A 54,094-nucleotide genomic window follows, 5' to 3' on the forward strand; every position below is an offset into this window, starting at 1 on the left:
AGGGATCCGAAGCTTCATCACCGGCACTCCCCCGGTGCTGGCCATGCAGCCGCTCAAGGACATGGTTGAGCTGATTGCCTCAGTGGGTATGGATGCCGTGCGGGAGAAGTCCATCAAGCTCACGGAGTACGCAGCTGCCTTGGCTGAGGACATGTTGGTTCCCCTTGGCGTCGAGATTGTCAGTCCGCGCAACACCGCAGAGCGTGGCTCGCACATCACAGTGGACCATCCCTTGTTCGCCGAGGTGACCCAGACTCTTTGGGAACGGGGTGTCATTCCCGATTTCCGTCCGCCGCACGGACTGCGGATCGGCCTCTCGCCGCTCAGCACCAGCTACGCGGAGGTCGAGCTGGGAGTGACCGCCATCCGGGACGCCCTCGCCGAACTCCTGTGAGTGCTGTCCTTGACGACATGGACTCCCGGCCCGGGAGTACCACGTCGTTGCTACGCACGGTCATCGGCTTGTACCTGCGCGATGCCGGCGGATGGATGTCCACCAGGCACATCATCGCCCTCATGGAGGCCCTTGGGGTGACCGCGGCTGTCTCCCGGACGGCCTTGTCGCGGTTGAAGAAGAAGGAAATCGTCCGTCCGCAGCTGCGTCACGATGTTCCCGGCTTCGCCGTCACCGAGGGCGCCGCAGCGATGCTTGCCCGCGGCGACCGGCGGATATTCAACCCGCGCCTTATGTCCTCCGTGGACCGCTGGTGCCTCGTTTCGTTTTCCATTCCGGAAACGGAGCGGGAAAAACGGCACCAATTGCGGCGGCGATTGCACTGGATTGGCTGCGGCACGGTGGCAGCAGGGCTGTGGATCTGCCCGGATTCGCTTCGCGAGGAAGTGGAGGAGATCCTGGAGGACCTGGAGCTGCGCGGCATGGCCACGGTGTTCGTCACGGACACTCCCTCGGTCGGTGGCAGCCTCCGCGATGCCGCGTCCGCATGGTGGGACCTTGAGGCAGTGGCAGAACTGCATCGCGACTTCATCCGGCACAATGGTTCCGCGGCCGACGACGGCGACCCGCGCTCCGCGTCCGACGACGGCAGCCCGCCTTCGGCCGGGACCTTCGCCCGTTATGTCCGATGCATCGACCGCTGGCGGATCATTCCGTATCTGGATCCGGGGCTGCCGGCGGAGTTCCTTCCCGAGGATTGGCCCGGCATGGCGGGAATCGCCTTGTTCGAGCGCATGGCGGCCGCGGCAAGGCCCAGCGCGGAATTCGTGCGGGCGACGTTGGAATCGTAGGAGCGCAGAACACGTGATCACTCCAGGCACCAGGAGTAGTCTGGAACCATGAACTTCCCCGATGGTGGATGGTTCGCGAGGTTGCCATGACCCGCGTCTGGTTGCGTTGGTTGCCGGCCGCGCTGGTTCCGGTAGCCCTTGCTGCGGCAGCCCTGGCTGGTTCCTACCAGGCAGGAGCTGCGACGAGCCTGCCGCATAAGACGGCCGAGGAAGTCATCGCGATGATCGGCCGCGCCGACGTCCACGCTTTGTCCGGGACCCTTCAACAAAGTTCCGAACTGGGACTCCCCCAGCTCCCCTCTGTTGGACCAACTGCAACCCAGGGTCCCGCGTCAGTCATCGAGCTTTTGAGCGGTTCACACACGACCCGGGTCTACATGAACGGCCCCGCCCAAGCCAGGTTCCAAGTGATGGACATGCTCGCCGAGCGGGACCTCGTCCGCAATGGCAACGATCTCTGGCTCTACAACTCGGCCGACAACAGTGCGGCGCACATGACGATGCCCGCTGAGCCAGCCCGCGCACCGGCCCCGCGCGCGACACCGACTCCAGGAGTAATCACGCCTGACGTCGTCGCGCAACACTTCCTCGCAGCCGTCGGGCCCACCACGGACGTAACGGTGGGCGACGGAACCACGGTGGCCGGCCGCACGGCCTACCAATTGGTGATCAAACCGCGCAGTACCGGCACGCTCGTCGATTCGGTGACAATCGCCGTTGACTCCGCCTCTGGCCTGCCGCTCGGCGTCGATGTGCGGGCGCGCGGGCAGGCCGCAGCGGCCTTTTCGCTCGCATTCACGGACCTGAGCTTGACGACGCCCGACGCCGCGTTGTTCAGTTTCACTCCGCCCCGCGGTGCCGCCGTGGAAGAAAAGGCAACTCCGCAGCTGCGTGCCCTACCCGGTAAGACCGGCCAGGGACCGCAAGCCAAGGCAACAGCCAGCCGGCCAACGATCACAGGCAGCGGCTGGGACGCAGTGATCAGCCTGTCCACGGGCACGGTGCCCACAGATGTCCGCTCGGCTCCGTTGTTGGCCCAACTCACGCAGCCGGTCCCGGGTGGCCGCGCGCTGACAACCAGCCTGGTAACTGTTTTGATGCTCGACGACGGCCGCGTCTTCGCGGGAATGGTGCCACTTGAGCGGTTGCAGGCCGCAGCCGCCGCCCAATGACGGAGGCATCCCCGCCGGCTGAACTGGCGATAGAGACGCAAGGCCTCAGCAAGCGCTTCGGCCACCGGGCCGCCGTCGACGGCATCGACCTGGCAGTTCCCCGCGGTTCAGTCTTTGGCTTCCTCGGTCCAAATGGCTCCGGCAAGACCACTACTATCCGGTTACTGCTCGGCTTGGCGGCCGCCACGCACGGCCACATCCGGGTTCTTGGCGGCGAAATGCCGCGCCAACTGGCAACAGTCCTGCCCAATGTGGGCTCACTCGTGGAAGGCCCCGCCTTCTACCCTTTCCTGTCCGGGGCAGCGAACCTTCGGCGATTGGACAGCGCCGATCTTCATGCCTCCCCGCGAACCCGGGCCGCACGCGTGGATGAAGCACTCGAGAGGGTGGGGTTGTCCCATGCCGCAGGCAAAAAGGTCCGCGCCTATTCCCTCGGGATGAAGCAGCGGCTGGGCATTGCGCATGCCCTGCTGCGGCCGAGGGAACTGCTTGTCCTGGACGAACCCACCAACGGCCTGGACCCGCAAGGTACCCGGGAGGTGCGCAGCCTGGTCCGCTCACTGTCGGCCGGGGGCACCACCGTGTTCGTTTCCAGCCATCTCCTCGCGGAAGTGGAGCAGATGTGCACCCACGTGGGCGTCATGAGCGTGGGGAAGCTCGTGGCGCAAGGAACCCTGCACGAACTGCGCGCCGCGGGAAAAGCCACGATCCGTCTCCACACGCCCGATATTGAGGCCGCGGTCCGCGTCCTCTCCAGGCTGGGCTTGCAGTCGGAACTGTCTGCTCCGCCGCCCGGCTCGTACGGTCCGGATGGCCAGAGCCTCGTCAGTACCGGTCCGCCGGGGCACGAGGTGGCTCCCGAGACGATTGTGGCGGCCCTGGTATCGGATGGCGTCCGGGTCCGGGGCTTTGGCGTGGAGGACGCAAGCCTGGAGGAGCGCTTCGTCTCCCTCACCGGAGAGGGGTTCGACATTGCCGGCTGAACGCGGAACCGAAGCCATGGATGCCGCGCCCGGCCCGCCCGGCGTCTCACCGGCAAGCGCCCTGCCATCAAGCTCGTGGTCACTCATGGCTTCGGAGCTCTCTGTGCTGTTCCGGCGGCTGCGGACGTGGGCCATGCTGCTGGCGCTCGCAGCGATTCCAATCCTTATTGCCGCGGCGGTCAAGCTGAGCTCGCATCCCGTGGCCCCGGGGCGGGGTCCGCCTTTCCTGGACCGGATCACCCAAAACGGGCTTTTCGTCGGCGTCACGGCCATGGTCGTCTCCGTGCCCTTGTTCCTTCCCCTCACGGTCGGGGTGGTGGCGGGGGACACGATTGCCGGCGAAGCGAACCTGGGCACGCTCAGGTACTTGCTCGTCGCCCCGGCGGGACGCGTCCGCCTCTTGTTGATCAAATACGCGGCCGCCGCGGCGTTCTGCCTGGCAGCGACCCTTACGGTGGCCGCCGCCGGCGCGCTGGCCGGCGTCGCACTCTTCCCCGTGGGCCCGGTGATCCTGCTGTCCGGCGACACTATCGGCGTCGGCGAATCCGCGGTGCGTTCCCTGCTGATTGCCGCGTACATCGCTGTGTCGCTTTTGGGGCTGTCCGCTATCGGGCTGGCAATTTCCACCTTTACGGACGTCCCTGTCGGCGCCATGGCTGCAACCATCGTGTTGTCCGTCGTGTCGCAAGTGGCCGACAACCTACCGCAACTTGAGTGGCTGCACCCCTGGCTGTTCAGCCATTACTGGTTAGGCTTCGCCGATCTCTTGCGCCAACCCATCTCCTGGACGAGCTTCAGCGACAATGCCCTGCTGCAGGCGGGCTATATCGTGGCCGCCGGCGCGTTGGCTTATGGCAAGTTCACCAGCAAGGATGTCCTGTCCTGAAGTACGGCCGGCCCGTAAGCTCGTGGCATGGCAAGATTCTTCGATGTTCACCCGCAGGACCCCCAACCACGCGCAATTGCCCAGGTGGTGAATATCCTCCAGTCCGGCGGGCTGATCGCCTACCCCACCGATTCCTGCTACGCACTCGGCGCGCAAATCGGCAACAGGGAAGCCCTGGATCGGATCCGCTCGATCCGCCAGCTCGACGGCAAACACCATTTCACCTTGGTCTGCAAGGACTTCGCGCAACTCGGGCAGTTCGTCATGATCGACAACGATGTGTTCCGAAGCATCAAGGCCGTCACGCCGGGAAGCTACACGTTCATCTTGCCCGCCACGAAGGAAGTGCCGCGCCGGCTCCTGCACCCCAAGAAAAAGACGGTAGGCGTACGGATTCCGGACCATACTTTTGTCCAGGCCCTGCTGGCCGAACTGGGCGAACCGCTCCTTTCCAGCACTTTGCTGCTCCCCGACGAGGAGGAGCCCTTGACCCAAGGCTGGGAAATCAAGGAACGCTTGGACAACCTGGTGGAAGCCGTCATCGAATCGGGGGACACCGGCGCAGAGCCTACTACCGTGGTGGACTTCTCAAGCGGCACGGCCGAAGTTGTCAGGCGCGGCACCGGCGATCCCTCCCGATTCGAGTAAGAATGTCAGCCACCGAATCCCGTGTCACGATCGACGTCGACGGTACATCCGTCTCCGGTATCTACGCCCGCCCGGACAAACCGCTCGCGACCCTCGTTCTCGCCCACGGAGCCGGGGCAGGCATGGAGCATCCGTTCCTGGGCGGCCTCGCGCACGCGCTGAACGACGACGGCGTCGCGACCCTGCGCTTCAACTTCCCCTACCGGGAAGCCGGCAAGAGGTTCCCCGATCGGCCGCCTGCGGCGATCGCGGCATGGAAGGCCGTCATGGAGGTAGCGGCGTCCCGCTCAGAGGGCGAACCGCTGTGGGCAGCCGGCAAGTCCTTCGGCGGCCGCATGGCGTCGATGGCAGTCGCCGAAGGCATGCCCGCGGCGGGGCTCGTCTACCTCGGCTACCCGCTGCACCCGCCGGGAAAACCGGAGAAGCTCCGCGATGAACACCTCTACGGGCTCACGCTGCCGATGCTCTTCCTGCAGGGCACCCGCGATACTTTCGCGACGCCCGAACTCCTCGAAAACGTGGCGGCCCGGATCGGACCCACCGCCACCATCGAGTGGTGGGACGGCGGCGACCACTCCTTTGAACGCGTGGGAGTCAAGAAGAATGCAGCGGACACCGGAGCGTCGCTGGCGGCCCCGGTATCAGCATTCCTTCGCAAGAACGGCTGAGTCTTAAGCTTTCGCCGCGGCGACGGTTATGCCGGGCGGCAGCGGCTCGTGCCGCAAGTACTCCCGGCGGAATCGGCCACTGCCCGCGGTCAGCCCCCGCAGCACGATCGCGTACCGCAGCAACTCCTGTTCCGGAACTTCTGCGCTGATCTCAGTACTTTCTCCGCCCACGGATGTCGTCCCGGTGACGCGCCCGCGGCGGGAGGACAGATCGCTCATGACCGCACCCACGTGATCATCGGCCACAAGTACCGTCACGGCCGAAATCGGTTCGAGGAGTTGAATGCTGCTCGCCGCGGCGGCCTCCCGCAAGGCCAACGCGCCAGCCGCTTGGAAGGCCGCGTCCGATGAGTCGACGCTGTGCGTCTTGCCGCCTACCAGGGTCACTTTGATGTCGACCACCGGGAAGCCTGCCCGCACCCCCTTGTTCATCTGGGCCCGCACGCCCTTCTCGACCGAAACAACGTACGTCCCGGGGATGACCCCACCAACAATCCTGTCGACGAATTCGAAGCCCGCCCCGCGTTCAAGGGGTTCCACTTCGATATCGCAAATCGCGTACTGTCCGTGGCCACCGGATTGCTTGACGTAGCGCCCGTGGCCGGCGGCCTGCGCGGCGAAAGTCTCCCGGAGCGGCGTGATGACGTCCACCGTCTGAAGCTTGACCCCCTGCTCCCGCAAGCGGTCGAGAACTGCTTCCGAGTGGGCCTCGCCCATGCACCACAAGACGAGCTGATGCGTCTCGGAGTTGCGCTCCACCCGAAGGGTCGGATCTCCTGCCGCGACCTTGGCCAGGCTTTTGGCCAGCGCATCCTCATCGCCGTGGGAGGCCGCTTCGATCGCCACCGGCATCAGCGGCTCGGGCATGTCCCAGGTTTCCACGAGCAATGGTGCCTCGCGGGCGGAAACCGTGTCTCCCGTCTCGGCGCTCGCCACCTTCGCCAGCGCGCAAATGTCCCCGGCCACGGCGAACTGTACCGGCCGAAGGCTGGATCCCAACGGGGAGTAAAGATGCGTGATCCGCTCGTCGCTGTCGTGGTCGGGGTGGCCCCGTTCGGCCAGGCCGTGCCCGCCCACGTGCACGGCTGAGTCCTCGCGAAGCGTCCCCGAAAAGAGCCGGACAAGGCACACCCGTCCCAGGAACGGGTCAACGGTGGTCCGCACCACTTCGCCCAGGAGCGGACCATCCGGATCGCATGTCAGGGGGGCGACAGGTGTCCCGCCCAAGTCAGTTACCGTCGGCAGGCTTCGCTCAGTCGGAGACGGAAACGCCCGGGTCAGCACTTCCAGCAATTCGGCCGTACCGACTCCGGTCACGGAGGAGGCTGCCAGCACCGGAAAGAACGTCCCCCGGACGATCGCGGTCTCCAAGTCTTCCACGAGGGTATCGATGGGGACCTCTTCGCCTTCGAGGTACCGGTCCATCAAGGTCTCATCCTCGCTCTCGGAAATGATGCCCTCGATGAGCTCCCCACGGACACCGTCCGCGCCGGCCAGTTCCTCCGCAGTCGCGGGACGTACCGCAGGTCTTGGCTCACCGGGGGTGTACTCCGACACCGAGCCCGAAAGGAGCCCGAGAAGTCCTGAGACGGCGTCACCGTTGCGGACCGGCAAGTGAAGGGGGAGGACGGAATCTCCGAAGGCGGCCCGGCATTCGGCCAGGACAGCATCGTAGTTCGCCCGTGGGTGGTCAAGCCTGCTGATCACCACGGCCCTGGGCATGCCAACGCGCTCGCATTCACCCCAGAGGGCGGTGGTTCCGACGTCGACGCCGTCAACGGCCGACACCACGAACAACGCCGCATCCGCAGCCCGCAGCCCCGCCCGCAGCTCTCCCATGAAATCGGCGTAGCCCGGAGTGTCGAGAAGGTTCACTTTGACGTCGTCGAATACCAGGGGCGCCGCCGACAGTCCAATGGATCGCTGCTGGTGGATGGCCGTCGCTTCGGAGTCACTCACGGTGGTGCCATCGACGATCGAACCCATGCGGGATACGACGCCGGCAGCGTAGAGGACTGATTCGAGCAGCATCGTCTTTCCCGCGCCTGAGCGGCCAATCAAGACGACGTTGCGGATATTTTCGGGCCGATCTGCCGGCACCGAGGAAGGGTCCGCGCGCCGAAGATCGGGGTTGGTCCGGTTCGACCCCTTCGTCGCACTGCCTGAGCCTTTCACCGACATGAGCACCTCCTGGAGTAGAAGCCGAATCCCCGCGTCCCTTTGCTAACCGATTCCACACCCTGGACCGGCGCACTGCAAGAGCAATCCAAGCAGTCCGTGCCGAAACCGCAGGCTTAGGAGACCATGCCCCACACCAGGCGAACGGAAAGGGCCGCGCTTGCCGCAATAACAACGGCGAAAGCCACAAGCCACAGCAAGGACGGGACTCCGGTGGCACGGGCCAGGATGTAGGCATCCGATGACGCGAGCCGATCCCGACGGCGGGTGTGGACCGAAGCCACCTTGAACCAATCCCGCACGGCGCCCACCTCGAGGGCTATGCCAAGTCCCAGCACCACATGGCTGACCGTCGGGGCAGTGGCGAACATGACAAGTAGCTGGGCGATCGCCGCGCTAAGGAGCGCCACGAAGATTCCGGTGAAGTTCCGCAGAAAGATCAATGCGAGCAGTAACACCAACGCGCCGATGGACATGGCCGCTCCCGACCGTCCTGCCGACACGGACCAGATGAGCGCCACGCCTACCACCGCGGGGCTCGGATATCCCCAGAAACCGGACCAGGCTGCGCCGAACTTGCCGCGCCCACTGCTCAGGAGCTGTCCCGAGTGGTCCAGCCCGATCCGGAGCCCGTGGACAACCCGCCCCGTCATGAGGGCGGCGAACGCATGGCCCAGTTCATGCACGAACGTCACATAGAGGCCAAACCAGCGCCATGTGGCCCGCGGGATACTCAGTACGACGGCCGCAGCGAGGATACCCAGGACAACGGGGGTCGCAAGGTTCGGGACCTCGGCCGTGGTGAATCCCCGCAGCACGGCTTGCCACCAGTCGTTGGCCAGGTCAGCGGGACGCAATTCCATGTTCATCACCGTGGCATCCTAAAGAAAAAGCCTGTGAATGCCTTCCAGGCCGCTTCAGCGCAGTCACATCTTCCGCTTGGTCTTGGCCGTCGCGAGCGCTGTCCACGGGTCTTCGGGCCAGGGATGCTTCGGATAGCGGCCCCGCATTTCTGCACGGACCTGGGCATAGGGGCCCGACCAAAAGGAAGCCAGGTCATCTGTCACGGCCAGCGGTCGCCTGGCCGGAGAAAGAAGGTGGAACAGCACCGGCACCCGTCCGCCTACCAAACGGGGCGTCTCAGCCCAGCCGAAGCACTCCTGCAACTTCACGGCCACTACCGGCCGCCCGCCGTCGTCCTCCGCGTCCGGATAGTCGATTCGCACCCGCGAACCGCTCGGCACCTCAAGCCATTCCGGCACCAGCTCATCGAGACGGGCCGCCTCCGGCCACGGCAAAAGCCGCCGCAACGGTTCGGCCAGGTTGATCCCGCTCGTGGCAGCGCCTCCGGCGAGCGCTTCGAGCTCCGGCACCAGCCACTTGTCTAGCCGGGCCAGCAACGCCGGCTCGGAAACGTCCGGCCATGGATCGCCCAGTTCCCTGTGCATCAAAGCCAGCCGCCGGCGCAACGCATCCGCACCCGTCGACCATCCGATGGTCCGCAAGCCCTCTTTCGCCAAGGCGCGGGCTACGGCAACGCGCCCATCGTCGATGGAAGGCCGCACGGGCGTCGACGAAAGCACGATCGCACCCAGTCGCCGTACCTGCCTGGCGGTGACGCGGCCCTGCTTGAATTCGGCTTCTACTGTGTCGCTCAGGAGATGGCTGGCGGCAGATTCCGCCGAATCCGCTGCCAAGGGCGCAGCGGAGCGGATGACGGCGCCGGTCCCTGCCGCATCCCGGCCCTCCGCGCGGGACACTTCGGCCACGGCGAGCCATTCGTGGCCGGCGAGTGGACTCCCTCCCGGCAGCCCGGCCCGTGTCCCTGACGTCAGCAGGTAGCGTTCGGGGCCGGTGCCTGGCACGCGGCGCGCCACACGGTCCGGGAATGCGAGCGCGACGACGAATCCCAAGGCTTCGGCGGGGCTCGCCGGTGAAGACAGGCTCGGCGGTGCGGTCATGGAAGACCCGATGCCGGAGCTCTCCTGGCGTGCGATCGCCTCCATGCGGCGGACGTCCTCCGCCCAACGCCGGGCCGCGGGATCCTTGCCTGTCCGGAGTGTGGCCAGGAGGCGCGTCACGTCAGCTCCGGGAGCCCGTTGATCCCCTGCCACGAGGGCGACCGCCTCGGCAGCCGTGTGGTGCCCGACTGCGGCGGCACCATCCAGCAGTGCGCGGGCCAGGCGTGGATCGGCAGGGATCCTGGCCAGGGTCTTTCCCACGTCCGTGGCAAGTCCGTCCGGGTAAATCGCACCAAGTTCCCGCAGAACCTCAATGGCATCGGCCATCGCGCCTTGGGGCGGAGCGTCCGGAAGTGCCAGCCCCCGGCCACCCGGTGATCCCCAGCAGGCCAGAATGAGCGCGGCGCCCGTCAGGTCCGCGGCCGAAATTTCCGGTGTGGGGTGGGCGGGTGCGGAACCGTACGCTTTTTGCTCGTAGCAGCGGACCACCCGTCCGGGCCCTTGGCGTGCCGCGCGTCCCGCGCGCTGTTCGGCGGAGGCCCGGGAGCAGGAGACAGTGACCAGGCCGGACATCCCACGGTTGGCGTCACGACGCAGCTCACGGGACAGCCCCGAGTCAATGACCAGCCGGACTCCCGGAACCGTCAGGGAGGACTCGGCCAGGGCAGTCGAGACGACAATCCGGGGAGTTCCGCCCGGTTCGCGGCCGGAGACCGCCCGGTCTTGTTCCTTCGGACTTGCCTGTCCGTGGAGCTCCAATACCTCCGCGTCCGGTACCCTCGCAGCTGATATCCCCGCAGTCATGCGGGCGCGCAGTCGGGATGCGACGTAGGAGACCTCCCAGGCACCCGGGACAAACACCAGGGCGTCGATGTCCGGATCAGCTGCGAGCATGTCCGTGTACGACGCCGCGGCCGTGTCCGCAACATGGTCCAGGAAGGCGCGGGTTACGCCGCGTCCGTCCAACCGTGGACTTGCCGCGGGCGCCCACTCGACCTTCAGGGGATGCAGCGCGGACGGACAGTCGACGACGGGTGCCGGCCCACCGCCATCGTGCATTCCGTTTGCGTCGTCCCCGACGCCGGCACGCCCAATCAGCGCGGCAAACCGTGGCGCGTCCAGGGTTGCCGACATCGCGACGAGGGTGAGGTCGTCCCGCAGCTCACGGACCTCGATGAGCATTCCGAGCAACAGGTCCGTCTCCAGGCCGCGTTCGTGGACCTCGTCCAAGATCACAGCGCTGGCGGTCTCAAGCCCCGGATCCGCGAGCAGGCGGCGCAGGAGGATTCCCGGAGTCACGAACTCAATGACGGTCCCCGGACCCGCCTGGCTTTCTCCGCGGACCGTGTACCCGACGCGATCGCCGAGCCGGCTACCGTCGAGGGCAGCGAGGCGCCGTGCGGCTGAGCGCGCGGCGACCCGTCGTGGTTGGGTCACCACAACCCGGGCGCGTTCGTTCCCTTTGACGGCGCCAGCCGCGATGTTGGCGAGCGTCATATTGGCAAGCAAGGGCGGCACGAGCGTCGTCTTGCCGGTCCCCGGGGGCGCTTGCACGACGGCGGCTCCTGCCGTCCCTCCCGCACCGAGGGCTTTGGCGAGTTCCCCCAGCGATTCTCCGAAGACCAGTCCCGCGCCGATCGTTTCCAGGTCGAAAGGGCGGTACGCGAGCGCGGCGTTCGGGGGGACGAGTGGGGATTTCACTCCTCCATTGTGCATATATGCGGAACCGGGCCTGAAAGGTGGACGGCTTGCCGAATCGGGAGGACGATTAAAAGGCAGTTGCTAGAAGGAGGTCTGTGATGTGCTACGGGTACAACAAGGATTTCCGGCGGGACACCAGGAAAGATGCCTCACAGGAACCCGAGGAACGCCCTGAGCCCAAGGTGGACGCGAAGGACTTCATGTTCTGGACCTTCCCACGCCGCCACCGTGAGTTCACGAACGATCCGGAGCCGGTTATCGACCGGACCCGCGAAAGGGTCTAACCCACGAAATTGAAAGGAATGTCCCGGAGGGGGCGTTCCTTTCATTCGTCCGGACCACGTCAGTTCCCTTGGATCATGGCCGCGCCAATTCGACCCGGAGGATGGCCCCATAGGGCCTACAACTCCGCGAATCCAAGGTATTTACTGGAGATACAACGTACGCGGGTTCGCCTGCCTCGCTGCGGAAATTGGGCTCCCTTTTCCCTCCATTGCCACCGAAGGATCTCCGCCATGAACGCATCAGCACTAAGAAACGAAGCCGGTGTGCGGCCATGACAGCGGACGCCATCACCTGGCTGATTGTCTTCATCGTCCTGCTGGTCATCTGGTTTGCGATGGCCGTCCACATTGTCACGCAGTATGAGCGCGGTGTCCTGTTGAGGCTGGGGAGGGTCCAGGGCCTCCGGACCCCGGGGCTTGTGATCATCATCCCGTTCGTCGACCGGCTGAGGAAGGTCTCCTTGCGGATCGTCACCATGCCCATCCAGTCCCAGGGCATCATCACCCGGGACAACGTCAGCCTGGACATTTCCGCCGTCGCCTATTTCCGGGTGGTGGACGCCATCAAGTCCGTTCTTGCCATCGAAAACGTCTACGCCGCGATTGACCAGATCGCGCAAACCACGCTGCGCAAGGTGGTTGGCCAGCACTCGCTCGACGAGACGCTCGCAGAAACGGATGTCATCAATGCCAACATCCGTCAGATCCTGGATGGACTGACTTTGGAATGGGGCGTCGAAGTGACCCTCGTGGAACTCAAGGACATCCAACTGCCGGACAGCATGAAGCGCGCCATGGCCCGCCAAGCCGAGGCCGAGCGTGAGAAGCGCGCCAAGATCATCGCCGCCGAAGGCGAGTCCCTTGCCGCCGCAGCACTGGGCATGGCCTCTGACACCATGATGGCCCACCCTTTGGCCCTGCAGTTGCGCAACCTGCAGTCCATGGTGGAGATCGGCGTGGACAAGAACACCACCGTCGTCTTCCCGGCGCCCTTGATGAGCACCATCGGCGAGCTCGGAGCATTCCTTGCCCGCGAAGCCGCCGCGGCCAAAGCCGCGCAACCACCGAGGACCATGACGGGACGAACTATGGCGGCCGGGTGAAACTGAACGGCCCCTACGCTCGAGGCAGGGAAGCACCGGCCCACCTGGTTTTCCAGTGTGGGCCGGTGCCGGCAGCTTGGGTTACGGGGGCCGGGTGACGGCGTCCTCTGGCTTAGGCAGTGACGCCTACAGAGGTTCCTTCAGCTGCGAACAGGGCTTCCGCTACGTCTTCCCTGAGGTGGTAGTCCCTGGCTTCGACCGGATACAGGGAACCACTGACCACGTAGTAACCGCGGCCTTCGCCCGGCCCGCCAGCCGCGGCATCTATGGCGGCGATCATCCCTGGCTCCAAGGGCTTTTCCTTGCCTGCCTCGCGCAATCGAGCGAGGTCTTCGGCCTCAAGGCGACTGATCAAACCCGGAATATCGCACATCTAGAAACACCGTCCTGTTCGGTCCATGGGAAAGGTTGCGCCGCAGCCCCAGCCGTTGGTGCATGCCAAGAACAGTAAGCCCGGGCATGGCTCGTGGCAAGGGTCCAACGAGGACGGGTCCACTGAATGGACTCCGCTTGCTGGCGCCTCCGGTTTCATGCTGCGTTCTTGGTTCTGTTGCCTACTGTTCAGTAACGGTCGGCAACATCGAGGGAGTGACTTCACCATGTAAAGCCCATTCGGGCGACAATGTTTCCTTCTCCTCTACCCGGCGCGGCTTCCTGGCCGCCGCACTGACTGGCGCGGCTTTGACCCTGGCGCCGGTTTCGTTCGCGGCGGCCGCTACCGGAACCAGCAAGACCAAGACGATCACCGGCCATCTGGATCCGGGAGCAGCGGACTTCGTCTATGTGCCGATCGAGGTCCCGGCTGGCGTCAACAAAATCAGCGTTTCGTACACCTACAGCAAGCCCCAGGTGGCCTCCGGACTTCTCGGGAACGCCTGCGACATCGGAATCTTCGATGAAAAGGGCACCGACCTCGCCGGCAAGGGTTTCCGCGGCTGGTCCGGCGGTTTCCGCACCGAATTCAGCATCAGCGCCGGCGACACGACGCCGGGCTACCTGCCGGGGCCCGTTGGAAAGGGCACGTGGAACGTCGTTCTTGGCCCGTATCAGGTGGCCGAGCAGGGCCTTGACTACACGGTGAACGTCACGCTTGAGTATGGACCCGACGGCACCCCTTTCAAGCCCCAGTACCCGCCACAGCAGATCGCTGGCCGCGGCGCAGCCTGGTACCGCGGCGATGCGCACCTGCACACCGTCTACTCGGACGGGAAGCGCACCCCCGAGGAGGTCGCAGCTGGCGCCCGCGCCGCGCGTCTCGACTTCATGATCTCCACGGACCACAACACGCCGGCATCGCACGGCGTCTGGGGACCGCTCGCCGGCAACGATCTCCTCATCCTCATGGGCGAGGAAGTCACCACGCGAAACGGTCACTACCTCGCGCTCGGCCTGGAGCCGGGCGAATGGATCGACTGGCGCTACCGGGCCCGCGACAAGGGATTCGAGAAAGAAGCCCAGCGGATCCGCGCCTCCGGCGGAATCGTTGTGCCGGCACACCCCTATTGCCCCTACGTCGCCTGCCGCTGGAAGTTCGGCTATGACGACGCCGATGCGGTTGAGGTATGGACAGGCCCGTGGACCATCGACGACGAGTCCTCCGTCAACACTTGGGACTCGATGCTCGCCCACTCCGTGCGCACGGGTGGCCGGTGGCTCCCGGCGATGGGCAACAGCGACGCCCACAGCGTCCCGCAGGTCATCGGGCTCCCCCACAACGTGGTCAACGCCGCGGCGTTGTCCCGCGATGCCCTGCTGGACGGCATCCGCAACGGACGCAACTGGATCGCCGAATCCGCTGACGTCTCGGTGGACTTCCAGGTCACGTCCGGCGGCAAGAGCGCGACCGTGGGCGAGCGGCTCAACGTCGCGGCAGATGCCCCCGTCACGGTGACGGCGAAAATCGCCGGCGTGCCGAACGGCGTCGTGCGCTTCATCACGGATGAAGGTCAGACCCAGCAGATCACGCTTCCCGCGTCGGGCCAAGGAACGAGCACATGGGTTACAACTCCGCAGCTCGCGGCGTACGTGCGCGTGGAGGTCCGGCATCCGAAGATCGACGGAACGTCAGGCAGCGGCACGGAGATGGGAACGGTCATCCCGCTCGGCCCCATGGCAGCGTTGACCAACCCGATCTTCCTGGGTAACAACTAAAACTCGGCAACCGCAAACGCAGGTGGGGCCCGCAGAAAATGCGGGCCCCACCTGCGTTCGGCGGTTCAATCGGCTAACGGGACCTTCCCGAGCCGCTTTGGATCCTCAGCGTCCTTGGCGGCGTCGCGGGAAGAGGGGGCATATGGAGTCCACCGGATCCCGGAGTGATGGAGCCGAGGACACTGGCGTGCCGCGCCCCGGTGCAACTGGCCACCGTTGCCGGGAGGTTGTGAAGCGACAAGTAGCCGAGCACGGCGAAGGCGCAGGCTTCCTTCATGGTGGACGGCAGGCCCAGCCGGTCCGAGCTGAGCAACTCAACGGCTCCCAGTTCCTCTTGAAGGGCCCGCATGAGCGTGGGATTCCGGGTTCCGCCTCCCGATGCGACCACGGAGGTACCTCCCGCGGCGCGGACGGCATCGGCGACAGTCCGTGCGGTGAGGCTGACGAGGGTAGCGATCACGTCTTCTGCAGGGAGATTCCGCGCGCCGCAGCCAGCCAAAGCCGCTTCGAGATAGGGCAAGTGGAAGAGTTCCTTGCCAGTGGATTTGGGAGCGGGCCGGGAATAGTACGGCTCCGAAAGAAGCCGGTTGAGCAGCTCAACGTTGACACTACCGCGGGCGCCGAGCTCGCCGTCGTGGTCGTAGTGCTTTTCACCGGCCGTCATGGACACGACGGCCGCATCAATGAGGGCGTTGGCCGGTCCGGTGTCGAAGGCAACAGGCTCGGCGGAGGCCACAGTGATGTTGGCGATCCCGCCCAGGTTCAGGGCGACGGGCGTGCCCGGCAATCCGCCCAGCCACAGGGCGTCGAACAGGCTCACCAAGGGGGCTCCTTGCCCGCCCGCTGCCACGTCCCGCGAGCGGAAGTTGGACACCACCGTGCAGCCGGTTTCCTCTGCAATCCAGGCCGGTTCGCCAATTTGCAGGGTTCCGTGGACCTTGCCGGACTCGACCCAGTGGAAAACAGTCTGGCCATGTGAGGCGATGAGCTCAGCCCGGCCGTCGCACAGTTCACGGTTTGCCCTGGCAGCAAGCCGGGCGAATGCTTGCCCGATGCGGGTGTCGAGCTGACAGATCTGCTCCATGGAGGTCGCTGCGGGCGGCATTTGCGCCGCCAAAGCATCCCGCAGCTCCCCGGTGTAGGGCTCACTGACGACACCCAAGGGTGTAAGCACCAGGGCATCTCCGTCCCTGGTGATGTCGACCGCTACGGCGTCGATCGCATCGTAGGACGTTCCGGACATCATGCCGATGATACGCATGGCACTACTCCCCTCATCTCTTCGTTCGGCTAATCGCGGAGGGCGGTCTTGTGGGCTGATCCACGAAGCGTGGCAAGCGCGAAGACACTGATGATGCAGGTGGCCATCACGTAGTACGCGGGGATGTCCTTATTGCCCGTGGACGCGATAAGCGCGGTAATGATGAGCCCGGCCGAGCCTGAGAACACTGCGTTGGCAATCGAATAGGACAGGCCCAGTCCGGTATAGCGGACGGTGGTCGGGAACATTTCCGAGAGCATCGCGGGCCCGGGTCCGGCCATCATGCCAACCACTGCGCCGGCGATGAAGACCCCGGCTCCCATCAGCCACGGCGGGCTTGTGGGGTCCTGAAGGATCTTCAACAGCGGAATTGCGAGGACTGTGATGAGGATGGCGCCCGCCAGCATGATGGGCCGTCGCCCCCAACGGTCGCTGAGGATACCGCTGGGGATGATCGATGCGGCGAAACCTGCGTTCGCCAGCACCGTGGCGATCAGCGCGGCTTGGAAGGTCGCATGAAGGCTGGTCTGCAGGTACGACGGGAGCACTACGAGGAAGGTATATCCCGCCGCCGACCAGCCCATGAGACGGCCGATGCCAAGCAGAATCGCACGGGCGGTCTCCGCCTTGCTGGGGTGCTGGAGCACGACGCCGGGCGCCTGGCCCGTTTCGGCCGTCACCGTCCGCTGGAAGTTGGGAGTCTCCTCAAGCTTCAGCCGCAGGTACAGCGCGACCAAACCAAGGGGAAGTGCGAGGAGGAAGGGGATGCGCCAGCCCCAGTCGCTGAGATCCTTTGCGGTCAGGAGCGAGGCCATCAATGCTCCGACGCCGGCACCAGCCAGGAGGCCGAGCCCCACCGTGAACGACTGCCACGAACCGTAGCTTCCACGTTTCCCGGTTGGTGCGAATTCAGTCATGATCGAGACGGCGCCGCCGAACTCGCCGCCGGCCGACAACCCTTGAAGGATGCGCACGAGGGTCAGGAGGATGGGAGCCATCACGCCCAGGGTGGCGTAGTTGGGAAGAACACCGATGAGCGCAGTTGATCCGGTCATGAGCAGCAGGACGATGATCAGCGTCGGACGGCGGCCGATCCGGTCGCCGATTCGTCCGAAGATGGCTGCCCCGACTGGGCGGAAGAAGAAGGCGATCGCGAATGAGGCATATGTCTTGATGAGGGCCTCGAAGTCCGATGCCCCGGCGGTGGTAAAGAAGTCGGTGGAGATGATGGTTGCGAAGGAACCGTAGATTCCGAATTCGTACCACTCAATGAAGTTGCCGACCGAACCGGCCACAAGGGCCCGTCTGGCTTCCTTGGCGGGTGGCCGCGCGACGAGTGTCGGGGTGCTCATGCTGTGTCCTTTAGGTCTGTGCCGTGAAGGCGATGGTGGATGGTGCTGTACTGCGGTGCACTCCGGGAATGCTTCTAGAGTCCTTGCCAGAGGGGTTTGTGCTGGAAGGAATGACGGTAATAGTCGGCCAAGGCGAGCATTGATGCCGCGGCTTCATCCAGGAATACGGTCACGTGCGGGTGAAGCTGGAGCACCGATGCCGGACAGAGGGCCGTCACGGCGCCTTCGGCCAGCTCGCGCACTGCCTCGGCTTTGTTCAATCCCCTGGCGGTCAAGAGGATGTGCCGGGAGTCCATGATGGTGCCCAGTCCCTGAGTGAGGACATGTTTGGGAACAGAGTCCAGGGAGTCGAAGAACCGGGCATTGTCACGGCGGGTTTGCTCTGTGAGGGTTTTGATCCTGGTGCGTGAACCCAGGGACGAGCCCGGTTCATTGAACCCGATATGGCCGTCAGTGCCAATGCCGAGGATCTGCAGGTCAACTCCCCCTGCGGCCCGTATCTGGTCCTCGTAGCTGTTGCAGGCCCCGGAAAGATCAACCCCGAAGCCGTCCGGACCGTGGACCTTGTCTTCAGCGAAGTCAACATGCCGCGTGAATTCGCGGCGAATGACCTCACGGTAAAGCTCCGGATGCTGATCCGGGAGCCCGATGTATTCATCAAGAGTGAATGCCTTTGCTTCAGCGAAGCTCAGGACGCCGGAGCGATAACGACGAACCAGCTCGTTGTAGATGGGGAGCGGTGAAGAGCCGGTTGCGAGTCCCAGGACCGCATCCGGTTTCCGATCAAGCAGGGACTCGATGACGTCCGCGGCCATCATGCCGATCTCAGTGCGGCCAGGGAGTATGACGATCTCCATCAGGGAGTTCCTTTCCTTGGACTCGTAGCTTCATCCAGCAGCTCGAGGATGTGGCGGTATTCATGGCCGGTGGCCCGGGTCATGCCCAATTCACACGTCCTGTTCGTTGACGCATATGCCGAACGGCGAAGCTCATTGACTTCCGCGGCTTGGGCAGCCGTGGCTGAATCGGTCAATTCGGGATGGAGGAGCCCGCGGTCACCCGCGTAGGCACAGCAGCCCCAACTGGGCGGCACCACGACGTTGTCCGCCAGGGAGGCAGCAATAGCCGTGAAGTCCCCGTTGATCCCCAGCCGGGTAGACGAGCAGGTCGGGTGCAGGGCGAGGGATTCCAACCGGCGCGAAACGTCAAGATGGGGCATGAGCCGCTCCTTGGCGAATTGCACGGAGTCAATGAATTTGAGGTCCGAATACTCCGCAAGGGCATCCGGGGATGAAGCCGCATCCCTCAGGGCCTCCAGCCCTTCCGTGCAGGAAGACGCATCACAGATCACCGGCAGTCGTCCATGATCACTCGCCTCCCACAGGGCCGGAAGGACCCTGTCCCGCATGACGTCATACCCATCAATGAAGCCCTTCGACTTCCAGGGCGTGCCGCAGCAAAGATTCCCGATATCGCGGGGAACAATCAGTTCAACACCGGCGCGCCCGGCGAGGTTCAGGAAGGCCTGCGTGACCCCGGTCCCGACGTTGCCGCGGCCGTCGTCGGCCGGGCCGAACATGGCGCCAATACAGGCCGGGAAATACACGGCGTCGGCAGTCGTTCCGGTGGACTCTCCCGCTCCAATGCCTTGGGCGGCGGTTCGTTTGCGGCCTCCCCTGGGAAGCGCGTCGCTGTAAAGCGGGACGTTCTCGGCACCGAGGAGCACCCTTCCCGCGGCGGTGACGGCCTGCACGGCAGCTGCCGGCATCGCCTTGGCCGCGCTGAGGCCCAGGGAGCCGACGGCGGTGACCGCTCCCCAGTGCCTGGCGGCAGCAGTCCAGCCCTTGTCGGCGACGGCGTTGTGGTTTTCCGCCCTGAGACGGCGCACCAGATCGCCGGTGTTGATCAAGACCGGGCACGCGCCCTGGCACATGCCGTCCGCCGCGCAGGTCTGGACGCCGTCGTACTCGTAGTCCTTGCGCAACCGTTCGGCAAGAGGGTGGTTTCCCTCTTGTTCTGCGGCGGCGATTTCCCGCCGGATCGCAATCCTTTGCCGAGGCGTCATGGTGAGGTCCTTGCTTGGACACACCGGCTCGCAATAGCCGCACTCGACGCAGCGGTCCACTTCTTCTTCCACTACTGGTGCGGTCTTCAGGTGATCGAGGTAGGACCTCGGTTCCTCCGACAGGACAACCCCGGGGTTCAACAGCCGTTGAGGATCGGCAAGCCGTTTGATGGTGCACATGACGTCGTAGAGTTCCGGCCCGTACTGGCGCGCGACAAAAGGCGCCATGATCCTTCCGGTGCCGTGTTCGGCCTTGAGGGTGCCCTGATTGCCGAGGACAAGATCCACCATGTCTTCGGTGAACGCCTCGTAGCGATCAAGCTGGGAGGGATCGTCGAACCGCTCCGTGAGCATGAAATGGATGTTGCCGTCCTTGGCATGGCCGAAAATGACGCTGTCCTGGTAGTGGTGCCGATCAAAAAGACCAAGCAGCTGTTCGCAAGTCTCCGCCAGCGCAGGCACCGGGACGGCAATGTCTTCCAGGAGGGCATTTGTTCCTGCGGGCCTGCTTCCCGCAACGGTGGTGTAAAGGCCCTTCCTGATGTGCCACAGGGCTGACCGCTTCTTGGCATCCGTGGAAAGCTCAAAGGGAGCCGCCAAGTCCAGCGAATCGAACAGCGCCTGGCTCCGTTGCTGCTTTTCGAGCAGTTCTTCCGCACTTGGAGCCTGGTGCTCCACAAGAAGGGCGGCGTGGCGATGGATCTCCAAGCCGGCCAGCGATGCCGGTGTTCCTGCTTGGCGCTGAGCCACAGCCAACGAGGCTGCGTCCATCAGCTCCACCGTGGCAAGGCCGCACGCCACCAGCTCGGGAAGGGCTGAGGCGGCACCGTTGAGCGAGTTGAAGGTCATCAGTCCGGTGGCAGCGTAAGGGTGGGATTCGATGGTGTGGAACGTGGCCTGGGCGATGAAGCCAAGCGTTCCCTCGGATCCGATCATGAGGTGTTCCAGGATTTTGACGGGTTCCTCAAAGTCGAGGAAGGAATTGAGCCCGTAACCCATGGTGTTCTTCATGGCGAACATTCGGTCGATGGTCCGCACGGAGTCTGGATTGGAGATAATCCTGCGTCGCAACCGGAGCAATCCCTCGTGCAATCCAGGCTCCTGCTCGTGGAGCTGCTTGTCCGCATCGGGGTTGGCCGTATCGATGACGGTGCCCGAAGGCAGCACCATCACGAGGGATTCCAGGGTGCGGTAAGTGTTGAATTCAGTGCCGCAAGCCATTCCGGAAGAGTTGTTGGCCACGACTCCCCCGATGGTGCACGCACCCTCGCTGGCAGGATCAGGACCCAGCTTTCGTCCGTATGCGGACAGCCGCGCGTTGACGCTGCGCACCGTGGCGCCGGGTCCCACGCGAACCCGGGCGCCGTCGTCGAGCACGTCAACGGAGCGGAAGTGTTTCCGCACGTCCACCAGGAGGCCGTCCGTGACAGCCTGCCCACTCAGCGACGTCCCGCCGGAACGGAAGACAAGCGGCGTGCCTACGGAAGCAGCCGAAGCCATGATCCGCCCAACTTCCGCCGCGTCCACGGGCGCGACGACGGCCCGCGGCTTCAACAAATAATGCGAAGCGTCGTGTGCCATCGCGAGGCGATCCAAGTCACGGGTGGTGAACCCCGCGAACCCGCGAAGCTCATTCATTGGCGAGGGCGCTTGCCGCGTCACGCACGTTGCCTCCCGCCACTTCGACGGCGTCACGCGCGTTGGCGGGGGAAGCACCGCTGAGCATGATGACGAGAGCCACCTTCAGATCGCCGTCTGCGGACTGGAGCGCACCCCGGCAGCTCTCTTCAGCGGCGCCCGTGGCTTCCATCAGGATCCTCACCGTGCGTGCCCGCAGCTTTTCGTTCGTTGCAACCATGGAGACCATCAGGTTTGACCAGGTACGGCCGAGCCTGATCATCAGGGCCGTGGAGAATCCATTCAGCATGAGCTTTTGGGCAGTGCCCGCCTTGAGCCGGGTTGACCCCGCCAATGCTTCGGGCCCGGTGTCCGCGGCAAGCACGAAGTCCGCGAGTGGCCCAAGTTCCGGTTCGCGGGCACAGGCAATGAGCGCTGTTGTGGCTCCGAGTTCACGACCCGCCGTCAACGCACCGCCAACGTATGGCGTCCGCCCGGACGCCGCAATACCGATGACGATGTCGCCGGAGCGGACATCCGCGGCGGCCTGCGCACCCGCTTCCCGGCAGTCTTCGACGTTTTCCACCGCCTGGGTCAGTGCCGCAGGACCGCCGGCGTGGTGTGCGATGACGACGCCGTCGGGAAGATTGAATGTCGGCCTCAGCTCAGCGGCGTCAAGGACTCCGAGGCGTCCCGATGTACCTGCGCCGAAGTAGTGGACGCGGCCCCCGTTCCGAACCGACGCGGCGGCTGCCTCCACCAGCTCGGCCATCTGCGGCAGGATGGCACGCACTGCTTGGGGGGCCTGTTGGTCTTCGTCGTTGAGTGCTTCAAGGATCTCGATGGTGGTGCGTTGGTCCAGGTCCAGGGTGTTGGCGTTTCGAACCTCAGTACTGATCTCCAGCCATGCCGAACCGTTCTGCCCGGCGTGTGGTTGCGTTTCCATCGGTACCCCTATCTGTCATTCCTGCGACTTGCCTGACATCGAAGGTAGGTGCATAAACGCCCCTTGTCAATCAATTACATGGATTCAATTTCGTAGGTAACATGTTTACATGAAGTTGAAGGAGAAGCCGAGGGAGGCATTGCCAGTACCCCTACCAGCAGGGACTCCCTCGCTTCGGAAATCTCCTGTTGGATGGATAGTGCCAATCCTCCGTCCACCAACAGGAGAATAATGCTGACCGTCAATGCTTACGCCGCCCCATCCGCGAGCGAAGCCCTCGTCCCCACCACCATCGAGCGCCGCGACGTCGGTGCCCACGACGTGCTGATCGAGATCAAGTACGCAGGCATCTGCCATTCAGACATCCACACGGTCCGCGGCGACTGGGGACCGCAGTCCTACCCGCTCGCCCCCGGCCACGAAATCGCCGGAATCGTCACTGAAATCGGTTCCGAAGTCACCCGCCACAAGGTCGGCGACCGCGTCGGCGTCGGCTGCATGGTCAACTCCTGCCGCGAATGCGAGAACTGCCGCAAGGGCGAGGAGCAGTACTGCCTCAAAGGCATGACCGGGACCTACGGCGCCGTTGACCGCGACGGGACCATCACCCAGGGCGGCTACTCCACCCACGTCGTCGTGACCGAAGACTTCGTGGTCCAGATCCCCGAAGGAATAGGGCTCGACGCCGCCGCTCCCCTGCTGTGCGCAGGCATCACCACCTATTCGCCGCTCCGGCACTGGGGTGCCGGTCCGGGCAAGAAGGTCGCCGTCGCCGGACTCGGCGGACTGGGGCACATGGCCGTCAAACTCGCACACGCCATGGGCGCCGAAGTCACGGTGCTGTCCCAATCGCTGAAGAAAATGGAAGACGGCCTGCGCTTGGGCGCGGATTCCTATTACGCCACAAGCAACCCGGCCACCTTCGAAGAGCTTGCGGGAGCGTTCGACTTGATCATCAACACCGTCAGCGCCCCGATCGACATCAGCTCCTACCTTCAGTTGCTGGCCCTCGACGGCGCGCTGGTGAACGTCGGCGCACCGGCGGAGCCACTGCCGGTCAACGTGTTCTCACTCATCACGGGACGGCGCTCCTTCGCGGGATCGGCAATCGGCGGCATCCGGGAGACCCAGGAAATGCTCGACTTCTGCGCCGAACACGGACTTGACGCCGAGATCGAAGTCATCCCGGCCGACAAGATCAACGACGCCTACGAGCGCGTGCTCGCCTCGGATGTGCGGTACCGCTTCGTCATTGACGCGTCCACACTGGGCTAGGCGGGAAGGGCACGCGTTCCGAAAAGTCCCTGCGGGGCGCGTGCACCGTGGCTTCGGCTGCGCGCTTGTGTCCCGCGGGGACTTTCGCTGTCCTTTGATAAACGTTCACTATCCAGTCTCCTTTTGATTACGGTGGCCAACTATCGTCCTAGGTGTTCTACGCGCGTAGACCTCGCACCCCACCACCTCATCAAAGGACCAGAACGTGCCATGAGTACTGTCGATCTTGAAAAAGCCTCGGAACCCGATCTGCACTTTCAAACACCCGAAGGCCGAGCCCGGTTCCGCACAGCAACCATCTCCACCTGGCTCGGAACAACCATGGAATACGTGGATTTCGCCTTGTACGGCTTGGCCGCAGGCCTGATCTTCGGCAACGTGTTCTTCCCGGGAAGCTCCCCAGTTATCGCCCTCTTGTCCGGATTCGCCACGTACGCTGTTGGCTTTCTTGCGAGGCCCCTCGGAGCCATCTATTTCGGCCGGCTCGGGGACAAGCGCGGGCGGAAGTTCGTACTTGTCGCGACGGTGGCCCTCATGGGAGTGTCCACCACGTTGATAGGCCTCATCCCCGGTTATGACCAGATCGGGATGGCCGCCCCGGCCTTGCTTGTCCTGCTCCGTCTCGCCCAAGGCTTCGGCGCTGGAGCAGAATTGTCCGGCGGTGCCGTCATGCTCGCCGAATACGCACCGGCAAAGCGCCGTGGCTTGGTGGCATCGATTGTCGCGCTCGGCTCGAATAGCGGAACGCTCCTCGCCTCGGCCATCTGGCTCCTGATCGTCCAGCTTCCCCAGCAGGACTTGCTGTCCTGGGGGTGGCGCATCCCCTTCATCGGCAGTTTCATCATCACTGCGGCAGCGCTGCTTATCCGCCGCTCAATGTCTGAGAGCCCTGTGTTTCTCAAGCAGCAAGAGCTGCTTGGCAACTCGACAGAGGCGCGGGCGAGCAAACCGGCGGGCACCTTCTGGTCCAGGCGCAAAGCCTTCTTCATCATGGTAGGGCTCCGGATCGGCGAGAACGGACCTTCCTACCTCGCCCAGAGTTTTGTCATCGGATACGTCGCCAAAGTCCTGCTTGTCGATAAGTCCGTTCCGACGTCGGCCGTTCTCATTGCCTCCATCCTCGGTTTCGGCGTGATCCCGCTGGCAGGATTGCTCTCGGATCGCTTCGGCCGCCGGCTCAGCTACCGCGTCTTCTGCCTCCTGTTGGTTCTTTACGCAGTGCCCGCCTTCGCGTTGTTGGACACACGCGACCCGGCAATCGTCATGGTGGTCATCATCGTGGGGATGTGCCTGGCCTCCTTGGGAATTTTCGGCGTTCAAGCCGCCTACGGCGTCGAACTGTTCGGGGCCAACCACCGCTATTCCCAGATGGCCTTGGCCAAGGAACTCGGCTCCATCGTCTCGGGCGGCACGGCTCCTTTGGTGGCTGCCGCCTTGCTGGCAGGGTTCGGTCACTGGTGGCCCATTGCAGCGTATTTCATCCTCATGGCCGGAATCGGCTTGGTCACGACCTTTTATGCCCCTGAGACCAAGGGCCGTGACCTCAATGAATTCGAGGATGCCGTCTGAGCAGTTGCTAGAGTAACCGCCGGAGGGACATGAAACAGATAGGCGCCATGGGACGATATATCGGCAAGGTAACCCGAAGGGAAGTCGCGCTTGCGGCCGGAACATCTGAAGCGGTTGTGAGTTATGTGGTCAATAACGGGCCCCGCCCGGTTTCCAGCACAACCAGGCAGAAGGTCCTCGACGCCATTGCGGAAACGGGCTACCGGCCAAACACCATAGCGCGGTCCCTGGCTGCAGGTTCGACGAAGACTTATGGCTTGATCGTCCCGAACATCCGCAACCCGTTCCTGGCGGCTCTGGCCCACGCTTTACAGCAGGAAATGTTCTCCACTGGCAGAATGCTGCTGCTTGGCGATTCCGATGACAACAAGGAACGCGAAAATGAAATCCTGCGTACCTTCATTGAGCGCCGGGTAGACGGCATTATTTGGTATGGCGTCGACAGGGACGTAGATATGCGGGACGCTCATGCAGCACGCGTCCCGGTGGTTGTCCTCGACAAAACACCAGCCGGCTCGGAGGCCGCCTCGGTCTTCATCAATGAGACCGAGGCGGCCTTCGAAGCCACAAAGCATTTGATTGATCACGGCAGGACGTCTGTTGGCATCATTTCAGGGCCGCGGAAGAACCTGAACTCCCAAGACCGTATTAGCGGCTGGAAGCAAGCCTTGGAACTAAACAGCAACGGCGCAAGCGACACTCTCAGCTTCGAAGCCGACTACACCAGGGGTGGCGGATATGCCGCCGCAAAGGCAATGTTTTCCGGATCGCTCCAACCAGACGCCGTTTTCGTTTCGAACGAACTGCAGGCCCTCGGTTTGCTTGCGGCGGCGGCCGAATTCGGTGTACGCGTCCCGCAGGACCTAGCCGTTGTTTGCTTTAACGGCACGATCAATTCCGCATTCAGTACGCCCACCCTGACGGCCATCGAACAACCCACCAGAGCCATTGCCAAGGCCTCCATCAAACTGCTTCTGGAATCCGACCCATTTATGGTCGAATCCATCGAGTGCGCCTTCCAGCTGCGGAGGCGAGCGTCCTGCGGATGCGACTACGAAAGAAATACTTTTGACAGAGACCAATAGCAAGCGAACTCGCATCATCATGGATTGTGATCCAGGGAATGGCATCCCCGGTGCAAACGTCGACGACGGCCTGGCCCTTGCCCTTGCAATCGCCGCCGAAGATCGGATAGAGCTCGCAGCCATCACCACGGTTTCAGGAAACACACCGAGCCGCACCGGCTACTCCGTGGCACGCACCATGATGGAGGACCTTGGACTCCAGATCCCCGTCTATTGCGGCGCCGAACGTGCACTTCAAGAACCCGACGGCCCGTGGAGGTCATTCCTCGACGCCCCCATCGTCGACCCTTCGCTCGCCGGTCTCTGGAAGGGCGTGCCGCGGGTTCGGGACTTCGAACAAGCGCTTACCGCCCCCGCCGCCCTTCAGATTGCCCAGCTCGTCCTCGCAGACCCCGGCAATGTGACCATCGTTGCCATTGGACCGCTCACCAACGTCGCCCAGGCAATGCTCCTCTACCCACAACTGGCAAGCTCGGTGGCGGAGATCATCGTCATGGGTGGCTCATTCAACATCGAGGGCACCCTGAAAGACACCAACTTCGGGATCGACCCCGAAGCTGCCCGCATCGTTCTTAGGAGCGCGGCTCCCATTACCTTGGTACCCCTCGACGCTTCGGAACAGACAATGCTTACACTCGACGATTTGGCGGAGCTGGAAAACGTCGAAAACGATCTCGCCCGGTGCGTTCTTCCTTGGACGCGCGCCTGGCTCAAATACTCTTCGAGAACACGCCGCATCCCCGGGTGCTGGCTCCATGACCCCCTGGCCGTCGCGGTCTTGCTTGACCGATCCATCGCACGCAGCCAGGAGTACATGGTTGACGTTGAATTGAGTGGTGCGCTAACCCGCGGAAGGTGTATTCGTTGGGTACACGGCAAACTACGCCCCACGGTTGGAGTTGATACAAATAGCGCCCGATCAATCAATGTTCTGACTCAAGTGGACAATGAGAAACTCGTCAAAACGCTCATCGACGCGATCAGGGGCTATGGAAGATGAACAAGAACCGGCTCGAGGCATTCAGTGACGGCGTCCTCGCCATTGTCATCACCATCATGGTGCTCGAACTGCGCGTGCCCCCGGAACCGAGCTGGCATGGCTTGCTCAGCGTCCTGCCAACTTTCCTCAGCTATTTGCTGAGCTTCGTCTACGTGGGGATCTACTGGAACAACCACCACCACATGATCCATCTGGCGGATCGGGTCAACGGCGGAATACTTTGGGCGAACCTGCACCTGTTGTTCTGGATATCCCTCTTCCCGTTCAGCACACGCTGGATGGATGACTCGGGCTTCGCTGAGGTCCCTGTGCTGGCTTACGGGTTCAACCTGCTCTGCGCCGCCATCGCCTACTTCGTCCTGCAGCAGTCATTGATCCGGGACCAGGGGCGGCAGGGCGCGCTCGCTCAGGCGATTGGCCGGGACTGGAAGGGGAAGACGTCGCCGCTCATCTATCTGGCCGGCCTCGGCCTCTGCTTCCTGCATCCTTTGCTCGCTGTTGCCGCCTACACGGTGGTGGCATTGATCTGGCTGATTCCGGACCGTCGAGTTGAACACTTTGTCATCCGCGCACACCAGGACCGAGCTGACTAGTGGGCTCCAGGGGTCACCAGGGTCAATCGGCGCCAATGAGGGCAACGCCAAGGTGCGAGAGTTCCCTCATGGTCGGATCGTTGGCTGGCGCATCGGTGATGATGCCGGCGACGCTGGCAAAAGGCAATACCGAATAGCGCGAAGCTGCGCCGATCTTCTCGGTGCTGGCGAGGACATAGGTATCTGCCGCACGGGCGGCCAGGGCGCGTTTCATGGCGGCTTCGTCGGCGTCGGCGGTTGTCAGTCCGTGGACGGGGTGGACTCCGGTGACACCAAGGAAGAACAACTCGGCGGAAATGGCCTGGGTGGCCTCGACGGCCGCAGCCCCGCAGGTCACGGCAGAGTGCTTGAACAAGCGACCACCGAGGAGGAACACCTCGATGAGGGGGTGCTCGACAAGCGCCGAGGCGATGGTTGGGCTGTGGGTAATCACAGTGCAGTCGAGCTCGGCGGGCAGCGCGTGAACCACCGCGAGGGTGCTGGTGCCGCCGTCGAGGATCACTGCGGAACCCGGCTGGACCATCGAAGCGGCGCGGGCAGCAATGCGGCCCTTGCTCCCCGGCTCGACCGTGACGCGGGTGGCATAGTCGGCGATGGCAGGAGAAACCGGCAGGGCGCCGCCGTACACACGTTGGCAGAGCCCGGCCGCGGCAAGCTCGCGCAGATCGCGGCGCACGCTATCTTCGGACAATCCAAGTTCGTGGGCGACGTCTTTGGCGATCACCTTGCCATCGGCGGCAAGGCGCGTGAGGAGGTATTCGAGTCGTTCGGCAGCAAGCATGCGCGTTCCTTCCTGATGTTGCAAGATTATGCACTATTCTAACGGGATGACTCCGACAAACGATGCCCCTCCCACGACGTTGCGTCCTGGAATTGACGTACCCGACCACCGCGGCCGCACCGGCCTCGACCAAGCCGGCCGCGGCCTCGACCGCAATCCCGCTGTGGTTGTGCGCGACGTCGAAGTGACCTCTGACGGTTGGCACGTGCTGCGTCGCACCACCTTCGACTACCGCCGCAGGGATGGCCGATGGGTCACGGAGCAACGCGAAAGTTACGATCGAGGAAATGGCGCGACGATTCTGTTGTACGACGCCGGCCGGGGCACGGTTCTACTCACCCGGCAGTTCCGCTTCCCTGCCTACGTCAACGATCATCCGGACGGGATGCTGATCGAGACTGCTGCCGGCTTACTGGATAACGACGATCCCGAAACGGCTATCCGTCGTGAGGCCAGCGAGGAGCTCGGCGTCGACGTCGGAGCGCTGCGGCATGTCTTCGACGCTTACATGAGCCCCGGATCGGTCACCGAAAGGCTCCACTTCTTCGTTGCGCCCTACACCCCGGCCGACCAGACAGGCCTCGGCGGCGGAGTAGCCGCGGAGGGCGAGGACATCGAAACCATCGAGATTGCGTTCGCCGATGCTCTCGCCATGATCGAGGACGGTCGCATAATGGACGGAAAGTCGATCATGCTCCTCCAATGGGCAGCCCTCAACAGCCTCTGCAAAATGGCATGAGCCGCCGCGTGGCCGCCGCCCTCGGCGCCGTCTTCAGACCCGGCGCGAGCGGCGTTCGAGCAGGAGTGTATCTCGCCATTGGCCGGCAAGGGGCCCGGCATTCATGCGCGCGATGCGTTCACGCCGGCCAACGATGGTGAAGCCATTCGCTTGATGAAGGCGGATGCTGGCCTGGTTCTCGGGGAAAACGCTGGACTGGATGGTCCAGATGCCATGCTCTTCGGTCGATGCAGCCAGCGCTTTCAGCAGCAGGCTTCCGACACCCCGTCCGCGAGCAGAACCGGCGACATAAACGGAGTGTTCAACGACGCCGGCATAAGCCGGGCGCGCAGACACAGCGGAAACTGCCGTCCACCCCAACACATGGCCGGATACTTCAGCAACGAAGCGGTGATCAGGAAGGCGGCTTGTGTCGAATTGTTCCCACTCCGGAGCTGCCGCTTCAAAGGTTGCCTGGCCGGTCTCGATACCCTCCGTGAAAATCGCACGGACCTCGGGCCAATCCTCGGGACTCATGGGCCGGATGAGGACGGCTCCGGCTTCGCTCAACATTCACCCATTATGCACTCGGATTGACGAGCCCCTTGATTGAAGTCCTCGTCCTTGTTCCACTTGTCTATGAGCAAAGAACAGCTGATCATCATCGGATCCGGCCCTGCCGGCTACACCGCGGCAATTTATGCCGCCCGGGCAGGCCTGAGCCCCCTCGTCCTTGCCGGATCAGTCACCGCCGGCGGCGCGTTGATGAACACAACGGAGGTGGAGAACTTCCCCGGCTTCCCCGCTGGGATCCAAGGTCCCGAGCTCATGGATGGCCTGCAGGAGCAAGCCGAGCGCTTCGGCGCCAAGATAGTGTTCGACGACGTCACTGAAGTCCAGCTGATTGGGCACCTCAAGCGCGTGGTCACCGGCTCGGGTGACACCCACGAGGCTCCGGCCGTGATCCTTGCGACCGGTTCGGCCTACAAAGAACTCGGCTTGCCCGAAGAGAAGAGGCTGAGCGGACACGGCGTTTCGTGGTGCGCCACGTGCGATGGCTTCTTCTTCCGCGAACAGGAAATCATCGTGGTGGGCGGCGGTGATTCCGCCATGGAAGAAGCGATGTTCCTGACCCGGTTCGCGAAGACCGTGACCGTCGTCGTCCGCAGGGAAGAGCTCCGGGCCTCCCGGATCATGGCTCAGCGGGCCAAGGACAATCCGAAAATCCGCTTCGCGTGGAACTCGGCCATCACCGCAATCCACGGCGACGCCAAGGTCACCGGGGTAACCCTGGCCGACACGCGCTCCGGTGACTCGCGCGAACATGCGGCCACGGGCATATTCGTGGCCATTGGACATGTCCCGCGGACGGAGCTTGTTGCGGGACAGGTGGAGCTCGACGCCGAGGGTTACATCAAGGTCGACTCCCCCACCACGGTTACCAATCTCTCCGGCGTCTTCGCTTGCGGTGACGCTGTGGACCACCGCTACCGCCAAGCCATTACGGCCGCAGGCACGGGTTGCGCCGCGGCCTTGGATGCCGAACGGTACCTCGCCGCGCTCGAGGATGCGGACAGCATCGCCACGGCGCTCGTGGAAGAACCCACCCACGCTTGAACCCACCCACGCTTGAACCCACCCACGCTTGAACCCACCCACGCCTGAACCCACCCAACTGTCCCCACCCAACTGACTCGCAGTTAATGTCGTTTTGAGGGCTCAAAGCGACATCTACTGCGAGCTAGTTGGGCGAGGCGCTTATCAAGCCGCACCTAAAAACTACTTTTCGGCATGCCTAACTTAACGGTATCCTCAAATGTCCGTATCCCCGATGTTGAGGAAACCATGGCTGCCACTATTGCGGAGCAACCGGCGAGCAAGACCCGGTGGAAGTCCCGGCTACTCTTGTTGGGGCCGGCTTTCGTGGCTGCGATCGCATACGTGGATCCGGGAAACGTCGCGGCAAACCTCACTGCCGGAGCGAACTACGGCTACCTGCTCGTGTGGGTCCTGGTAGCGGCAAACGTCATGGCGGTCCTGGTGCAGTACCAGTCGGCGAAGCTCGGCTTGGCCACCGGCCACAGCCTTCCGGAACTCCTGGGCAAACGGTTGGGAACCCACCGCCGCAGACTGTTTTGGGTCCAGGCAGAGGTGGTTGCCGGGGCTACCGACATGGCCGAAGTCATCGGCGGAGCGGTAGCCCTCAACCTTCTCTTCGGAGTGCCGCTTCTCATGGGCGGAGTCATCATCGGGCTGGCATCCATGTTGCTCCTGGCGCTCCAGTCATCACGGGGACAGAAGTCCTTTGAGTACGCCATCATGATGCTTTTGGCGGTCATCGCCGTCGGTTTCGTTTCGGGGCTCTTCGTCAACCCGCCGGAGACCGGTGGAGTACTAGCTGGTTTGGTGCCGCGGTTCGAGGGCACGGACACTGTCCTCCTCGCTGCGAGCATGCTCGGTGCCACCGTCATGCCGCATGCCATCTACCTCCATTCGGCCCTGGCCCGTGACCGGCATGGCTTCTCGGAAGATCCCGCTGTACGGACAAGGCTCATCAAGACCACCCGCGTGGACGTCGTGGGGGCCTTGATGCTGGCCGGGGTCGTGAACATCGCCATGCTCCTTTTGGCCGCGTCCAGCCTGCGGGGAGTCGAAGGAACCGACACCATCGCCGGGGCCCATGCCGCCGTTACTTCGGCCCTTGGTCCAGTCATCGGCGTGGCTTTCGGCGTCGGTTTGCTTGCCTCGGGCCTCGCTTCAACCTCCGTCGGATGCTACGCCGGCGCAACGGTCATGGGCGGACTCCTCAAGATCCGGGTCCCCTTGCTGGTCCGCCGGGTGGTCACGTTGGTCCCGGCCCTGGTCATTCTCGGCGCGGGCATAGAACCCACCCTGGCACTCGTGCTGAGTCAAGTCCTGCTGAGCTTCGGCATACCTTTCGCTTTGATTCCGCTGATCCGGCTCACCGGCAAACGCGAGGTCATGGGCATCCACACGGATTCCACGGCATTGAAGATAGCTGGGTGGACCAGCGCGGCCCTCATCGTGGGCCTCAACTGCGTCCTCATCGTTCTGACAGTCACCGGGAAGTCCTAGGCTCATCCAATAGCCAATTAGGCTGGGTCTGAGCCCCGAAGGAGACCCCAAATGAGCAACCCCCAGGCCCTGGCCCGTCGGCTGGGTACCTTTGACGCGGTGGTGATCGGATTGGGCTCCATGATCGGCGCCGGCGTGTTCGCGGCCTTCACTCCGGCCGCTTCCGCCGCAGGATCAGGACTGCTGATTGGACTCGTCGTCGCGGCAGGGGTGGCATTCTGTAACGCGACGTCCTCCGCCCAGCTCGCCGCCGCATATCCCACGTCGGGCGGAACGTACATTTACGGTCGTGAACGGCTGGGACCGTGGTCCGGATTCCTGGCCGGTTGGGGATTCGTGATCGGTAAGACCGCCAGCGCGGCGGCCATGGCCATGACATTCGCCGCCTACGCCGCCCCTCCGGGGTGGGAACGTCCCGTGGCAATCGCCGCCGTCGTCGTCCTCGCCGTCGTCAACTATCACGGGGTGACCCGCACGGCTGGCCTGACGCGCATTCTGGTTCTCGCAGTGCTGGCGGCCCTCGCCATTGGCGTGGCAGCCTGCTGGGGCGGTTCCATTCCGTCCCCGGCCAACATTCTCGGGGATGGACTGCTTGCACATGGCTGGTACGGGATCCTCCAGTCCGCCGGGTTGCTGTTCTTCGCTTTCGCTGGCTACGCGAGGATCGCGACCATGGGAGAGGAAGTGCGCAATCCCCGGCGCGCCATTCCGCGTGCCATCGGGATCGCCTTGGGCATCGCCGTCGTCCTCTACGCCATCATCGCCGTGACCCTTCTCGCCGCCCTCGGCCCGGACGGCGTGGCCGGCACCCCAACGCCGCTCGCTGCCGCGGTCGGAGCCGGGACCTTCTCCTGGGCCGTCCCGGTGGTCCGCGTTGGAGCCGCCCTCGCTTCCCTCGGTGCCTTGTTGGCACTCATCGCCGGCTTGGGTCGGACCACCCTGGCGATGGCCAGGCACCACGACCTGCCGCACTGGCTCGCCGCGGTCCACCCCCGCTATCGTGTCCCGCACCGGGCCGAAGCCGCCCTCGCCGTCGTGATCAGCGTGATCGTCGCGGTCGCCGACCTGCGCGGCGCGATCGGCTTCTCCTCTTTCGGGGTGCTCATTTACTATCTGGTCGCCAATATTGCCGCGTTCACCCAGCCGGCCGAAGACCGCCGCTACCCCAAGGCGCTCCAAGTGTTCGGGGCCGTGGCGTGCGTAATCCTCGTGGCCACGCTTCCGCCGCTATCGGCGGGCATGGGCGTTCTCATGTTCGCAGCAGGAATCATCCTGCGCGTGGTCAGGCTCAATCGATAGCGTCAAGGACGGGCGCGGAGGCAGCAGGCCGTTGCTTCGGCGGTATCCGCCGTGGCGGCCGCCCGGCCAGCACGATGACAAGCAGCGCCACGACAGTGAGGGCCGCGCAAGCCGCGAAGATGCCCTGGTAGCCGAGCGCCGTCGTCGATCCTAGAGCGATGATGGGGCCTGACACGATAGCGCCAGCGCGCCTGGTGTTGGTGTAGAGGCCAGACGCCAAGCCGGGACGGGGAATCAGTCGCTGGAACAGGGTCAACCCCACGCCCGCCACAATTCCGAAGAACCAGGCATTCAGGACCTGGAGCGCAATCAGGGTGGCGGGGTTGGAGACAAACGCCATGGCCGCGTAGTAGGCGATCCCGGCCACGCATCCGGAGGCGATGAGCGCCCGGCTGGAGTAGCGGCGCGCCAGCCGCCCGATCAGGAAGAGCGCCGGGATCTCAAGTGCGGCCGACACGCCGAGAGCGACGCCCGCCCAGATGACGTCCACGCCGAGTCCCTGCGTCACGAACAGGCTCATGATGGACACCGCGGCGCTGTTGGTTGCCTGCAAGGCGATAAAGGCGAAGACGACGGCGGCGACCCCGAATTTTGAGAACGGGTTCCCATCCTCTTCGCCATGGGCCTTGGGCCGATCCTCGACGACAGCAGCGCGCCGTCGGGAAATCATGGCAGCAGTCGTGGCGACATTGAGGACCGCGACCGCACCGAGGGCGAGCAGGACGGCCCGATTGCCCAGCGCGCCCATGATGAACGTCGCCAGGGGCGGCCCCGCCACCCAGGCGAAGGAGACAATCGCGCGGGTGTTCACCACATCCGCCGTTCCGGCACCTGAGTGCCTGAGGTGGGCGAACAAAAGCGAGCTGCCGACCCCTGCCGGACCGCCAAGGACGATCAAGCCCACGACGGCGAGCGGCAGCGAAGTGCTCACCGCCAGGAGGGCGGACAGCGCCAGGGTCAGGACCCCACAGGCCAGCATGGGCCGCAGGTAGTCGTTTGCACGGTCTGCATACGCAGGCACGAGGAGGGAAGCGACGAAGCCGCTGGCGTTGTAGACAGCGAGGACCCATCCCACCTCGGCCGGGGTGGCGTTGAACAGGGCCACCAGGAGGAGTGCCAGCGCAGGGTTGAGGAACGCGAACTGGAACCCCCACAACAGCGCTGCAGACGGGACGAGCAAACGCTTCATGCCTTCATTCCGGATATCCACGCCCTCAACCCTAGAGGCCTTCCGGGCCGCGAGGGAGGCCCTGCCGGTACCTGTATCAGCAAGTCTTCCGGCTGGTCAGGGCGGATTTTGGCCCTATGCCCGATCAGATCCGGCCGACGGCAAAGCTCTGACAAAACCCGAATCAGGGGTGGACGGCGGGAGTCGCACAGAGCAGGATTGAGCCATGAGCATCCATGAGGCACTCCTGAAGAAGGCCAGCATCACCGCCACGGAAGCCACGCTGGTGGCCAAGTTCGAGATCGAGGGCAACATCCCCGGTTCCGGTGCCTATGTTGTGGGCCTGGTCGCCGCGAGTCCGGACTATTCCTCCCAACGAAGACTGGGCATCGAGTTCATGAACGGGGAGGCGATCGCCTTCTTCTCCTTTAACCACGACCAAAGCGCCGAAGAGAACTACGAGCTCAAGGGTGTTGAGCACTCGGGGAACACCATTACGGGCCATTTCCCCCTCTCGGCGATCAACGGCCTTGGCAAGGGACATGTGATGACGGCCTTCAGTGAAGCCGACGGCCGCGAGTTCCAGTCCGGCGTCGCCGTCGAAGAATCGCTCTAGGATCGGATTCGTCCGGTCCTAGGGAACCGCGCGTCGATTTCATTTTGGGCGTGCGCGGCGCGATGCGTCGCGCCGTTTCTATGTGGACCGTGTCATGTGACACATGCGCGCCAAGGAATAGCGCCTGCCGGGTTACCGTTGACGCGAGTAGTTCATAACAAAGACGACAGGAGAATCCGTGGACTTCACCCCCGAATCCGGCACCATCACTATGTTCTCGACCACTTGGTGCGGCTATTGCAACCGCCTCAAGAAGCAGCTGGACGCCAAGGGCATCGGCTACAACGAGATCAACATCGAAGAAGTCGAGGGCACTGCCGAACTCGTGGAGAAGTTGAACGGCGGCAACCAGACCGTCCCCACGGTCCTCTTCCCGGACGGCACCGCGGCCACCAACCCCTCCGCAGCCGAGGTCGAAGCGCGCCTCGCCGCCTGATTTTCCGAAGGCAGGAGAACGGACGCAGGGCGTCCGTTCTCCGGCCTTCGTTGTTCGCAGGCAGGTACGCCACACGCTGAATGCGCAGCTACCCCCGAACCGCAGTCCGGCCCGTGTGATAGACAGTTTGAGATCAGACTCGGACACCGGTCCGCGGTCCACGAACCTCGTAGGGGAGCAATCCATGGTCCACGCAGTCAAAGGGGCAGTAGTCCGCTCGAAGGGCGCACCTGTCACCCTGGAAACGATCCTCATCCCGGAGCCCGGCCCGGGCGAAGCCTTGGTGGACATCCTCACCAGCGGTGTGTGCCACACTGACCTGCACTACAAACTCGGCGGCATCAGCGACGATTTCCCCTTCCTTCTCGGGCATGAGGCAACGGGCGTTGTGAGCGCCGTCGGCCCGGACGTGACGGACATCGTTCCCGGAGACCGCGTGATCCTGAACTGGCGGGCGGTCTGCGGCAATTGCCGGGCCTGCAACCGCGGCCAGGCCCAGTACTGTTTCAACACGCACAATGCGACGCAGAAGATGACGCTTGAGGACGGCACAGTCCTCTCGCCCGCGCTCGGCATCGGCGCCTTCGCGGAAAAGACACTTGTTGCCGCAGGGCAGTGCACCAAGGTTGATCCCGACGCCGATGCTGCCGCCGTCGGCTTGCTCGGCTGCGGTGTAATGGCCGGACTCGGCGCCGCAATCAACACGGGAGGGGTGAAGCGCGGCGATTCGGTGGCCGTTATCGGCTGCGGCGGTGTCGGCGTGGCCGCCATCGCGGGCGCTGCCTTGGCTGGCGCCACCACCATCATCGCCGTCGACATCGACGCCAAGAAGCTGGACCGTGCACGCGAGCTCGGCGCCACCCATGTGGTGGACTCCTCCCAAGGCGATCCCGTGGAACAAATCCGCGAACTCACCGGCGGCTTTGGCGCGGACGTGGTGATCGACGCCGTCGGCCGTCCCGAGACCTACAAACAGGCGTTCTACGCGCGTGACCTCGCCGGCACTGTGGTGCTGGTGGGCGTCCCGACGCCGGAAATGACGCTCGAACTCCCGCTGCTGGACGTCTTCGGCCGGGGCGGCTCGCTCAAGTCCTCCTGGTACGGCGACTGCCTGCCATCCCGCGATTTCCCCATGCTCGTCAGCCTCTACCGGCAAGGCAAGCTCAATCTCGACGCCTTCGTCACCGAACGGATCGGCATTGCCGATATCGAGGAGGCTTTCGACAAGATGCACTCAGGTTCCGTCCTTCGATCGGTGGTTGAACTGTGACGGATGAAACCAAGACCGTCCGTGTTGACCGCGTTATCACGTCGGGCACCTTCTCGCTCGACGGCGGCACCTGGGATGTGGACAACAACGTCTGGATTGTCGGAGACGATTCCGAGTGCATCGTGATCGATCCCGCGCACCAGCCCGCGACCATCGCGGAGGCGATCGGGGACCGGACCGTCAAAGCCATCCTCCTGACGCATGGCCACGATGACCACATCCGTTCCGCAGGAGCTTTCCGGGACATTGTGCGGGCACCCATCCACCTACACCGTGACGACTGGATGCTGTGGCACGCGGTTTATCCCGGAGCAGATCCCGACGCCGGCATCACCGAAGGTGAGATCTTCGAGGTCGCCGGCGCCCGGCTCCGTGCCATCCACACCCCGGGCCACTCCCCCGGTTCCGTGTCCTTCCATCTGGAGAGCGAAGGAACGCTTTTCAGTGGCGACACGCTGTTCCAGGGCGGACCGGGTGCCACCGGGCGTTCCTACAGCGATTTCCCCACGATCATCGACTCCATCCGTTCCAAGATCCTGGCGTTGCCGGAAAACACGCTCGTCCTGACCGGCCACGGCAGCCCCACCACCGTTGGAGCCGAGGCGCCCCAGCTGGAGGAATGGATCGCCAGGGGGCACTAGCGGCTCTGGGTACTAACGACTCACGCTGAAGTCCGGTGGTGCGGCTGGTTCCAGGCGCACCACCACGGACTTGGACGCGGGAGTGTTGCTGCCTTCGGCGGTCGAATCCAGCGGTACGAGGACGTTCGCTTCCGGGTAATAGGCAGTCACGCAACCGCGGGCTGTGGGGTACGCGATCAACCGGAGTTGGCGCAGGACCCTGTCCACGCCGTCGTCGGCTTCGCTGTGGACGTCCACATAGCCGCCGTCAACAAGGCCCAGATCAGCCAGGTCGTCGCGGTGCGCAAAAAGCACCATACGGCCCTTCTTCACTCCCCGGTAGCGGTCGTTCATGCTGTAGGTGGTCGTGTTGAATTGATCGTGGGAGCGCACCGTCTGGAGCAACAAGCGCCCCTGCGGGACGTGGATGGTCTCAAGGTCGTTGACCGTGAACATTGCCTTCCCGGTGGCGGTGGGAAACTTCCGCTCGTCCCTGGGCCCGTGGGGCAGGACGAAACCGTCGCGGCTCCGGGCCTTCTGGTTGAAGTCCTCGAAACCCGGCACCACATGGGAAATATGGTCTCGCACTGAATCGTAGTCCGCCTCGAAACCTGGCCAATCAACCGGAACTTTGTCGCCGAGTACCGTCGTGGCCATGCGGCACACGATCGCCACTTCGGACAAGACTTTGTCGGAGATCGGCTCCAGCCTTCCTGCCGAACTGTGCACCGCACACACGGTGTCTTCGACGGTGACGAACTGCTCGCCGCTGGCCTGGCGGTCTATTTCGGTGCGGCCCATCGTCGGCAGGATCATCGCTTGCTCCCCCACAACGGCGTGGGAACGGTTGAGCTTCGTGGAAATCTGGACTGACAACCGGGTCTTGCGGACTGCTGCCTCAGCCGCAGTGGTGTCCGACATTGCATGCACGAGGTTTCCACCGAGCGCGACGAGCACTTTGATCCGGCCGTCCCGCATGCCGCGGATGCTGTCCACGGAATCGACGCCCGGGTGCCGCGGTGGGTCAAAGCCGAATTCCTGCTGCAGGGCGTTGAGGAACGGTTCGGGCCTCTTCTCCCAAATGCCCATGGTCCGGTCCCCCTGGACGTTGCTGTGCCCACGGATCGGCGAAGGACCAGCGCCGGGTTTGCCGATGTTCCCGCGGAGCAGGATCAGATTGACGATCTCCTTGATGGTCGCCACGGCCTTCTTGTGCTGCGTCAGGCCCATGGCCCAGGTAATAATGACCTTCTCCGCACGCAGGTAGCGGGCGGCAAGCTCGTCGATTTCTTCCGTCCTCAGGCCCGTTGCGGCAAGGACGTCCTGCTCATCCAGGTTTTCAATATGGGCTTGGAACTCTTCAAGGCCTTGGCAATGCTCCTCGATGAACGCATGATCCAGTACTGCCCCCGGCGCCGCCTTCTCCGCTTCCAGGACCCGCTTGGAGACGGCCTGAAGCAACGCCATGTCGCCCGCGAGGCGGATCTGCAGGAACTGGTCCGCCAAGTCCGTTCCTTTGCCCACCAGCCCGCGTGGCCGTTGCGGGTTCTTGAAGTTGATGAGCCCGGCTTCCGGGAGCGGGTTTACCGCCACAATGCTGGCACCGGCGAGCTTGGCCTCTTCCAAGGCCGTGAGCATCCGGGGATGGCAGGTCCCCGGGTTTTGGCCCATGATGATGATCAAATCCGCCTTGGCAAAGTCCGTGTAGGTGACGGCGGACTTGCCCACGCCCAAGGTCTCACCGAGGGCCAGCCCGGTGGACTCATGGCACATATTGGAGCAATCGGGCAGGTTGTTGGTCCCGAAAGCGCGGACGAAGAGCTGGTAGACAAACGCGGCTTCATTGCTGGTCCGGCCGCTGGTATAAAAGGTAGCTTCGTCAGGCGATTCCAGGGCATTCAGTTCGCGGGCCACAATCCGGAACGCATTATCCCAACTGATGGGACTGTAGTGGCTCGAACCCGCAGGTTTGTAGACGGGTTCCACGAGCCTGCCCTGCTGTCCCAGCCAGTATTCCGAGCGCTGGGCGAGGGAATCGACGTCGTTCTCGTCCCAAAAGGTGGACGGAACCTTGAGTGGATCGGCCTCCCACCCCACGGCCTTCGCACCGTTCTCACAGAACTCGGCCAGCTTCCGCTCCGGAGGATCCGGCCAGGCGCAACTCATGCAGTCGAAACCATCCTTCTGGTTCATGGCCAGCAGGGTCTTCCACGTCCGGGACGGGCCCATTTGGCTCAACGCGTGGGGCAAGGAATCCACCAGGCTGGGCAAACCCGCGGCGGATCGCTTCGGCGGACCAACCGTGAGGTCCGCGTCGGAATCGTGGACAACGGATGGCTTCTTGTCCATTGCTCTACCTCGCTTCAGGAGGGCGGCAGATTCCATTTCCGGGAGGAAGCCACCGCCCGGTACACACATGGTTGTGGCCTCAAGCGTAGTCCTGGCCGTATTCGTCTACAACGGCGTGCTGGTGCTCGTCACTGGGAGAAGGCTCTGGAAATCGCCGTCGATGAGTTCGGCGTATTCTGCGTACGCCGCGACGACGGCGTCTTCCACGGTCGGTACATCCAGCTGCGGCAAGAGGTCATTCGCCGCCCCGGCGGTGGCAGGGTCCCACTCCAGGCCGAGGGCTTCATAGCTGGCAGTGAGGACTTCGCGGATGGGTGCCGAGTTCTCGACGACGATCACCGAGCTGAACAGCCATCCCCCGGAAACCACCCTCTGGGCCGTGCCGACGAGCTTGATCTGGTGTGTTGGAAAATCGGGGTCCAGGCCGTGGACGCTGAACTCACCCGGGCAGTATTCGCCGGGAATCTCCCCGACGGCGGCCTGCACGCCGACGCGGCGAAGCGCACCCGCCAGGAGCTCGCCAAAGAAGGAGAAACGGGCCTTCGCCCCGGCAATCGCGTCGGTGTGCGGCTCCACATGGTCGATCACCAAGGTGCCCCGATGGTAGGCCGCTGCCCGGCCGCCAGCCTTGCGGATCAAAGGTTCGAATCCCAGGTCCCGGCAAGCCTCGGAGGCGGCCGGGAATCCCGGCAGCTTGGCATCGCGTTGCCCGAACGCCACGGTAGGGCGGGGACGGTACAAACGAAGCGTTGGCGCCAGCAGCCCCCTGCGGGCACGGTTGAGGAGCTCGATCCCGAAGTCCAGGTCATCAGCGACGCCGAGGGATTCTTCCTGACGCACCACCGTCAGCGTGCGCTGTGTTCGGGCGATGTCCTCGACCATCAGCTCTTCCTCAGCGTGAGGATCTGCTCAGCGCGGCCGAAAGGGCCACTGATGTCGTGAAGCACCGTGGACGTCAGGCCGATGCCGTCATTGCCAAAGGAGACCATGTTGTCCAGGCCCAGCCATTCCCCCGCAGGTTCCCGGTACATGTGGATCTGCAGGTCAAGGTTGGGGAAGATATAGCTGTTCTTTCCGGGTGAAACGCGGGCGGCGATACCGTTGGCCGTGTCCACAAGTCCAACGAGCCTTGCGAGGTCGCGGCTGTCCGCCGCGTTGGTGAGTGGATGCTCTGTGCGGATCCAGACTTTGCCCGAGCCTGCCCGGTGTCCTTCTGCTATCCGCATTTCCAGGGACCGGATGTAGCCACCCGGCCACACACTCGCACCGTCCCACGGCTTGCATTCGTCCGGGGCCGGCATTGCGACGTCTTCTATGGCGGCGACGGCACTCGTGTCGCTGGTGGCCATGCGCCAGGCCGTGGCACGGATCGCCACGCGTCCTGCCGCCGAGAGTTCCGCCTGGATCAGTTCAATCGTTCTACCGGGGCGGACGGTGGCTGTGGTGATTTCGAATTCGCCGCCCGGGATCAAGCCCAGGATTTCGTAGCTGAGGCGGGCCATCCGGACGTCGTCGCGCGGCTCATGGCGGAGCAGGGCATCAGCCATGATGCCCGAGGCGGGCGCCATGTGCTGCTCATGCGGATTCCACGCGCCCTGGGCGTGGATGGTTGAGCGGAACCGCCCATTCCCGAGCGATTCGTAGTAGAAGTCGCCTTCCGCAAGGTCCGGAAGCTCAATACTCAACGCCTGCCCTTTCGCCGGTCCGGTAATGGAACTCAGACCACTGTATCTTCTGGCGCCACGGCCGTCCGCCGTCGACGCCAAATGACCAGGGAGACTGCAAGTCCGGCAAGGGAAACGATCAGGAGAACGGCGGCCAAAGGGGACGCCGCCATGACAGCGAGCCAGGCATCTATCGCCGCCAGCCCGATGGTCGCGTAGACGAAGGCCCAGATGCCGGAGCCCACTACTGCGGCAGGGAGATAACGGCGGAGCGGCATTCGCGCGGCCCCCGCGGCAAGGTTGACGGCAGTTTGGAGCCCGATGGTCAGGAACGTCAGTACGACGGCGTAGGGGCCAAAGCGCTGTATCAGGGCCTGCGCTTTGCTTGCTTTGGGGCGATGCAGGGCACCAGCGAAACGCGTGCGCTCCATTCCCGCCGCTGCGGAGCGGCCGATCCAGTATGTCGCGTTGACCCGGACCATCACCACAGCGAAGAGCACCACAAGCGCCACCTCAAAGGGCAGGTCCAGGATCTGGTCCACGCATGCCCTCCCCGGTCTCCTCGCAGCTAAGTCTTACCTTAGCCCAAGGCGGAAGACGGCCGGCCCTGCGGCTACGACCTCCCGCCTGCGCGATCGATGGTGAAATCACCACCCGGATACAGGATGGTCTCGTGCCCATCGTCAAAACGCACGAAGTACGGCGGCGCACCATTTGCACCGCGGACTTCGATGATCTCGCCGTGCCGGTCGGACGCCCCGACCGTTCTGCCATGAATGATGATCCGATCTCCCTGGGCTGCTTCCACAGGAACCACCTCCCAGCATTCAGATTACGAGTGTTGGGCCGTCGTGGGAACAGTCTGCGGGCGGCTGACTGGCTGGCGGGTCGTGGGCGTCTCAGCTCCTAAATTGTCAGCCCTCCCCCATACGTTCGACAAAACGGTCGCCGAACCCGTCGCCGTACCTAGCCGCCTTAGAAGAGGGATCGCCAGTGCAAAGTCAAGAACTGAAACCGGAACAGACCGCGACGGCGGCAGCGGCGGCGTCGTTCACGGCGCCCCCGACGCCCACCTCCATGCCGGACTGGTACCCGGAGCTGCTTGCCAGTGTCTCCAAAGAAGTCAGCACGGGACGTTCACGGGCCATTTCCGCAGCGAACAGGGCCTTGCTCGCTTCCTATTGGTCCATCGGACGGCAACTGGCACAGCGGGAATCAGAGCAAGGCTGGGGCTCGAAGGTCGTCACCCGCCTATCAGCGGACATCCAAACCCGGTTCCCTGGTTCCAAGGGATTCTCGCCAAGGAACCTCCGCTACATGAAGACTTTCGCTCAGGCTTGGCCGGAGTTCCCAATGTTGCAAGCGCCGCTTGCAACATTGCCCTGGTACCACCAGATCGCGCTGCTTGAGAAGCTCAACGACGCCGCGACCCGCCTCTGGTACGCAGCGGCCGCCGTCGAACACGGATGGTCGCGCAACGTTCTTGCCCATCAGATCGAAACGCGCCTCCATGAGCGCTCCGGGCAAGCAATTACCAACTTCAAGACCACCATGATCCCGGCGGACTCGGACCTTGCCCAGCAAGCTACCAGGGACCCGTATGTGTTCGACTTCGTCGCCATGACTGACCGCCGCAATGAGCGGGAACTGGAGCTTCAACTCGTCCAGCATGTGGAGAAGTTCCTCCTGGAACTGGGCCAAGGCTTCGCCTTTGTCGGCGAGCAGGTCCGATTGGAAATCAATGGCGATGAGTTCTTCGCCGATCTCCTCTTCTATCACTTGAAGCTCCGCTGCTATGTTGTGATCGAGCTCAAAGCCGTGAAGTTCGAGCCCGGATTTGTCGGCCAGCTAGGTATGTACATGTCAGCTGTGGACGATCTTCTGGCGCATCCCGATGACAAGCCAACCGTCGGCCTCTTGCTCTGCAAGGAGAAGAACAACGTGGTGGCCGAGTACGCGCTGCGCGGAATCAACCTGCCCATCGGCGTCTCGGAATGGCAGAGCGAAATCATTGAATCGCTGCCCGAGGAACTCGCTTCAAGCCTGCCAAGCATCGAACTTCTTGAGACAGAACTGGCTGACGAACCGGCGAACGTCGCCGCCATGGGGCGTGCTTCGGCCGTAGAACCTGAACGCAAGCTGTGAATTCGGCTTCCGCCCGTTTTTTGTGTTCAACCTGCCGGATTCTAGGCGTACCCTACATTCATACGCGCCTGGGGGCCCTCGTCTCTTGGAGGAGCCATGCGCTGGTTACAACAGCATTCCAAGAAGCAGGGCCGGCCCACAGGCGAGTCCCGCCGCGCACACAGCCCGAACAAGTACAAGCGGATGGTCGCCGTCCTGGGTGCCCTGCTGCTCACCGCTGGAGGCCTCGGCGGAGTCGTCGTTCCCGCACGGGCAGCAGCCCCTACCATCGTGAGTTTGACCTTCGACGACGGCAACGGCAACCAGCTTGCCGCCGAGCAGGTGTTGAAGGCCCACGGGCTGGTGGGAACCTTCTTCATTACTACCAGCTGGATCGACACCCCGGGATACCTCACCCAGTCGAATCTGCACACCATCGCAGGCGACGGCAACGAGATCGGCGGCCATACCGTCACGCACCCGGACCTGACCACACTCACCTCCGCAGCCGCCAGCGCTGAAATCTGCAACGGCAAGTCGACGCTGGAAAGCTGGGGATTCCAGGTGAACAACTTCGCCTATCCATTTGCCGCTGAGAACGCGTCGGTCCAAACTGACGTGAAAAACTGTGGATTTGCCAGCGGACGCGGGCTGGGCGACATCCGTTCGCCCGCAAGCTGCCCAAGCTGCCCATTCGCCGAGACCCTTCCTCCGGCAAACCCCCTGGTCACGAAGGCCCCCGACGAAGTCGACAGCACCTGGACCCTGCAGAACCTGGAGGACCTGGTCACCAACGCCGAGTCGACGGGTGGATGGCTCGAACTGACTTTCCACCACATCGCCGTCGGAACTGATCCCACGCTGACCATCAGCCCAACGCTCTTTGACACGTTCGTCACCTGGCTGGCTGCGCGGACCGCCAACGGGACCACCTCCGTCCGGACCGTCGCCCAGGCCTTGGGGCAGTCGACCACGCCGCCACCCCCACCGCCACCACCGGCGTCGAGCCCTTTCAGTGACGTCCCCAGCAATTACACGTACTTTACCGAGATCAATTGGCTCGCAACCCAAGGCATCTCTACCGGCTGGGACGAAGGAAACGGCATCAAGACCTACCGCCCGCTGCAGCCTGTGAACCGCGACGCCATGGCGGCCTTCATGTACCGTCTCGCAGGCAGCCCCGCCTTCACGCCCCCGGCAGTTTCTCCCTTCAGCGACCTGACACCGCAGACCCCGTTCTACAAGGAAATCACTTGGCTCTCGACGCAGGGCATCTCCACCGGCTGGGACGAAGGAAACGGCATCAAGACCTATCGCCCGCTGCAGCCTGTGAACCGCGACGCCATGGCGGCCTTCATGTACCGTCTCGCAGGCAGCCCGGCCTTCGCGGCCCCGGCGGCTTCACCGTTCGCCGACGTGACACCGCAAGCGTCGTTCTACAAGGAAATCACCTGGCTCGCGTCCACCGGAATCTCCACCGGGTGGACCGAAACGAATAAGACCGTGACGTTTCGGCCTGTGACAGCCGTCGCCCGGGATGCCATGGCGGCCTTCATGTACCGCTACAACACCCTCTTCCCGAAGAGCTGACCCCGGGAAATTGCAGCTCGGGCCGGCGCTTGGCAACCTCGTCCAGAACTGAGGAAACCGCGTCCCGGACCACCGCGGCGTCACCACCAGTTTCCCGAGAGGCGTCGAGCGCCACGGTGGCGTGGCGTATAAACGCGTCCCAATCACCTCCGCCATCACCTCGGCCGTTACGGAGTGCCCGCAGGGGCGACATCAGCGCGGCGCGGCGCAGCCACTCGTCGGGTTCCTGCGCCCAACGATCCAGCACGCCGTCAGCACGCGCCCTGGGCTGCCGTTGCAGCCCGGCAATCAACGGTCCAATCACATCGACCGCGAGCGGATCGACCAGTTCGCGCAGCCTTGCTTCGCGGACAAAACCCTCGAGGCGAGTCAGATCGGTATTCGTCAGCAGATGGACGTTGGACTGCAAAAGCACGATTGCCGCGAGCCGGCGTTCGAAAACCGGGGCCTCCCACAATTCCGAGCTCAAGGCAGTGACCTCGTCGTGCGCGAGTCCCGGGTGGCGGCGGAGGGCGTCGCGGACTGTTCCGCGGACAGCACCGACCGAGGAGCCGTAGTAGAGGAGACCGCCTCCGAGCCGTGTCTGCGCCTCGTCCGCACGGATCCAAGAGCTTTCACGGCGTAAAGCCTCATCGATAAACCCGGCGGCGTCACTCATGTGAACATTCTTCCGCAACAGGGTGTGGGCTCAGACGTACTCACCAAACCAGGCCAGCATGTCCTGCCACGCGGCTGTGGCCTGCGTTTCGTTGTACCGCTCGCTGGTGTCGTTGTGGAATGCATGGTCGACGCCGGGATAGACGGTCAGCTTGTGGCGGACCTCGGTGGCAGCCAAGGCATCCCGGAGCGCAGGCATCGCCCCGGTGATGCGCTGGTCGAGTTCGGCGTAGACGCCAAAGACTGCCGGTTTGATGGATGGGACTCGGTCCAGGTCGGGGGCGGGTCCGTAGAAGGCTGCCGTGGCTTTCAGACTTGGTATTTCGGTAGCGGATTGCCAGGTGATACCACCGCCAAAACAATAGCCATTCATCGCGATTCGCTCTCCGTCAACAAAATCCAGCGATCGGAGATAGTCGAAACCCGCGGAGAAGTCGGAGACATGGCGTTCAGCTCCGGCCCGGGTAAGGGCACCGGGTACCGCATCGGCATCCAGGCTCGATGTGCCTCCTTCCCTGCTGAGAAGATCCGGGGCCAAGGCAACGTATCCGGCTCTTGCGAAACGTCGCGCTACGTCCTGGATATGCGGGGTCAGTCCGCGGTTTTCGTGGCAAACCAGCACCGCCGGCCCCGCATCGGCGGCATCAGGCCTAGCAATGTAGGCACTGATCTCGGTTCCGCCGCTTGGGAACCGGACCGTGGCCGCCGCCAGACCGGGCGCGCCGTCCGGGATGGAAAGCGGGCTCTTCGCTCCCGGTACGGCCCCCGCAGACGGCGTAGCTGCGGGCCGGGCGGTCGAAGCCTCGGGGCTTGGCATGGGATCGGTGCTTCGCGGGACCTCATCCGGAGTACATCCGAGCTGCAGCATCGTCGAGGAGGCGGCAGCCATGCTCCCGGTGATAAACGCGAGCCGACGAATGAAGGCTCGCTGCGACATGTCTCCCGAGCGGTAGTCGTCGAAGAATTCCTCGACCAAGTACTTTTCAAACTTCCCGAGCTGGATCATGGAAGGCCTCCTGGGTCTGCCGCATATCTTCCTCCCAAGACGGTCACCCGGCAAGGGCACTACGGGGTGCTGGGTGTGGCTGCCAAGTAGTGAGAGACTCAGTTCCATGCGCGAATTCGTGGTTCTCGGCACCGCTTCCCAGGTCCCCACCAGGACCCGCAACCACAACGGATATGTGCTCCACTGGGACGGGGAAGGCCTGCTCTTCGACCCGGGGGAAGGCACCCAGCGTCAAATGATCCAGGCCGGTGTCTCGGCCAGCCAGATCACGCGCATCTGCATCACTCATGTCCACGGCGACCACTGCCTAGGGCTTCCCGGGGTGCTTTCCCGTATGGCCCTGGATCGAGTCCCGCATCCGGTCCACTTGCACTATCCCGCGTCCGGCGAGGATATGATCCGCGCGCTCGTTGCCGTCGCCTCCCCCGGCGTCGACCTTCGGCTGCATCCGCATGGGGGCGCAGGTGCCGTTGCCCCGGGACTGGAGGTGCGCCCGTTGTTGCATCGGATCGAGACGTACGGCTACAGGTTCGCGGAACCTGACGGCCGCAGTCTCCTTCCGGAGCGGCTGGCGGCGGCCGGGATTACCGGGCCTGAGATCAGCCTCCTTCAGCAGGACGGGAGCCTACGCGGCGTGCGCTTGGAAGATGTGAGCGTGCCGAGGCCCGGGCAGAGCTTTGCTTTCGTTATGGACACGGCGCCATGCGCCGGTGCGGAGGAACTCGCGGACGGCGTCGACCTTCTCGTGGCGGAGTCCACTTTCAGCGACGACGACGGCGGCCTCGCCACCCAGTACCGCCACCTGACGGCCGGGCAATCGGGTGCGTTGGCTGCCACCGCCCAAGCGGGCATGCTCATCCTTACCCATTTCTCGGCACGCTACACCGACGTCGGCCTGCTCGCTGAGCAAGCCCGCGCCCGGTCGGGCGGGATTGCGGTGATCGCAGCGAACGATTTGGACCGGATTCCCTTTCCGAAACGGCAGCGGTGGTCATAGCTGGTGAAGTCCGAGCTGCGTGAGTCCGGCTTCGTAAGGCCGCCGCGGGTTCCGGAGTCTTCCGGGCCTAAAACGAGTACACGCCACTCGTTTCAGATCGCAGGAAAAGACTGTTGAATATATGTAGGAACACATTCGGCACCTCGATAAGCTACCGGCCCTGCGGGACCGGGATAAGACGGGGCCGACGGCGGGAGGGCCCCTGGAGCCCGGGGCTCGGGGCTCTCTACCCCAGACGCCGCCGGCCCCCCAAGCTTGCTAAAGGGAATCCTTGTGTCCTGCTCAATCACGCCGAAGCAGAAACTTTTCGCCGCCGGTCAGTGTGTTTCCGCGAAATCAGCCCGGCAAGTTCCTTCGGGTCTTCAGCCGAATCTTCACGCATGATGCCGGGCAGCAGGATCTCCCACATTTCCTGGATCCGGTTCATGACATCGTCCCGGCCCGTCAGAATGTTCGAAACCATCTGGACCCCGGTGAACGAGGCAACGATGTACCGGGCCAGAGCGAGGGGCTCCACGGAAGGCCGGATTTGGCCTTCCGTTATACCTTGCTCGGCAAGCCTTGCCAGCGTGGCAATCCAGTCTTCGTAGGGACCGCGAGCAGTTTGGCCGAAAGCCGACGCTTCAAGGGTAAGCCGGATACCGGCCCGGAATATCTGGTCATTGGCCAGTTGAGTCCCAAATGCTCCGCACAGATTGATCATGGTGGTCAGTGCGGTCCCGTTCTCAGCAAGGATAGCTTCTCCCGTCCTAACGGCGACCGCGTGCTGCTCGTCAAGGACCGCTCGGGCCAACTCGTCTTTCGACTTGAAGTGAAAGTAGAGGGCCCCCTTCGTCACCTGGGCAGCATCGGCGACCAAGGTGATGCTGGAGGTTCCGTAACCGTGCTCTGCGAAGACCTTTGCCGCCCCGGCAATAATCGTCTCACGGGTTGCTTTTGCGCGACCTTGAAGGACCAACGATGAACCTCAGCTCTAGTCAAATAGCAATGGACAAGACCCCACAGTACGCGTCGCTCTTCGTCATCGACTACTTGATCAAGGTCGAGCAAGGCCTCCAGATTCGGGCGGTGATCTGCTGGGACCAATGCCTCCAGACGACTCTGAACGTGACAGTGGGTCGGCTTGGGGTTTGTTGCGGCGCCGAGGCCCAAGAACCAAAGGCCGACGTTGAGGTAGTAATGCGGACCGTACTGGGACTTCTGGAGGTTCAGAACGGCGATGGCGTCAGGCCCGGTGACATACCACGAGCCGGACTTCTTCGATCCGCCCAGAGACCTGCCGAACTCGTCGAAGGTCCTCTGAATGACGTTGCGCATGCTCATGGGCTGTAGGTTACCGCGCTTCAGTCCGGGCATGGCTCGGGGACGGCTCGTTGAGTTTGGCCAGGTTGCCCGTGACCCCGTCGATTACCCGCGGTTCGGCGCAATTTTCTCGGCTTCATCCTTGGCAGCTTGGAGGATGGCGCGGAAATCCGCCCGTTGCAGGTAGTCCTCTCCTGGTCCACGGATGACCCTACCAAGGTAGGGGTCGCGCTGTTCCAGTTATTGATCCCCGTACTGCAACGTGGTGTATCCAGCCACGCGCTCTGCCCGCCCCTTAGTCGCAACCCATTGGATAAGTACCATGACGGGTAGGGCACTAACGACCATGGCGGCTACGAAGGTGTTTGTGAGCCACGACTGGGGCACGCCTGAAACGCTCAGTGCAAGGACAGTGAGACAAATAACCACGCCCACCGTTGTGCATCTGAAGCGCCAACGTGGGAGGGCGAATGCGGTGGGTCCTGCAATGAGATCACGGTCAGGAACGTGGTCACCAATTTATAGCTCCTCCTTCTCGAAATGTTCTACGAATCCCATTGGCTTGGACCCCACCTCTGCTTTTCTGATCACCAGGGCGGCAGCCGGGGACTGTCCGCGCGGGGCTTGGTCGATGGGTCGTTTCTCATTCGGTTGAGGAAGAACTCGCAGGCTTGAGTATGTCAACCCAATTGAGGACCACTGAGACGGCCTGATCCAGGACCACCTGGGAGCCTACTGACCAGGTCGCCGAATTCGCACCGATCAGGGATGTCACCGCCTCGTATGGCGTGAGTCCGGAGCTATCCGTGTGGCGTTTCCTCTGAACGGTCCTCAGGCAAATCGCGGCAACCTCGTGATTCACTGGGGCATGGGCTATTCAAGCGAACGAAGCCGGCGAACGTGAGCACCCTGCCCTCCGACTTACTCGATGGTGGATATGGAGCTTTGACTTGGTAACCCATGATCCTGAGAGTCGGCTACTTGCAGGGCCCACAGCCTACGCGCTGATGCGTATGCGTTTCAGAAGTACAACTATTACTTTGGCCTTCCTCGCCATCATGGGCGTCCTGAACGTTTCGCGCATCCCCCTGTTGTGGCTCATGTACACCGCTGCAGCTGGAATGCTCGTGGGCGGCTTTTCAGTCGCATTCCTGGTCATCTACGTCGCGATAAAAACAAAAGCCGAGGAAGAAACCGGCTACACCACACTGCAACACGGGAACAGGAAACTGGAACAACGCGACCCCTACCTAGGCAGGGTCATCCGCGGACCAGGCGAGGACTACCTGCAACGGGCGGATTTCCGCGAGATCGTTCAGTCCGCCAAAGCCGAGGCAGAAGAAGCTGCACAGAAGAGCCGAACGTCCCGCCGCTGAGCGTTAGCCCGCGGTTTGTTGGGCGATGGTGTGGGAAAGCGTGTCTAGATGACATGGTTGAGGTACAACGCGATCAGGAGGAATGAGGCGATGAGCACCCATACCGGTGCCAGGCCCCTGCGCGGGGCGATTCTCCTGATGACGGTTGTCCGGCCGATGACATAGACCGTGGGCAGGAAGGCCCAGATCCAAGGGAAAGGCCGCACGACCCCGACGCCGCGCAGCTTCCGCCAGTCCAGGTAGCCCAGAACACCGGTGGCACCAAAGGACATCACAGCAGAGAAAAGAACCATAGTGGCCGGTGTGACCGAGCCAGCGTGGAGGATCGCCGCTACCATGCGCACGACGTCGCCGCGGGCAGCCAGGACAGGCACGGCAAGGAGCATCCAGATGTAAGGGGTGTACACGGGCACGTGGGCTCCGAGCATAGGCCGGGGAAGCCGTAGTCCGGGGATCCGTGCGGCCAGCTGGCTTTGGGTGCCTGTATCCCCTTCGGCTTGCCCGGCGCTGTCTCCCCATTTGGAGGTTCCGGACCCGTAGGGATCCGCAGACCAGCCTCCCGGTGGGAGTCCTGGTTTCTGACCCGTTGGATCCATCAGTCATCCTTTCCATTCCGGACGCTCGTTCAAGCGCTACACCGTGATCAATTCTCCGATGCCTTCCCTTCACTGGGTGCCCCCGGCACGCCAGGCCACGGGCTTTTTCGTGGCGCGGGGAGAGACCACGTAGCGTCCACACATGAGCCCACTATCCCGTGTCCGGTTTCGGCGTCCATGGCCGGGAGACCTGCTGGCGTTCGAAGACACCTAAAGATTTGTCCGCCTACCATGTCGGCCAAGCTTACGGAGTCCCCGCGGTCCCGGCCCCACAGCCGCGGCTATTTGGAGGAAACCTACACGGAGGTCCGCCAATAACCTCGACCTCGCGATCCACCGAGGCGAGATGGTTGCACTGACCGGCAAGAGCGGGACGGGCAAATCAACTGTGCTCAATATGACCGGTCTCCTCGAGCCATTCGATGCAAGAGCCGTGTCCCTGTTTGGCGCGGCAGCCCCCAGAGTCAAATCCAAGCATGCCGAGATAATGCTTCGACGCCGGCTTGGGTATCTGTTTCAGAACTGCGCCCTCATCGACGGTGAAACCGCCGACTACAACCTCAAAGTGGCCCAAACCTATGCGGGCGTTCCGCGCACCAAGCGGGCAAGCCATCGTTCGGAGTCCCTTCGCCGCACCGGCCTGGAAGGCTTCGGCAATCGCAGAGGCTACGAGCTTTCCGGTGTGGAACAGCAGCGGCTCGCTTTGGCACGGCTGATGCTCAAACCCTGCGAGCTCGTGCTCGCCGACGAGCCAACCGGATCCCTCGACGCTGAGAACAGAGACCACATCCTTGGAATCCTCCACGGCATGAGGAACGACGGAAAGACCATCGTCATCGTCACCCATGACAGCGTCGTCGCCAACGCGTGCGACCGCGTGGTCAGCCTCGAACAGAACGCCTGATCCTTGCCTCTCGCTAACCGTCCCCGCAACGGCTTCCTTGCTGTGCCGATGAAATAGGCGAACCGGCGTTGCCCCCAGCACGCGAAGCCCTAGCTTCGGCATGATGAGCAAGATGCTGACTATCAGATGTTGCTTGCAACCATTGCGTAGTCTTTGAACACCACCGGACCGGCAGTGAGGACAGGCCGGTAGACGGCTTCGAATGCCGCCACCTCCGCGGATTTCCCGTGGGCTTCATGTGCCTTTTCGTCTTCGAAGATGAACAAATGGACGAACTTGGTGGGATCTTCGGAGTCCTGCCAAGCAGAATAGAGCCGGGTTCCCGGTTCGTTCGCCCGGACGTAGTCCACGAAAACTTCGACGGCCGCTTTGACCCGTTCGACGGCGTCAGCTTCAACTTGGTAGCTGGCTGTCTGGCAGATAGGCACTTGTTCTCCTCCTGGTTTGGCCCGGGGAGGGCCCGTCCTCCAAGAGAAGCACATCCGATGGGGAACCGGATAGGGGTCAGATGCCGACTTCAACCAGCCCTACGGTACCTCCCGGGAGCGGCTTCTGGTCCCCAGCCCATGCCCGGCACATAGTGTTGCAACATTCCCGTGGGGCCACAACCTCATCCTGCTCGACAAACTGGCGGAGCAAGCTCACAGGGTCTGGTACGCCGAGCAGGTGCTGGCCGAAGGCTGGTCGCGCAACGTCTTGGTTCTTCAGATCGAAACCCGGCTTCACGAACGCTCCGGCAAGGCGATCACCAACTTCAAGGCGACCCTGCCGCCGTCGGACTCTGATCTTGCCCAACAGTCGTTCAAGGACCTCGTCGCCATGGCGGGCAAGCGGGACGAGCGCGAACTTGAAAATCAGTTGATCCGGCACGTTGAAAAGTCCCTTCTGGAACTTGGCCAAGGCTTTGCCTTCGTGGGCCGACAAGTGAGGCTCACCATCAGCAGCGACGAGTTCTTCACCGATCTGCTGTTCTACAACTTCAAACTGCGTTGCTTCGTGGTCATTGAGCTGAAGGCCACCGCCTTCAAGCCGGAATATCTTGGCCAAATCAACATGTACATGTCTGCCGTGGACGATCTGCTTGCGCACGACGACGACCAGCCAGCCATCGGACTGTTGCTGTGCAAGACCAAGAGCAATGTTGTGGCCGAATACGCCCTCCGCGGGTTCAACAAGCCCGTTGGCATCGCGGAATGGGAAGCTGAGATCGCGGGGTCGCTGCCGGAATTCGCCTCAACTCTGCCCAGCATTAGCGAGCTGGAGGCCGAACTTTCGCAGGGCATCAACAGCAAATCGGTGAACCGGCGGGAACCGAACTGAGGCTGCCCAAGCAGCTGCACTAACTTGTCGGTGCCTGCTGAGATGCTGTTTGCATGGATCGAAGGACAGCTTGGAGCGCGGACAGCAAGGCGGCCATTGAGGCCATTGCCGCGTCCGTTGCCGTGCTCACTGCCTTCATCGACGCCGGCGCGGACCGCTCCGACCCGCCCGCCCCCGATTCCCCGCAAGACGCCGAGTTCCCGGCAGACGCTGATTCCTCCGAAAGCACCGATCCGCTGCGACAACTGGCGGACGGCTGCCTGGACGGCCTCGCCGAAGTCGCCCGGCTGGAAGCCCGGACCGCCGCGCTGAAAGCGAAACTAGCCGCGGACTACCTCCGGACAGCCAGGCTCCTGGCCCCACCGGCGGCGTCACCGCAGGAACGCACCGCCCAGGAGCTTGCCCTGGTCGCCGAGGTCGCCTGCGTCCTGACCATCAGCGAACGAACCGCCGCGGCCCTCC

Annotated in this window: 51 protein-coding genes and 2 pseudogenes (1 of these 53 running past the window's edge); 30 read left to right on the forward strand and 23 right to left on the reverse strand. The window is 63.6% G+C overall.

The window, feature by feature from the left end; genetic code table 11:
- The 7 genes from kynU to NFJ07_RS17715 form a co-directional block, all read left to right on the forward strand.
- Positions 1-394, forward strand: the end of a protein-coding gene (gene kynU, locus NFJ07_RS17685) for a kynureninase (RefSeq protein WP_269996222.1). Its footprint begins 845 nt before the window's first position; the window shows 394 of its 1,239 coding nt (coding positions 846-1,239); the start codon falls outside the window, past its left edge; it ends in the stop codon at positions 392-394.
- 17 nt (positions 395-411) lie between these two features.
- Entirely contained in the window at positions 412-1,245 is an 834-nt protein-coding gene (locus tag NFJ07_RS17690) for a PaaX family transcriptional regulator (protein WP_269996223.1), read from the forward strand.
- Positions 1,246-1,331: 86 nt separating this feature from the next.
- The gene (locus NFJ07_RS17695) at positions 1,332-2,417 is read left to right on the forward strand and encodes a LolA family protein (protein ID WP_269996224.1); all 1,086 of its coding nucleotides are present in this window, start codon (positions 1,332-1,334) and stop codon (positions 2,415-2,417) included.
- Positions 2,414-3,400 (forward strand): ABC transporter ATP-binding protein, encoded by a 987-nt coding sequence (locus NFJ07_RS17700; RefSeq protein WP_269996225.1) that lies wholly within the window; start codon positions 2,414-2,416, stop codon positions 3,398-3,400. Before NFJ07_RS17695 ends, NFJ07_RS17700 begins: the two co-directional genes overlap by 4 nt.
- Before the next feature lie 16 nt (positions 3,401-3,416).
- Complete coding sequence (locus NFJ07_RS17705; RefSeq protein ID WP_269996288.1) at positions 3,417-4,286, forward strand: ABC transporter permease; 870 nt, start codon at positions 3,417-3,419, stop codon at positions 4,284-4,286.
- Positions 4,287-4,313: 27 nt separating this feature from the next.
- Positions 4,314-4,934 carry an L-threonylcarbamoyladenylate synthase gene (locus NFJ07_RS17710; RefSeq protein ID WP_269996226.1) on the forward strand — a complete coding sequence of 207 codons (621 nt, stop codon included), beginning with the start codon at positions 4,314-4,316 and terminating at the stop codon, positions 4,932-4,934.
- 2 nt (positions 4,935-4,936) lie between these two features.
- The gene (locus tag NFJ07_RS17715) at positions 4,937-5,602 is read left to right on the forward strand and encodes an alpha/beta hydrolase family protein (protein ID WP_269996227.1); all 666 of its coding nucleotides are present in this window, start codon (positions 4,937-4,939) and stop codon (positions 5,600-5,602) included.
- 3 nt (positions 5,603-5,605) lie between these two features.
- Here the strand turns inward: NFJ07_RS17715 and NFJ07_RS17720 are convergent, their stop codons facing one another.
- The 3 genes from NFJ07_RS17720 to hrpB all read right to left on the reverse strand — a co-directional run bounded on the left by NFJ07_RS17720 (position 5,606) and on the right by hrpB (position 11,442).
- Positions 5,606-7,783, reverse strand: coding sequence for an elongation factor G-like protein EF-G2 (locus tag NFJ07_RS17720; protein ID WP_269996228.1), 2,178 nt, complete (start codon positions 7,781-7,783; stop codon positions 5,606-5,608).
- A gap of 113 nt (positions 7,784-7,896) precedes the next feature.
- A complete protein-coding gene (locus NFJ07_RS17725) occupies positions 7,897-8,649 on the reverse strand; it encodes a M50 family metallopeptidase (protein WP_269996229.1) in 753 nt (250 codons plus the stop codon).
- Between the two features lie 57 nt (positions 8,650-8,706).
- A complete protein-coding gene (hrpB, locus tag NFJ07_RS17730; RefSeq protein WP_269996230.1) occupies positions 8,707-11,442 on the reverse strand; it encodes an ATP-dependent helicase HrpB in 2,736 nt (911 codons plus the stop codon).
- A gap of 98 nt (positions 11,443-11,540) precedes the next feature.
- Here hrpB and NFJ07_RS17735 point away from each other — a divergent pair, with 98 nt between their 5' ends.
- Both NFJ07_RS17735 and NFJ07_RS17740 read left to right on the forward strand, forming a co-directional pair.
- A complete protein-coding gene (locus tag NFJ07_RS17735) occupies positions 11,541-11,726 on the forward strand; it encodes a hypothetical protein (RefSeq protein WP_269996232.1) in 186 nt (61 codons plus the stop codon).
- 272 nt (positions 11,727-11,998) lie between these two features.
- Positions 11,999-12,829: a slipin family protein gene (locus NFJ07_RS17740; protein WP_269996233.1), complete on the forward strand. Its 831-nt coding sequence runs from the start codon at positions 11,999-12,001 to the stop codon at positions 12,827-12,829.
- A gap of 112 nt (positions 12,830-12,941) precedes the next feature.
- On the opposite strand, the gene NFJ07_RS17745 is transcribed toward NFJ07_RS17740, so the two are convergent.
- Positions 12,942-13,184 (reverse strand): hypothetical protein, encoded by a 243-nt coding sequence (locus NFJ07_RS17745; RefSeq protein ID WP_269996234.1) that lies wholly within the window; start codon positions 13,182-13,184, stop codon positions 12,942-12,944.
- A gap of 233 nt (positions 13,185-13,417) precedes the next feature.
- Here NFJ07_RS17745 and NFJ07_RS17750 point away from each other — a divergent pair, with 233 nt between their 5' ends.
- Entirely contained in the window at positions 13,418-14,980 is a 1,563-nt protein-coding gene (locus NFJ07_RS17750; RefSeq protein ID WP_269996235.1) for a CehA/McbA family metallohydrolase, read from the forward strand.
- A gap of 73 nt (positions 14,981-15,053) precedes the next feature.
- Here the strand turns inward: NFJ07_RS17750 and NFJ07_RS17755 are convergent, their stop codons facing one another.
- The 5 genes from NFJ07_RS17755 to murQ all read right to left on the reverse strand — a co-directional run bounded on the left by NFJ07_RS17755 (position 15,054) and on the right by murQ (position 22,221).
- Positions 15,054-16,241, reverse strand: a complete 1,188-nt coding sequence (locus tag NFJ07_RS17755; protein ID WP_269996237.1) for an anhydro-N-acetylmuramic acid kinase — start codon at positions 16,239-16,241, stop codon at positions 15,054-15,056.
- Between the two features lie 29 nt (positions 16,242-16,270).
- The gene (locus NFJ07_RS17760; RefSeq protein ID WP_269996238.1) at positions 16,271-17,593 is read right to left on the reverse strand and encodes an MFS transporter; all 1,323 of its coding nucleotides are present in this window, start codon (positions 17,591-17,593) and stop codon (positions 16,271-16,273) included.
- A 74-nt stretch (positions 17,594-17,667) separates the two neighbouring features.
- Positions 17,668-18,450 (reverse strand): glucosamine-6-phosphate deaminase, encoded by a 783-nt coding sequence (nagB, locus tag NFJ07_RS17765; protein ID WP_269996239.1) that lies wholly within the window; start codon positions 18,448-18,450, stop codon positions 17,668-17,670.
- The gene (locus NFJ07_RS17770; RefSeq protein WP_269996240.1) at positions 18,450-21,296 is read right to left on the reverse strand and encodes an FAD-binding and (Fe-S)-binding domain-containing protein; all 2,847 of its coding nucleotides are present in this window, start codon (positions 21,294-21,296) and stop codon (positions 18,450-18,452) included. The genes nagB and NFJ07_RS17770 overlap by 1 nt, the downstream gene beginning before the upstream one ends.
- Complete coding sequence (murQ, locus tag NFJ07_RS17775; RefSeq protein WP_269996241.1) at positions 21,289-22,221, reverse strand: N-acetylmuramic acid 6-phosphate etherase; 933 nt, start codon at positions 22,219-22,221, stop codon at positions 21,289-21,291. Before murQ ends, NFJ07_RS17770 begins: the two co-directional genes overlap by 8 nt.
- A gap of 231 nt (positions 22,222-22,452) precedes the next feature.
- Between murQ and NFJ07_RS17780 the strand changes: the two genes are divergently transcribed.
- The 5 genes from NFJ07_RS17780 to NFJ07_RS17800 all read left to right on the forward strand — a co-directional run bounded on the left by NFJ07_RS17780 (position 22,453) and on the right by NFJ07_RS17800 (position 27,743).
- A complete protein-coding gene (locus tag NFJ07_RS17780) occupies positions 22,453-23,496 on the forward strand; it encodes an NAD(P)-dependent alcohol dehydrogenase (protein ID WP_269996243.1) in 1,044 nt (347 codons plus the stop codon).
- A gap of 210 nt (positions 23,497-23,706) precedes the next feature.
- A complete protein-coding gene (locus tag NFJ07_RS17785; protein WP_269996244.1) occupies positions 23,707-25,065 on the forward strand; it encodes an MFS transporter in 1,359 nt (452 codons plus the stop codon).
- A gap of 47 nt (positions 25,066-25,112) precedes the next feature.
- Positions 25,113-26,150 (forward strand): LacI family DNA-binding transcriptional regulator, encoded by a 1,038-nt coding sequence (locus NFJ07_RS17790; protein WP_269996245.1) that lies wholly within the window; start codon positions 25,113-25,115, stop codon positions 26,148-26,150.
- Positions 26,134-27,150 carry a nucleoside hydrolase gene (locus NFJ07_RS17795; RefSeq protein WP_269996246.1) on the forward strand — a complete coding sequence of 339 codons (1,017 nt, stop codon included), beginning with the start codon at positions 26,134-26,136 and terminating at the stop codon, positions 27,148-27,150. Before NFJ07_RS17790 ends, NFJ07_RS17795 begins: the two co-directional genes overlap by 17 nt.
- On the forward strand, positions 27,147-27,743 hold the full coding sequence (locus tag NFJ07_RS17800) for a TMEM175 family protein (RefSeq protein ID WP_269996247.1): 597 nt from the start codon (positions 27,147-27,149) through the stop codon (positions 27,741-27,743). The genes NFJ07_RS17795 and NFJ07_RS17800 overlap by 4 nt, the downstream gene beginning before the upstream one ends.
- Positions 27,744-27,765: 22 nt before the next feature.
- On the opposite strand, the gene NFJ07_RS17805 is transcribed toward NFJ07_RS17800, so the two are convergent.
- Positions 27,766-28,524: a DeoR/GlpR family DNA-binding transcription regulator gene (locus NFJ07_RS17805; RefSeq protein WP_269996248.1), complete on the reverse strand. Its 759-nt coding sequence runs from the start codon at positions 28,522-28,524 to the stop codon at positions 27,766-27,768.
- Positions 28,525-28,570: 46 nt separating this feature from the next.
- On the opposite strand from NFJ07_RS17805, the gene NFJ07_RS17810 reads away from it, so the two are divergent.
- Positions 28,571-29,263: an NUDIX domain-containing protein gene (locus tag NFJ07_RS17810; RefSeq protein WP_269996249.1), complete on the forward strand. Its 693-nt coding sequence runs from the start codon at positions 28,571-28,573 to the stop codon at positions 29,261-29,263.
- 33 nt (positions 29,264-29,296) lie between these two features.
- Here the strand turns inward: NFJ07_RS17810 and NFJ07_RS17815 are convergent, their stop codons facing one another.
- A complete protein-coding gene (locus NFJ07_RS17815; protein WP_269996250.1) occupies positions 29,297-29,815 on the reverse strand; it encodes a GNAT family N-acetyltransferase in 519 nt (172 codons plus the stop codon).
- Between the two features lie 66 nt (positions 29,816-29,881).
- Between NFJ07_RS17815 and trxB the strand changes: the two genes are divergently transcribed.
- The 3 genes from trxB to NFJ07_RS17830 all read left to right on the forward strand — a co-directional run bounded on the left by trxB (position 29,882) and on the right by NFJ07_RS17830 (position 33,637).
- Positions 29,882-30,859: a thioredoxin-disulfide reductase gene (trxB, locus tag NFJ07_RS17820; protein ID WP_269996251.1), complete on the forward strand. Its 978-nt coding sequence runs from the start codon at positions 29,882-29,884 to the stop codon at positions 30,857-30,859.
- Positions 30,860-31,087: 228 nt separating this feature from the next.
- Positions 31,088-32,338, forward strand: a complete 1,251-nt coding sequence (locus NFJ07_RS17825; protein WP_269996291.1) for an Nramp family divalent metal transporter — start codon at positions 31,088-31,090, stop codon at positions 32,336-32,338.
- A 51-nt stretch (positions 32,339-32,389) separates the two neighbouring features.
- Entirely contained in the window at positions 32,390-33,637 is a 1,248-nt protein-coding gene (locus NFJ07_RS17830) for an APC family permease (RefSeq protein WP_269996253.1), read from the forward strand.
- Here the strand turns inward: NFJ07_RS17830 and NFJ07_RS17835 are convergent.
- Positions 33,627-34,847 carry an MFS transporter gene (locus NFJ07_RS17835; RefSeq protein WP_269996255.1) on the reverse strand — a complete coding sequence of 407 codons (1,221 nt, stop codon included), beginning with the start codon at positions 34,845-34,847 and terminating at the stop codon, positions 33,627-33,629. The two genes, NFJ07_RS17830 and NFJ07_RS17835, sit on opposite strands and share 11 nt — an antisense overlap.
- A 184-nt stretch (positions 34,848-35,031) precedes the next feature.
- Here NFJ07_RS17835 and NFJ07_RS17840 point away from each other — a divergent pair, with 184 nt between their 5' ends.
- From NFJ07_RS17840 to NFJ07_RS17855, 4 genes are all read left to right on the forward strand, one after another.
- The gene (locus NFJ07_RS17840) at positions 35,032-35,421 is read left to right on the forward strand and encodes a hypothetical protein (protein WP_269996256.1); all 390 of its coding nucleotides are present in this window, start codon (positions 35,032-35,034) and stop codon (positions 35,419-35,421) included.
- Positions 35,422-35,599: 178 nt separating this feature from the next.
- Entirely contained in the window at positions 35,600-35,857 is a 258-nt protein-coding gene (locus tag NFJ07_RS17845) for a mycoredoxin (RefSeq protein WP_059389319.1), read from the forward strand.
- 184 nt (positions 35,858-36,041) lie between these two features.
- Positions 36,042-37,127 (forward strand): S-(hydroxymethyl)mycothiol dehydrogenase, encoded by a 1,086-nt coding sequence (locus tag NFJ07_RS17850; RefSeq protein WP_269996257.1) that lies wholly within the window; start codon positions 36,042-36,044, stop codon positions 37,125-37,127.
- The gene (locus NFJ07_RS17855) at positions 37,124-37,768 is read left to right on the forward strand and encodes an MBL fold metallo-hydrolase (RefSeq protein WP_269996258.1); all 645 of its coding nucleotides are present in this window, start codon (positions 37,124-37,126) and stop codon (positions 37,766-37,768) included. The genes NFJ07_RS17850 and NFJ07_RS17855 overlap by 4 nt, the downstream gene beginning before the upstream one ends.
- A gap of 12 nt (positions 37,769-37,780) precedes the next feature.
- Here the strand turns inward: NFJ07_RS17855 and NFJ07_RS17860 are convergent, their stop codons facing one another.
- The 5 genes from NFJ07_RS17860 to NFJ07_RS17880 all read right to left on the reverse strand — a co-directional run bounded on the left by NFJ07_RS17860 (position 37,781) and on the right by NFJ07_RS17880 (position 42,568).
- Positions 37,781-40,096 carry an FdhF/YdeP family oxidoreductase gene (locus tag NFJ07_RS17860; protein WP_269996259.1) on the reverse strand — a complete coding sequence of 772 codons (2,316 nt, stop codon included), beginning with the start codon at positions 40,094-40,096 and terminating at the stop codon, positions 37,781-37,783.
- Between the two features lie 105 nt (positions 40,097-40,201).
- Complete coding sequence (locus NFJ07_RS17865) at positions 40,202-40,978, reverse strand: lipoate--protein ligase family protein (RefSeq protein ID WP_269996260.1); 777 nt, start codon at positions 40,976-40,978, stop codon at positions 40,202-40,204.
- Entirely contained in the window at positions 40,978-41,781 is an 804-nt protein-coding gene (locus tag NFJ07_RS17870) for a thioesterase family protein (RefSeq protein WP_269996261.1), read from the reverse strand. The genes NFJ07_RS17865 and NFJ07_RS17870 overlap by 1 nt, the downstream gene beginning before the upstream one ends.
- A gap of 32 nt (positions 41,782-41,813) precedes the next feature.
- Positions 41,814-42,302 (reverse strand): DedA family protein, encoded by a 489-nt coding sequence (locus tag NFJ07_RS17875; protein WP_269996262.1) that lies wholly within the window; start codon positions 42,300-42,302, stop codon positions 41,814-41,816.
- A gap of 71 nt (positions 42,303-42,373) precedes the next feature.
- Positions 42,374-42,568 (reverse strand): DUF1918 domain-containing protein, encoded by a 195-nt coding sequence (locus NFJ07_RS17880; protein WP_269996264.1) that lies wholly within the window; start codon positions 42,566-42,568, stop codon positions 42,374-42,376.
- A gap of 185 nt (positions 42,569-42,753) precedes the next feature.
- On the opposite strand from NFJ07_RS17880, the gene NFJ07_RS17885 reads away from it, so the two are divergent.
- Both NFJ07_RS17885 and NFJ07_RS25940 read left to right on the forward strand, forming a co-directional pair.
- Entirely contained in the window at positions 42,754-43,905 is a 1,152-nt protein-coding gene (locus NFJ07_RS17885) for a PDDEXK nuclease domain-containing protein (RefSeq protein ID WP_269996266.1), read from the forward strand.
- Between the two features lie 96 nt (positions 43,906-44,001).
- On the forward strand, positions 44,002-45,474 hold the full coding sequence (locus NFJ07_RS25940) for a polysaccharide deacetylase family protein (RefSeq protein WP_333482069.1): 1,473 nt from the start codon (positions 44,002-44,004) through the stop codon (positions 45,472-45,474).
- Here the strand turns inward: NFJ07_RS25940 and NFJ07_RS17900 are convergent.
- Entirely contained in the window at positions 45,437-46,132 is a 696-nt protein-coding gene (locus tag NFJ07_RS17900; protein WP_269996268.1) for a DNA alkylation repair protein, read from the reverse strand. The two genes, NFJ07_RS25940 and NFJ07_RS17900, sit on opposite strands and share 38 nt — an antisense overlap.
- A gap of 30 nt (positions 46,133-46,162) precedes the next feature.
- Complete coding sequence (locus tag NFJ07_RS17905; RefSeq protein ID WP_269996270.1) at positions 46,163-47,137, reverse strand: dienelactone hydrolase family protein; 975 nt, start codon at positions 47,135-47,137, stop codon at positions 46,163-46,165.
- A gap of 106 nt (positions 47,138-47,243) precedes the next feature.
- Here NFJ07_RS17905 and NFJ07_RS17910 point away from each other — a divergent pair, with 106 nt between their 5' ends.
- A complete protein-coding gene (locus tag NFJ07_RS17910) occupies positions 47,244-48,134 on the forward strand; it encodes a ribonuclease Z (RefSeq protein ID WP_269996272.1) in 891 nt (296 codons plus the stop codon).
- A 286-nt stretch (positions 48,135-48,420) separates the two neighbouring features.
- On the opposite strand, the gene NFJ07_RS17915 is transcribed toward NFJ07_RS17910, so the two are convergent.
- Entirely contained in the window at positions 48,421-49,092 is a 672-nt protein-coding gene (locus NFJ07_RS17915; RefSeq protein WP_269996274.1) for a ScbR family autoregulator-binding transcription factor, read from the reverse strand.
- A 140-nt stretch (positions 49,093-49,232) separates the two neighbouring features.
- Positions 49,233-49,490 (reverse strand): annotated as a pseudogene (locus NFJ07_RS26065) (DUF4304 domain-containing protein); the annotation flags it as partial.
- A 953-nt stretch (positions 49,491-50,443) separates the two neighbouring features.
- Here NFJ07_RS26065 and NFJ07_RS17925 point away from each other — a divergent pair.
- A complete protein-coding gene (locus tag NFJ07_RS17925) occupies positions 50,444-50,812 on the forward strand; it encodes a hypothetical protein (protein ID WP_269996279.1) in 369 nt (122 codons plus the stop codon).
- A gap of 44 nt (positions 50,813-50,856) precedes the next feature.
- Here NFJ07_RS17925 and NFJ07_RS17930 read toward each other — a convergent pair whose 3' ends face one another.
- The gene (locus tag NFJ07_RS17930) at positions 50,857-51,408 is read right to left on the reverse strand and encodes a hypothetical protein (RefSeq protein ID WP_269996280.1); all 552 of its coding nucleotides are present in this window, start codon (positions 51,406-51,408) and stop codon (positions 50,857-50,859) included.
- A gap of 283 nt (positions 51,409-51,691) precedes the next feature.
- Between NFJ07_RS17930 and NFJ07_RS17935 the strand changes: the two genes are divergently transcribed.
- Positions 51,692-52,312, forward strand: a complete 621-nt coding sequence (locus tag NFJ07_RS17935) for an ATP-binding cassette domain-containing protein (RefSeq protein ID WP_269996293.1) — start codon at positions 51,692-51,694, stop codon at positions 52,310-52,312.
- Between the two features lie 122 nt (positions 52,313-52,434).
- Here NFJ07_RS17935 and NFJ07_RS17940 read toward each other — a convergent pair whose 3' ends face one another.
- The gene (locus tag NFJ07_RS17940) at positions 52,435-52,740 is read right to left on the reverse strand and encodes a putative quinol monooxygenase (RefSeq protein WP_269996282.1); all 306 of its coding nucleotides are present in this window, start codon (positions 52,738-52,740) and stop codon (positions 52,435-52,437) included.
- Between the two features lie 124 nt (positions 52,741-52,864).
- Here NFJ07_RS17940 and NFJ07_RS17945 point away from each other — a divergent pair, with 124 nt between their 5' ends.
- Together NFJ07_RS17945 and NFJ07_RS17950 are read left to right on the forward strand one after the other, a co-directional pair.
- Positions 52,865-53,632, forward strand: a complete 768-nt coding sequence (locus tag NFJ07_RS17945) for a PDDEXK nuclease domain-containing protein (protein WP_269996295.1) — start codon at positions 52,865-52,867, stop codon at positions 53,630-53,632.
- A gap of 53 nt (positions 53,633-53,685) precedes the next feature.
- A pseudogene (locus NFJ07_RS17950) lies at positions 53,686-54,094 on the forward strand (HNH endonuclease signature motif containing protein); the annotation flags it as partial.

This window comes from Arthrobacter sp. B2a2-09 (assembly GCF_027587375.1).
In the GTDB taxonomy this organism is placed as follows: Bacteria; Actinomycetota; Actinomycetes; order Actinomycetales; family Micrococcaceae; genus Arthrobacter.

Excerpts from the sequence above, each read along its gene's own strand:
- NFJ07_RS17815 (WP_269996250.1), bottom strand. The coding sequence starts at position 29,815 with ATGTTGAGCGAAGCCGGAGCCGTCCTCATCCGGCCCATGAGTCCCGAG.
- NFJ07_RS17735 (WP_269996232.1), top strand. The coding sequence starts at position 11,541 with ATGTGCTACGGGTACAACAAGGATTTCCGGCGGGACACCAGGAAAGAT.
- NFJ07_RS17865 (WP_269996260.1), bottom strand. The coding sequence starts at position 40,978 with ATGGTCGAGGACATCGCCCGAACACAGCGCACGCTGACGGTGGTGCGT.
- NFJ07_RS17760 (WP_269996238.1), bottom strand. The coding sequence starts at position 17,593 with ATGAGCACCCCGACACTCGTCGCGCGGCCACCCGCCAAGGAAGCCAGA.
- NFJ07_RS17725 (WP_269996229.1), bottom strand. The coding sequence starts at position 8,649 with ATGAACATGGAATTGCGTCCCGCTGACCTGGCCAACGACTGGTGGCAA.
- NFJ07_RS17805 (WP_269996248.1), bottom strand. The coding sequence starts at position 28,524 with ATGCTTGCTGCCGAACGACTCGAATACCTCCTCACGCGCCTTGCCGCC.
- NFJ07_RS17800 (WP_269996247.1), top strand. The coding sequence starts at position 27,147 with ATGAACAAGAACCGGCTCGAGGCATTCAGTGACGGCGTCCTCGCCATT.
- NFJ07_RS17925 (WP_269996279.1), top strand. The coding sequence starts at position 50,444 with ATGCGTATGCGTTTCAGAAGTACAACTATTACTTTGGCCTTCCTCGCC.
- NFJ07_RS17850 (WP_269996257.1), top strand. The coding sequence starts at position 36,042 with ATGGTCCACGCAGTCAAAGGGGCAGTAGTCCGCTCGAAGGGCGCACCT.
- NFJ07_RS17900 (WP_269996268.1), bottom strand. The coding sequence starts at position 46,132 with ATGAGTGACGCCGCCGGGTTTATCGATGAGGCTTTACGCCGTGAAAGC.
- NFJ07_RS17860 (WP_269996259.1), bottom strand. The coding sequence starts at position 40,096 with ATGGACAAGAAGCCATCCGTTGTCCACGATTCCGACGCGGACCTCACG.
- NFJ07_RS17705 (WP_269996288.1), top strand. The coding sequence starts at position 3,417 with ATGGATGCCGCGCCCGGCCCGCCCGGCGTCTCACCGGCAAGCGCCCTG.
- NFJ07_RS17910 (WP_269996272.1), top strand. The coding sequence starts at position 47,244 with ATGCGCGAATTCGTGGTTCTCGGCACCGCTTCCCAGGTCCCCACCAGG.
- NFJ07_RS17700 (WP_269996225.1), top strand. The coding sequence starts at position 2,414 with ATGACGGAGGCATCCCCGCCGGCTGAACTGGCGATAGAGACGCAAGGC.
- NFJ07_RS17825 (WP_269996291.1), top strand. The coding sequence starts at position 31,088 with ATGGCTGCCACTATTGCGGAGCAACCGGCGAGCAAGACCCGGTGGAAG.
- NFJ07_RS17930 (WP_269996280.1), bottom strand. The coding sequence starts at position 51,408 with ATGGATCCAACGGGTCAGAAACCAGGACTCCCACCGGGAGGCTGGTCT.
- NFJ07_RS17720 (WP_269996228.1), bottom strand. The coding sequence starts at position 7,783 with ATGTCGGTGAAAGGCTCAGGCAGTGCGACGAAGGGGTCGAACCGGACC.
- NFJ07_RS17740 (WP_269996233.1), top strand. The coding sequence starts at position 11,999 with ATGACAGCGGACGCCATCACCTGGCTGATTGTCTTCATCGTCCTGCTG.
- NFJ07_RS17695 (WP_269996224.1), top strand. The coding sequence starts at position 1,332 with ATGACCCGCGTCTGGTTGCGTTGGTTGCCGGCCGCGCTGGTTCCGGTA.
- NFJ07_RS17785 (WP_269996244.1), top strand. The coding sequence starts at position 23,707 with ATGAGTACTGTCGATCTTGAAAAAGCCTCGGAACCCGATCTGCACTTT.
- NFJ07_RS17770 (WP_269996240.1), bottom strand. The coding sequence starts at position 21,296 with ATGAATGAGCTTCGCGGGTTCGCGGGGTTCACCACCCGTGACTTGGAT.
- NFJ07_RS17755 (WP_269996237.1), bottom strand. The coding sequence starts at position 16,241 with ATGCGTATCATCGGCATGATGTCCGGAACGTCCTACGATGCGATCGAC.
- NFJ07_RS17710 (WP_269996226.1), top strand. The coding sequence starts at position 4,314 with ATGGCAAGATTCTTCGATGTTCACCCGCAGGACCCCCAACCACGCGCA.
- NFJ07_RS17840 (WP_269996256.1), top strand. The coding sequence starts at position 35,032 with ATGAGCATCCATGAGGCACTCCTGAAGAAGGCCAGCATCACCGCCACG.
- NFJ07_RS17905 (WP_269996270.1), bottom strand. The coding sequence starts at position 47,137 with ATGATCCAGCTCGGGAAGTTTGAAAAGTACTTGGTCGAGGAATTCTTC.
- trxB (WP_269996251.1), top strand. The coding sequence starts at position 29,882 with ATGAGCAAAGAACAGCTGATCATCATCGGATCCGGCCCTGCCGGCTAC.
- NFJ07_RS17790 (WP_269996245.1), top strand. The coding sequence starts at position 25,113 with ATGGGACGATATATCGGCAAGGTAACCCGAAGGGAAGTCGCGCTTGCG.
- NFJ07_RS17810 (WP_269996249.1), top strand. The coding sequence starts at position 28,571 with ATGACTCCGACAAACGATGCCCCTCCCACGACGTTGCGTCCTGGAATT.
- NFJ07_RS17690 (WP_269996223.1), top strand. The coding sequence starts at position 412 with ATGGACTCCCGGCCCGGGAGTACCACGTCGTTGCTACGCACGGTCATC.
- NFJ07_RS17715 (WP_269996227.1), top strand. The coding sequence starts at position 4,937 with ATGTCAGCCACCGAATCCCGTGTCACGATCGACGTCGACGGTACATCC.
- murQ (WP_269996241.1), bottom strand. The coding sequence starts at position 22,221 with ATGGAAACGCAACCACACGCCGGGCAGAACGGTTCGGCATGGCTGGAG.
- NFJ07_RS17780 (WP_269996243.1), top strand. The coding sequence starts at position 22,453 with ATGCTGACCGTCAATGCTTACGCCGCCCCATCCGCGAGCGAAGCCCTC.
- NFJ07_RS25940 (WP_333482069.1), top strand. The coding sequence starts at position 44,002 with ATGCGCTGGTTACAACAGCATTCCAAGAAGCAGGGCCGGCCCACAGGC.
- NFJ07_RS17830 (WP_269996253.1), top strand. The coding sequence starts at position 32,390 with ATGAGCAACCCCCAGGCCCTGGCCCGTCGGCTGGGTACCTTTGACGCG.
- nagB (WP_269996239.1), bottom strand. The coding sequence starts at position 18,450 with ATGGAGATCGTCATACTCCCTGGCCGCACTGAGATCGGCATGATGGCC.